Origin of the sequence: Streptomyces sp. NPDC085944 (assembly GCF_040686295.1) — a bacterium.
Taxonomy (GTDB): domain Bacteria; phylum Actinomycetota; class Actinomycetes; order Streptomycetales; family Streptomycetaceae; genus Streptomyces; species Streptomyces salinarius.
Genome location: NZ_JBFBJX010000009.1, coordinates 250,476 through 308,146, shown reverse-complemented (window position 1 = coordinate 308,146; position 57,671 = coordinate 250,476). Strand labels below are relative to the sequence as shown.

Genomic DNA, 57,671 nt, shown 5'->3' with positions numbered 1-57,671 from the left:
CACAACCGGACGTACGGGCTGCTGCTGTGCGACCTGGACGCGGTGCCGCCCGAGGACCGCAACTGCATGGTCCTGTCCTTCACCAACGAGGACTGGCGGTCCTCCATCGTCCATCTGGAGGAGGCCCAGCGCCTGATGGCGGCCCGGTTCCGCGCCACCATGGCCGGTCATCTCACCGAGCCCGCCTGGAAGATGCTGCTCAAGCGGCTGCACACCCAGTCCCCCGAGTTCCGCGAGGCCTGGGAGCGGTACGAGGTCGTCGCGCACCGCGGCAAGCGCAAGGAGTTCGTCAACCGGCACGTCGGCCGCATCCGCCTCGACCACACCGACCTGTGGCTCGGTCCGGAGCCCGGCCCCCGGATGGTGACGTACGCGCCGGCCGACGAGGTCTCCCGGGAGCGGCTGGAGCGGTTGCACGCGATCGCCCTGGAGCGGGAGCCGACTCCGTCGGGATGAGCGCCCGAAGTGCGGGAACCCGGGGAAATGCGGAAGGTGATGTTCCCGGGGTTTCCCAGGGGCTCGACGGCCCTGGGTTCCCACCGCACGGACAGGGCGAGGACGAACAGTCATGGCTGAGCAGAAGTCGGCGCGGACCCTCCCGCGGCCGTTGCACGCGGCCGCTTCGGCCGTACGGAAGGTGCCGGGTGCCGGCACGGTGGGCAGGGCCGCCGAGGGGGCGTTGGACAGGATCGGGGCGGTGTCGCCGCGCGGGCGGCGCGTGCTCGTCTACACGGGGGCCGGGGTGGCGGGTGTCGCCGGGCTGGTGGAGTGGCCGGTGGCCGTCACCGGGGCGGCGGTGGCCTGGCTGACGCAGCCGCGCGGACAGGACGGGAAGAACGGCGACGGCAGCGCGTCGCAGGGTGCCGACGGCACGAAGACCGCCCGGACGGCGCCGGCCAGGAAGACCACCGCCAGGGCGGCCGGGACGAAGACGACGGCGACGAAGTCGGCAGCGACGAAGACGACCGCGACGAAGACGGCAGAGCCGAAGACGGCCGCGGAGAAGCAGACCACCGGCGCCAAGAAGACCGCCGCCAAGTCCGCCGGAGCCAGGTCGACGGCGGCCAGGGCCACGACCGGCAAGTCCGCCGCCGCGAAGAAGTCCGCCGTGAAGTCCGCCGCGAAGAAGGCCCCCGCGAGGAAGACCGCGTCCTCCACTCGGAGCAAGAGCCAGTCGGGGACCAAGGCGTCCTCCAGTCGGCCCTCCGCCACGGGTGGCAGCCGCGGCCGCAAGACGGCCGCCGCGTCGCGCACCCGCAAGTCCGGCTGAGGCAGAGCGATGGGCGGTGGACTGCTGACGCGTTCCCAGGACGCCGTCGCGGGATTCGTGCTGGCCGGCCCCCGGCTGCTCGCGCGCGGTGCCGCGCCCGCCGTGGGCGCCGCGGCCGGGGCGGCGGCGGGCACCGCACGGGCCGGTGTGCGTGGCGCCGACTTCGCGGCGCGGGCGGCACGGGTGGCCCGTGCCGCGCTGCCCGGCGGATCGCCGGACTGGCGGGCCGGGCCCCGCGCGCACCTCGCGCTCCGCCCGGCCGCGACGGACGAGGTGCGCCGGGCGGGCGGTACGGAACGGGTGGGCCGGCGGGTGGCGGCGGCTCTGGCCGAGCACCCGGACGTCCTGCTCGCCTACTGGGACACCGGTCTCGCCAGACTGGTCGTGACCGCGACCGAGGACACGCTCACCGACCGCGTCGTGGACCATGCCACCGCACTGGCCGAACGCCACGGACTCACCCGGGCGGACCATTCCGCCGCCACCGGTCCGGACGGCCTGGGCGGCCCGGACGACCTGGTGGACGAGACGGACCACCCCGGCGACCCGACCCCGGTGCGGGTCGCGGCCGCCGCGCTCGGGGCCGACATGCTGGGCATCGCCGCCGCCGTGACCGGCGCGCGGCTGCGGCTGCCGGCCTCGCCCCGCCTGGTGACCGCCGTGGCGACGCTGCTGCGCGAGAACCCGGCCTTCCGCGCCTGGCTGCGTGAGCGGCTCGGCGACCACGGCATGGACCTGGCCCTCGCCGTCGCCAACGCGGCCGTCCACGGCGCCGGCCAGAGCCCGACCTCGCTGGTACTGGACGGTGCGCTGCGCGCCTGCCAGGTGGCGGAGGCGGTGGCGCGCGGGGCCGCCTTCGAGGTCGTGCACGACCAGTTGTGCGTCCCCGGCCGCGGCAGCCTGCCCGCCGGGCCCGCCCTGCGCCCACCGCCGCGCACCTCCCCGGCCCAGGACTACGCCGCCCACGCCTCGGCGGGCAGCGTGGCGGGCGCCGCCGCGACCCTGCTCGTCAAGCACGACGTGGCGGAGGCGGCGGAGGCGGTGCTCGCCGGCTCGCCCAAGGCCGCGCGCTACGGGCCCGCCGCCTTCCACGCCGTACTGAGCGCCGCGCTGTCCCGCACTGGTGTGCTCGTGCGCGACCCCGGGCGGCTGCGGCAGCTGGAGATGGCCCGCACGGTCGTACTGCACCCCAGCGCGCTGCGGGTGCCGGACGCGGGGGCCGACCCGTGGACCGAGGACGTGCTGGACGCGGCACGGCGCGCGGGACTGCGCGTGGTCATGGTCGAGGACCCCGCGCTGGCCGACTTCACCGGCCTCGCCGACCAGGTCGTCGCCGCCGGACGCCCGCTCGCGGACGTCGTGGCCGGACTGCGGGACGAGGGCGGCGTCATCACCGTCGTACGGCCGCTGCCCGGCGCCGACGCGAGCGTGACGGACGGACTGCTCGCCGGGGACGTGGCCGTCGCGCTGGCCGACGCCGACTGCCCGGTGGCCTGGGGCGCGGACGTGCTCGCGCCGCAGGGCCTGGCCGACGTGTGGCGGGTGCTGCGGGCGGTGCCGGTGGCGCGTGCGGTCGGGCGCCGGTCGCAGACGCTGGCCCGGTCCGGAGCCGCGCTGTCCGGGCTGCTGGTGGCGGTCGGCGAGGCGCGCGGCAGGAGCCGGGGCGGCGTGTCGTCGCTCCTCGGGATGCGGCACGCGCCGGTGGACGCGAGCGCGGCGCTGGCCCTGCTGTCCGGGACGCGGGCCGCGCTCGGCGTGGCGATGGCCCGTGCCCCGCATCCCCGGCCCCGGGTGGCGTGGCACGCGCTGGACCCCGACGACGTGCGGGAGCGGCTGGAGCGGGAACGCGAACCCGAGCCGACCGTCGTGGAACAGGCCACCGCCCGGCTGCGGGCGGTGGCCGACCGGGCGGGCCGGGTGCCCGTGCTGGCCCCCGTCCGCTGGTCGTGGCAGCTGGCCCGGGCCGTACGCGGGGAGCTGGACGATCCGCTCACTCCGGTACTGGCGGTAGGCTCGGCCGCCTCCGCGATCCTCGGGTCGGTCGTCGACGCGCTGCTCGTGGTCGGCGCCCTCGACCTGAACGCCCTGGTCGGCGGCTTCCAACGGCTGCGCGCGGAGCGGGCGTTGTCCGGTCTGCTGGCCGAGCAGAAGCAGAAGGCCCGCCTGGCGGAGGGCCCCGGGCCGGGGAACGGGCACGCCGGCCGGGACACGGCGGGGGAGCCCGACGTCACCGGGCGGTCCGGCGCCGGCGCGCGGGAGACCGCGTCGGAGGGGCAACCCGCCGGGAAGGGTGCGGAGTTCGCATCCGAGGGCGAGCCGTTGATCGTGGACGCGGCCAAGCTGCACCCCGGTCATGTGATCGAGCTGAAGGCCGACGACGTCGTGCCCGCCGACGCGCGGCTGCTGTGGGAGGACGGCCTGGAGGTGGACGAGTCCGCGCTGACCGGCGAGTCGCTGCCGGTGGACAAGTGCGTGGACCCGGCCCCCCGCGCCCCGGTGGCGGAGCGGTACTGCATGGTCTTCGAGGGCACGACCGTGGTGGCCGGGCGGGCCCGGGCCGTCGTCGTCGACACCGGGGACCACACGGAGGCGGCGCGCGCGGTCGCGCTGGCGGCCCGTACGCCGTCGGCGGCCGGAGTGCAGGCGCGGCTCCAGGAGCTGACCCGCAAGGCGCTGCCGCTCACCCTGGCGGGCGGCGCCGCGGTCACCGGTCTCTCGCTGCTGCGCGGGGCGCCGATCCGGCAGGCCGTCGCCGGTGGCGTGTCGGTGGCGGTGGCCGCCGTGCCCGAGGGGCTGCCGCTGGTGGCGACGGTGGCGCAGCTCGCGGCGGCCCGCCGGCTGAGCCGCCGGGGCGTCCTGGTGCGCACCCCGCGCACGCTGGAGGCGCTCGGCCGGATGGACACCGTCTGCTTCGACAAGACGGGCACCCTCACCGAGAACAAGCTGCGGCTCTCCCGCGTCGCATCTCCCGACGGCACGGTCCGCCGCACGGGCGACCCGGAGACCGCCGACGCCGTACGGACCGCCGCGCGCGCCTGCCCCCGGCTGAACGGCGACGGCGCCCGGCCCACCCACGCCACCGACGAGGCGGTCCTGGACGCGGCCGGGGACGACCCGGGCTGGTCGCAGGAGGAGGGCCTGCCCTTCGAGACGTCCCGCGGCTACGCGGCCGCCGTCGGACGCGAGGGCGGCACCGGCCCCGCGGTGCTGGTGGTCAAGGGCGCCCCGGAGACGGTGCTGCCCGCCTGCGCCGGCCCGCCCGCGGACACCACCGAGGTGGCGCAGCGCCTCGCCCGCGACGGACTGCGCATCATCGCGGTGGCGCGACGGACCCTGGCGAGGGGCGAGAAGGCCGCCGACGTCCTCGAACATCCGCCGTCGAAGCTGGAGTTCACCGGACTGCTGGCGCTCGCCGACGTACCCCGCGAGACCTCCCCGGCGCTGGTGCGCGGGCTGCGCGAGGCGGGGGTGCGGCCCGTGGTGCTGACCGGCGACCATCCGCAGACCGCCCACGCCATCGCCGTCGACCTGGGCTGGCCCGAGGACGCGGTCGTGGTCACCGGTGACGAACTCGCCGCCGCCGACCGCACCGCGCGGTCCCGGATGCTGCGCGACGCGGACGTCGTGGCCCGGGTGGCGCCCGAGCAGAAGCTCCAGGTCGTCGAGTCCCTGCGGGACGCCGGGCGGGTCGTCGGCATGGTGGGCGACGGCGCGAACGACGCCGCCGCGATCCGGGCCGCCGACATCGGCGTCGGCATCAGCGCCCGCGGCTCGGCCGCCGCCCGCAACGCCGCCGACCTGGTGGTGACGGGCGACGACCTGCTGGTCCTGGTGGAGGCGGTCCGGGAGGGCCGGGCGCTGTGGCACAGCGTCGCCGACGCCATCGCCATCCTGATCGGCGGCAACGCGGGCGAGGTCGGCTTCGGCATCCTCGGTACGGTGCTGGGCGGCGCCGCCCCGCTGTCCACCCGCCAGATGCTGCTGGTCAACCTGTTCACCGACCTGTTCCCGGCGATGGCGGTCGCGGTGACCAAGACGGGCGACCCGGAGCAGGAGGCCGCCGACGCGGGCGCGCCGCTGGGCACAGCGGTGCTGGGCGAGCCCCTCATCCGGCAGATCCGGCACCGGGCCCTGACCACGGCGCTGGGGGCGACCGCGGCCTGGCTGCTGGGCCGCTTCACGCCGGGCACGGAGCGGCGTTCGACGACCATGGCGCTGTGCGCGGTCGTCGGCACCCAGCTCGCCCAGACCCTCGCCGACCGCCGCGACAGCCGCCTCGTCCAGGTCACGTCCCTCGGCTCCGCCGCCGCGCTGGTCGCCCTCGTCCAGACCCCGGGTGCCAGCCGCCTCTTCGGCTGCACCCCGCTCGGCCCGGTCGCGTGGACGTGCGTGGCCGCCGCGATCACGCTGGCGCTGGCGGGACAGCGGGCGCTGCCGGGGGTGGAGGACGCGGTGACGAAGTACTGGCCGAAGCTGGCGGAACGCCTGCCGACGGCGATGCGCTGAGGCCGGGTGCCGGGTGCCGGGTGCCGGGTGCCGGGTGCTGGGTGTGCGGTTGTCGGCCGGGGGTGCCGGGTGTCGGGCGGCGGTTGTCGGCCGGGTGCCGGGTGCCGGGTGCCGGGTGCTGGGGCGTCGGGTGCTGAATGCCGACTACGGCGTGCCGGGTACTGAATGCCGGGTGCCGGCCCGGGGCCGGGGCTCCGGTGCGGGATGTCGCGTACGGGTTGCCCGGCGCTCCCCGTGTGGGTCGCCCCGCCCGGCCGGGCCGCCCGCGACCGGAGCGGGTGCCGTCACACCCCCGTCCGGGCCGCCTCCCGCACCTCCGGCGATTCCAGGCGCTCGGCCGTCCGCTCCGCCGTGCGGTGGGCCCAGCGGCCGCTGGTGACGGCGCCGAGGACGAGGACCGCGAGGCCGCAGGCGGCCAGGATCCACCAGCCGGGGCGGGCGGCGGAGACGAAGGTGTCGCGGTACGACGACGCGCTCACGCCCGTCGCCAGCACCGCGCCGATCACCGCCACGCCGAGCGTCTGGCCCAGCTGGCGGCTGGTGGAGGCGACGGCCGCCGCGACCCCGGCCTGGGCGCGCGGCATGCCGGAGACCGCGGTGTTGGTGATGGGCGCGTTGACGAAGCCGAAGCCGATGCCGAACAGGACGTAGCCGAGGAAGAGGGTGAGGTCGGACGTCTCGGCCTCGAAGGCGGCGAAGAGGGTCCCGCTCACGGTCAGCGCCCCGCCCGCGATCAGCAGCGGCAGGCGCGGCCCCCGGCTGCCGACCAGCCGCCCGGACAGCGGGGCGCACAGGAAGGTCGGCACGGCCATCGGCAGCATCCACAGGCCGGCCTCCAGGGCGCTCAGCCCGCGCACGTTCTGCAGGTACAGCGTGGACAGGAACAGGAAGCCGCCCAGCGCGGCGAAGGCGCTGATCGCGATGACGGTGGCCCCGCTGAACGGCGCCGACCGGAAGAAGCGCAGCTCGATGAGGGGGTCGGTGCGGCGCGGCTCGTGCACCAGCAGGCCGATCAGCGCGGCGAGCGCCAGGGCGGCGAAGGGCAGCACGCTGGTGAACCCGGCGTTCGGCGCCTCGATGATCGCGTACGTCAGGGAGCCGAACAGCACGATCACCATCAGCTGGCCCAGCGGGTCGGGCCGGCGGGCCTTGGGCGCGCGGGACTCGGGGACGAAGCGGAGGGTGAGGAGGAGGGCGGCCAGGCCCACCGGGAGGTTGACCCAGAAGATCGAGCGCCAGCCGACCGACTCCACGAGGAGCCCGCCCACCAGCGGCCCCGCGGCCATGGATATGCCGACCACCGCGCCCCAGACGCCGATCGCCCGGGCCCGTTCGCGAGGGTCGGTGAAGGTGTTGGTGATGATCGACATGGCGACCGGGTTGAGCATCGAACCGCCCACCGCCTGCATCATCCGGAAGACGACCAGCGAGGACAGGCCGGGCGCCAGCGAGCACAGCAGCGAGCCGAGGGTGAAGATCACCAGGCCGGTCATGAAGACCCGTTTGCGGCCGATCCGGTCGGCTGTGGAGCCGGACAGCATCAGCAGCGCGGCCAGCACCAGCGTGTACGCGTCGATGGCCCACTGCAGGCCCGACGTGCTCGCGTGCAGGTCGCGCTGCATGGAGGGGAGGGCGACGTTGAGGATCGTGTTGTCGATACTCACGATCAGCAGGCTCATGCAGCAGATGGCGAGCACGAGCATGCGGCGGCGATGGGTGAGCTCGGGCATGAACTCCAGCCTACGCCTACTTCGATAGTGCGTCTAACTAATGACTGATGCACGATCTTTGTCCACAGGGCGCGGCGGGCACCGCCCCGCGTGCGTGACAATGGGGGAATGTCCACGCTCACCACGCCCGCCCCCGACACCACCGCCGCGCCGCTCGGGATCGGCCCGCACACCGTCGCCCCGCCCGTGGTGCTGGCCCCGATGGCCGGGATCACCAACGCGCCCTTCCGCACGCTGTGCAGGGAGTTCAGTGGGGGCAAGGGCCTGTTCGTGAGCGAGATGATCACCACCCGAGCGCTGGTCGAGCGCAACGAGAAGACCATGCAGCTGATCCACTTCGACGCGACCGAGACCCCGCGCTCGATCCAGCTGTACGGCGTGGACCCGGTGACCGTCGGCAAGGCCGTCCGCATGATCGCGGAGGAGGACCTGGCCGACCACATCGACCTGAACTTCGGATGCCCGGTTCCCAAGGTGACCCGCAAGGGCGGCGGCTCGGCGCTGCCGTACAAGCGGAACCTGCTGCGGGCCATCGTCCGCGAGGCCGTCACCGGCGCCGGCGACCTGCCCGTCACGATGAAGATGCGCAAGGGCCTCGACGACGACCACCTCACCTACCTCGATGCCGGCCGCATCGCCGTCGAGGAGGGCGTCACCGCCGTCGCCCTGCACGGCCGCACCACCGCCCAGCACTACGGCGGCACCGCCGACTGGGACGCCATCGCCCGCCTCAAGGAGCACGTCCCGGAGATCCCGGTGCTGGGCAACGGCGACATCTGGTCCGCCCAGGACGCGCTGCGCATGGTCCGCGAGACCGGCTGCGACGGCGTCGTGGTCGGACGCGGCTGCCTGGGGCGGCCGTGGCTCTTCGCCGACCTGGTCGCCGCCTTCGAGGGCCGCACCGACTCCTTCGTGCGGCCCACCCTGCGCGAGGTCGCCGACGTGATGGTCCGGCACGCCACGCTGCTGGGGGAGTGGATCGGCGACGAAGCACGCGGCGTCATCGACTTCCGCAAGCACGTCGCCTGGTACCTCAAGGGCTTCGCCGTCGGCTCCGAGATGCGCAAGCGGCTCGCGATCACCTCCTCGCTGGAGGCCCTGCGCGCCGGGCTGGACGAGCTGGACCTCGACCAGCCCTGGCCCACCGGCGCCGACGGCCCCCGCGGCCGCACCTCCGGCAACAACCGCGTGGTCCTGCCCGACGGCTGGCTCAAGGACCCGTACGACTGCGCGGGCGTCGCCGAGGACGCCGAGCTGGACACCTCCGGCGGCTGATCAGTCCCCCGCGCCGGTGGGGTGCGGGGTCGAGCCGTACGCCGTCAGGAAGCGGTCGCGGAAGGAACTCATCCGCCACACCGGGGCGTCCTTCGCCGGCTCGAGCCCCTCCGTCCAGTGCCAGTCGTCGATCGCGTCGAGCACCTTCGGGTCCTTGGCGACGATCGACACCGGCACGTCCCGGCTCGCGTGGTCGCCGCTGACGCGGGCGAGCGGCTGGTGGTCGCCCAGGAAGACCAGGACGGTGTCGTCCGTGCCGTAGCGCTCCAGCCACTGGGTGAGACTGGTGACCGAGTACTGGATCGACCTGCCGTACTCCGCCTTCGAGCGGGCGGAGTCGGTGATGACGTCGGACGCCTTGACGCCCGCCGCCTCGATGCCGTCGTACACCGACCCGTCGCCGACCTCGTCCCAGCCGACCATCCGCGGGATCGGCGCCCAGGGCTGGTGGCTGGAGGTGAGGATGACCTCCGCCATCAGCGGCCTGTCGCGCTTCCTGCCGTGCTCCAGACGCTGGAACGCCTCCAGCGCGTACTGGTCCGGCATCGTCGACCAGCTGAACTTCGGCCCCCGGTAGCCCATGCCGAAGGCGTCGTACACCTTGTCCAGGCCGTACCAGTCCGCCTCCGGCCAGGCCTTCTGCACCCCGGGCATGATCCCGACCGTGTCCCAGTCGCCGGTCTTCTCGAACGCCTTGGTGAGGGTGAGGTGGTCGCCCGCGGTCACGGTGCGGTAGCGCTGCTGGTTGTCCACCCACAGACCGGACAGGAAGGTGGAGTGGCCCAGCCAGCTGCTGCCGCCGTACGTCGCCGAGGTCAGCCAGCCGCTGCGGGCGTGGAAGCCCGCCTTCGCCAGCGCCTCGGTGCGCGCGTCCAGCGTCCGGCCGACACCCGGTGCCATCACCGGGTCCTCGACGGCGCTGCGGCCGTAGCTCTCGATGAACGCGAAGACCATGTCCTTGCCGCGCAGGTCCGGTACCAGCTGCGCGCCGGGTGTGGCGCCGAAGCGGTCCGCCTTCGCCTCCTTCGCGAAGGCCGCCTCGTCCCGCAGCGTGTCCACCACCCGGTGCGCCTGCGCCTCGGCGGCCCGGGAGGCGCCCGTGGTGGCGAGCGGCACGCCGAAGGTCTGCACGCCCAGCGCCACGCAGGTCATCCACACGGTGGCCGCCATCAGCGCGCCCCGCGCGGCCCGCTCCCGATGCGCGGCGAGCAGCTCGCCGAGCCGGACCGCCGCCAGCGCCATGAGCACCAGCAGCGCCGCGGCCAGCGCGACGGCGCCCACGGTCGCCCAGGCCGCCGCCGCCCCGCCCATCGAGTCGGCGACGTAGGACCGGGCGTCGTCGAGCAGCCCCCAGTCCAGGACGAGGTTGAAGCTCCGGCCCAGGTACTCCGTGAAGCCCATGTCGAGCAGGTTCAGCACGGTCAGCGCGCCGAGGGCGGTCCCGAACAGCGCCGCCGCCACCAGCCGCGGCACCCGGGGCAGGCAGAGCAGCAGCACCGCCGCGACGACCGCCTCCGCCGGGATCCGCGCGAAGCGGCTGGGCTCCAGGGCGACGAAGGTGTTGGGCAGCAGGAGCGCCCCGAGAACGAGAATGGCCGAAAGGGTCGTCGTGACCCGGCGGACGACGACGGCGGTGCGCCGGTGCCGGGTGCGCCAGGTACGCCAGTGGGCGAGCCGGGTGCTGAGGGTCTCCAGCGGGGCGGGACCGGGTGCGCCGGGGTCGTCGGGAGCGTCGTCGGGGGGCCGCCGCGACCGGCGGAAAGGCGTGATGACGGGCACCCGAAGGTCCTTCCGTACGAAACCCGGTGGACGGCGGGCCCCGGCGAGGGGGCCGGGGCCCGCCGCCCTCTCGTACGTCCGGCGCGAGCGGTCCGTTCACCGGTCCGGATGGTGAAATCCGGCGGTCTGTGGGAGCGTGATTCTCGCCACCTCTGATAGGGGGAGCGCTCAGATGAGCGAATCTTGAACGACTCCACTTCTCCAAGGTGTGGCACTGAGTGTCACGCCTTGATCGTTCATCGATCGAACTCAAACGTGGAGAATGACGCTCAAGTGAGCGCACCACAGGATGTTCGTGCGTACATGCGTTCAAGAAGTGAAAACACAAGTGGCGGGTCGCTTGCCAAGCCTTGACTTTCGATCCGGTGGCGGACGAGTGGTTACAGGCGCACGACGCGCAAGTGGACGTACCGAGACGCCTTTGATCTGGGTACATTCCTCGCCGTCAGGGCAGCCACCGCGTCCTCGAGGAGTCGAGACCCGTGTCGGAAAACAAAGATCCCCAGGTAGCGAACGCGCCGAAGTTCGTTTACGACTTCACCGAGGGCAACAAGGACCTCAAGGACCTCCTCGGCGGCAAGGGCGCCAACCTCGCCGAGATGACCAACCTGGGCCTGCCGGTCCCTCCCGGCTTCACCATCACCACCGAGGCCTGCAAGACCTACCTCGACAGCGGCGAGGAGCCGGCTGCACTGCGTGACGAGGTGAGTGCGCACCTCGACGCCCTCGAAGCCAGGATGGGCAAGAAGCTCGGCCAGGCCGACGACCCGCTCCTCGTGTCGGTGCGTTCCGGGGCCAAGTTCTCCATGCCCGGCATGATGGACACCGTCCTCAACATCGGCCTGTCCGACAAGTCCGTGCAGGGTCTGGCCAAGCAGGCCGGCGACGACCGCTTCGCGTGGGACTCCTACCGCCGGCTGATCCAGATGTTCGGCAAGACCGTCCTCGGCGTCGACGGCGACCTCTTCGAGGAGGCGCTGGAGGCGTCGAAGGCGGCCAAGAAGGTCGCGGTCGACACCGAGCTGGAGGCCGCCGACCTCAAGAAGCTCGTCACCAAGTTCAAGAAGATCGTCAAGACCGAGGCCGGCCGGGACTTCCCGCAGGACCCGCGCGAGCAGATGGACCTCGCCATCAAGGCGGTCTTCGACTCCTGGAACGGCGAGCGCGCCAAGCTCTACCGCCGCCAGGAGCGCATCCCGCACGACCTCGGCACCGCCGTCAACGTGTGCTCCATGGTCTTCGGCAACCTCGGCCCCGACTCCGGCACGGGTGTCGCGTTCACGAGGGACCCCGCGAGCGGCCACCAGGGCGTCTACGGCGACTACCTCCAGAACGCCCAGGGCGAGGACGTCGTCGCCGGCATCCGCAACACGGTCGCGCTGGCGGAGCTGGAGCAGATCGACAAGAAGTCGTACGACCAGCTGATGCAGATCATGGAGACGCTGGAGAACCACTACCTGGACCTGTGCGACATCGAGTTCACCATCGAGCGCGGCCAGCTGTGGATGCTCCAGACCCGCGTCGGCAAGCGCACCGCGGGCGCCGCCTTCCGCATCGCCACCCAGCTCGTCGACCAGGGCCTGATCGACGAGGCCGAAGCCCTCCAGAGGGTCAACGGCGCCCAGCTCGCCCAGCTGATGTTCCCCCGCTTCGACGAGGAGGCGAAGGTCGAGAAGGTCGGCCGGGGCATCGCCGCATCGCCGGGCGCGGCGGTCGGCAAGGCCGTCTTCGACTCGTACACCGCCGTCAAGTGGTCCCGCTCCGGCGAGAAGGTCATCCTGGTCCGCCGCGAGACCAACCCCGACGACCTGGACGGCATGATCGCCGCCGAGGGCATCCTGACCTCGCGCGGCGGCAAGACCTCCCACGCGGCCGTGGTCGCGCGCGGCATGGGCAAGACCTGTGTCTGCGGCGCCGAGGAGCTGGAGGTCGACACCAAGCGCCGCCGGATGACCGTGCCCGGCGGGCACGTCGTCGAGGAGGGCGACGTGATCTCCATCGACGGCTCCTCCGGCAAGGTCTACCTCGGCGAGGTGCCGGTCGTGCCCTCCCCGGTCGTCGAGTACTTCGAGGGCCGGATGCACGCCGGCGCCGAGGACGCCGACGAGCTGGTCGAGGCCGTGCACCGGATCATGGCCTTCGCCGACCGCAAGCGCCGGCTGCGGGTGCGCGCCAACGCCGACAACGCCGAGGACGCGCTGCGCGCCCGCCGGTTCGGCGCCCAGGGCATCGGCCTGTGCCGCACCGAGCACATGTTCCTCGGCGACCGGCGCGAGCTGGTGGAGCGGCTGATCCTGGCCGACACGGAGGACGAGCGCGAGGAGTCCCTCAAGGCGCTGCTGCCGCTGCAGAAGCAGGACTTCGTCCAGCTCTTCGAGTCGATGGACGGACTGCCCGTCACCGTCCGCCTCCTCGACCCGCCGCTGCACGAGTTCCTGCCCGACATCACCGAGCTGTCGGTGCGCGTCGCGCTCGCCGAGTCCCGCCAGGAGCCGCACGAGAACGAACTGCGCCTGCTCCAGGCCGTGCACCGGCTGCACGAGCAGAACCCGATGCTGGGCCTGCGCGGCGTCCGGCTCGGCCTGGCCATCCCCGGCCTGTTCACCATGCAGGTCCGCGCCATCGCCGAGGCCGCCGCCGAGCGCAAGGCCGCCAAGGGCGACCCGCGGGCCGAGATCATGATCCCGCTGGTCGGCACCGTCCAGGAGCTGGAGATCGTCCGCGAGGAGGCCGACCAGGTCATCGCCGAGGTCGAGGCCGCCACCGGCGCCAAGCTCAAGCTGTCGATCGGCACGATGATCGAGCTGCCGCGCGCCGCGCTGACCGCCGGTCAGATCGCCGAGGCCGCGGAGTTCTTCTCCTTCGGCACCAACGACCTGACCCAGACCGTGTGGGGCTTCAGCCGTGACGACGTCGAGGCCAGCTTCTTCACGGCCTACCTGGAGAAGGGCATCTTCGGCGTCTCCCCGTTCGAGACCATCGACAAGGACGGCGTCGGCTCGCTGGTCGCCGCCGCCGCGAAGGCCGGCCGCGCAACCCGCCCCGACCTGAAGCTCGGCGTCTGCGGCGAGCACGGCGGCGACCCGGAGTCCGTGCACTTCTTCCACGAGGTGGGTCTGGACTACGTCTCCTGCTCCCCGTTCCGGATCCCGGTGGCCCGCCTGGAGGCAGGCCGGGCGGCGTCGCGGTCGAAGGGCAGCGACCACCGGTAACCCCTGACAGGGGTCAAATGCCCCGGAGCCGCCGTCTGTCACCCGACCACCCTCACCGATCGGCGGCGGCTCCGGACCACGAGAAAAGGCGGCACCCGTGCGGGGGTGCCGCCTTTCGCGTGCCACGCGGCCGCCTTTTGTGACACGTTCAACGGTGTGAATTCCTGTGGGCCGAGCAGCAGCAAGCTGTCAGCAGAGTTGGAGGGCCCTGGCAGGGGACAGTGGCCGACACCCGGAACGGTGGTTGGATGACGCAGACGGAGCACGGGGAAGCGGCCGGCACGACCCACCGGGACGGGGAGGGGGACAGACCCTCCGACGGGGTGCCCAGTCCCCGCACCGGAGCGCGGGAACAGGTCCCCCAGGCCGGCCCGCCCGTCCGCAGGAACCGGCTCGCGGCGCTGGACGGCCTGCGGTTCCTGGCGGCCCTGTCGGTCGTCTTCTTCCACTTCGTCGGCCAGGTGCCGTCCACGATGGAGACCATCTGGGGCCGCCCCGTCGACACCGTCTTCCCCGAGGCGCACGGCTACTTCGCCTACGGGCGGCTGGGCGTCGAACTCTTCTTCCTGATCAGCGGTTTCGTCATCTGCATGAGCGCGTGGGGCCGCACCCCGCGCGACTTCTTCATCTCCCGCGTCACCCGGCTCTACCCGATGTACTGGGCGGCGATCCTGATCAGCGGGTGTGTGATCTTCTTCGCCGACAACCCCTTCGGGCATCCGTCGCCGCGCGTGATCTTCGCCAACCTGACGATGCTCCAGACCCCGCTCGGCGTGGAGCACCTGGACTCCGTCTACTGGACGCTCTGGCCCGAGTTGTGCTTCTACCTGACTTTCGCGGTCGTGGTGTGGAAGGGCCTGACCTACCAGCGCGTGGTGATCTACTGCGGGCTGTGGACCGTCGCCGCCGTCCTCGCGCCCAGCGCCGACATCCACCTGCTGACGCTGCTGGTGAACCCGCCGTCCGCCCCCTACTTCATCGCGGGCATGGCCTTCTACCTCATGTACCGCTACCGGCCCACCCCGCTGCTGTGGGGGATCGTCGCCATGTCGTGGCTGGTGGCGCTGCACTACCTGCTGACGCCCGACGGGGGCCGCCTCAACTGGGACCTGTGGCAGCCCGGCCGCGCCTGGCTGGTGCTGGTCGTCACGGTGTTCTTCCTGCTGATCGCCGCCGTCGCCCTGGGCTGGACCAGTCGCATCCACTGGCGCGGACTGACCGTCGCGGGCACCCTGACCTTCCCGCTGTACCTGCTGCACGACGCCATCGGCGTCAACGTCCTGCACCGCTTCGGCGACCGGGTCGACCCGTGGACCCTGGTCTGCGTCACCGTCGCCGCGCTGGTCGCGCTGTCGTACGTCGTGCAGCGGTTCGTCGAGCGCCCGGTGGCCCGGGCCGCACGGCGCTGGCTGAGCAGCGCCGCCTTCAGCCTGAGGACACCGGAGCCCCGGCCCACGGCGACGCGGGAGCCCCGGCCCAGGGCGCGGGAGCCCCGTCGCTGAACGGGCGGGGCTGCGGGGCCCCGTGACGCGGGGCCGGGCCGGTCGTCAGGCCGCGCCGCCGTCCCCGCGGCGCCGGCGCACGGCCAGCAGCAGTCCGCCGCCGGCGAGCACGACGACCGCCCCGCCCGCCGCGATGTACGGCGTGCTGTCGTCGCCGCCGGTCTCGGCCAGGTCGGTGCCCTCCCGTCCGGCGGCCTCGTCCCCGCCGCTCTTCCCGTTGCCGGAACCCGCCGCGTCGTCGGTGTCCTCGGCGCCCTTGGTGCCCTTGTCGCTCGCCGGCACGAAGCCCGCCGGCGGCTTGTCGCAGCCGACACCGTCCTTGTCGCGGTCCAGGTGCTCGCCGTAGTGCGCGTCACCCTTCTGGATGTTGGAGTACCCGGCGTCGTACGCCTCGGTGCAGTTCTTGAACGGGTGGGTGCCGTCGTGCGCCTGGGCGGCGGCAGCGGGCAGGGCGGCCAGGGCCAGCGCGGCGACGGTCACGGCGGCGGGCTTGCGGAGCAGCTTCATCGAGAGTCCCGGAAGTGGTGTCGTTGGTGCGGATGAACGAGTAGGAAGTGACGAAGCTATTGAGGTGCGCGAGATGTGGTGGAGATATGAAGGACTCGTGACGAGAACGTGACGTGACCGGACGGTAGCTCTCCGCTCACAGGGGCCGGGCGCGTACGGTGAGACCGGTCCGACCAGCGAAGGAGCCGTGGATGACCGGCTGGAACACGGATGACATCCCCGACCAGGACGGGCGCGTCGCCGTCGTGACCGGTGCCAACGGCGGCCTGGGCTACGTCATCGCCCGGGAGCTGGCGCGCAGGGGCGCGACCGTCGTGCTCGCCTGCCGCAGCGAGGCGCGGGGGAGCGCGGCCGTGGCACGCCTGCGCGGCGAGGTGCCCGCCGCCGCCGTGGAAGCGGCGCGGCTGGACCTCGGCGACCTGGGCTCGGTCCGGGAGTTCGCCTACGCGCTGCCGTACGAACGGGTCGACCTGCTCGTCAACAACGCCGGGGTGATGGCGCTGCCCCACGGCACGACGGCGGACGGCTTCGAGACCCAGTTCGGCGTCAACCACCTGGGGCACTTCGCCCTCACCGGGCTGCTGCTGCCCTCCCTGCTCGCCGCGCCCGGCGCACGGATCGTGACCGTCTCCAGCCTCCTGCACCTGCTGGCCAACGTCGATCCGCGCGACCTCAACAGCGTGCGGCGGTACGGGCGCTGGACCGCCTACGCCCGCTCCAAGTCCGCCAACCTGCTCTTCACCCACGAGCTGGCGCGCCGGCTCGCGGCCCGCGAGGGCGCCTCGGACGTACGCGCGGTCGCCGCCCACCCCGGATACGCCGACACGGGACTGCAGACCGCCGGGCCGCGCGCCGAGGGGCGCCGGCTCGCCGAGCGGCTGGCGCGGCTCGGGAACCGGGTCGTCGCCCAGTCGCCGGAGGCCGGCGCGCTGCCCGTCCTGTACGCGGCGACCGCGCCCGGCGTCCCCTCCGACTCCTTCACCGGCCCGCCCTTCCCGATGCGGCGCGGGTCGCCCGCACCGTCCCGGCGGGCGTCCTGGACCGTCGACGACACGATGGGGGAGCGGCTGTGGGCCGCCTCCGAGCGGCTGACCGGGGTCGTCTACGAGCCGCTGCTGCCCTGAGCCCGCCCGCGCGGGGGGCCGGCTCAGGCGGCCCGCACGGCCCTGACGGCCTTCACCTGATACGTCTCCACGCGCATCGCCTCGTCGTCCAGGCACTCGCCGGTCGTGAGGTCGAAGCGCTGCTTGAGCAGCGGGGAGGCGACGAACGGGCGGCCCCGGTGCGTGCCGGTCAGACCCCGGGAGAGAACGGCCGCTCCGGTGAACGGGTCCCGGTTGTCGATGGCGTACAGCCCGCCGTTCCGGTCCCGGAACAGGGCCACCTGGCCGCCGTCCGGCAGCAGGGCCGCCACGCCCCGGCCGGGGAGCAGGGCGCCGAGGTCGCAGGCCGTGAACCAGTCGTCGGTCAGCCGGAGCCGGACCTTCAGCCCGGTCGTCCCGGATGCCGGGATCTCGGGTGCCAGGGTCTCGGGTGCCAGGGTCATCGCCGGGTGCTTCCTTCCAGGAGGTCGTCGTGCGAGGGGCGCCGCAGGCCGATGTCCAGCAGCGGCAGGTCGGGCTTCATCTGGTCGCGCTCGGGCACGAAGCCCACGACCGGGTCGGGGGTGCCGGGAGCGTTCACGAAGGACACGAACCGGGCCAGCTTCTGCGGGTCGTTGATGGTCTCGGCCCACTCGTCGCGGTAGTGCGCGACGTGGGCGGACATCAGGGACTCCAGCTCGTCGCAGATGCCGAGCGAGTCGTGCACCACCACGTCCCGTACGTGGTCCAGGCCGCCGGGGATGCGCTCCAGCCAGGTGGAGGTGCGCTCCAGCTTGTCGGCGGTGCGGATGTAGAACATCAAGAAGCGATCGATCAGGAGGACCAGTTCGGCGTCGGAGAGGTCCTGCGCGAGGAGGTCCGCGTGGCGCGGGGTGGCGCCGCCGTTGCCGCCGACGTACAGGTTCCAGCCGTTGGACGTGGCGATCACCCCGAAGTCCTTGGACTGGGCCTCGGCGCACTCGCGGGCGCACCCGGAGACCGCCGACTTCAGCTTGTGCGGGGAGCGCAGGCCCCGGTAGCGCAGCTCCAGGTCGATCGCCATGCGCACGGAGTCCTGGACGCCGTAGCGGCACCAGGTCTGCCCCACGCAGGACTTCACCGTGCGCAGCGACTTGCCGTACGCGTGCCCGGACTCGAAGCCGGCGTCCACCAGCCGCGCCCAGATCAGCGGGAGCTGCTCGACGCGGGCGCCGAACATGTCGATGCGCTGGCCGCCGGTGATCTTGGTGTAGAGCCCGAAGTCCCGGGCGATCTCGCCGATGACGATCAGCTTCTCCGGCGCGATCTCGCCCCCCGGGATGCGCGGGACGACGGAGTACGAGCCGTTGCGCTGGAGGTTGGCGAGGAAGTGGTCGTTGGTGTCCTGGAGCGCCGCCTGCTCGCCGTCCAGGACGTAGCCGCTCGCGCCGATCGCCGGGGCCAGCGAGGCGATGATCGAGCCGACCGCCGGCTTGCACACCTCGCAGCCCTCACCGCCCCGGGCGCCGTCCCGGCCGTGCCGGTCGAGCAACTCGCGGTAGGAGGTGATCCGCAGAGCGCGGACGATCTCGTACAGCTCCTCGCGGGTCTGCGCGAAGCAGCCGCACAGCCCCTTGTCGACCTCGACGCCGCTCGCCTCCAGCTCGGCGGTGACGAGCTGGCCGAGCACCTTCACACAGGAGCCGCAGCCGGTACCGGCCCTGGTGCACTTCTTCACCTCGGGCACGGTCGTGCAGGAGTGCTCCGTCACCGCGCCCCGGATGGTGCCCTTGGTGACGTTGTGGCAGGAGCAGATCACCGCGTCGTCGGGCAGCGCGGCCGGGCCGAGCTGGGCCGGGGCCCCGGCACCGGCGGGCAGCACCAGGGACTCGGGGGAGACCGGCGGGACCGAACCGGTGAAGGCGCGCAGGGTGCCGTACGCCTCCGCGTCGCCGACCAGGATGCCGCCGAGCAGCGTGCCGTCGCGGCCCACGACCAGCTTCTTGTACAGGCCCGCGCGGGAGTCGGAGTAGACGACGTCCAGGCAGTCCTCGGCGGTGCCGTGCGCGTCGCCGAAGGAGGCCACGTCCACGCCGAGCAGCTTCAGCTTGGTGGACAGGTCGGCGCCGGTGAAGGACGCCTCGTCGTCGGCGATCGTCGCGGCGGCCGTCTCGGCCTGCTCGTAACCGGGTGCCACCAGTCCGTACACCCGGCCGTCGGACGCCAGCGCGCACTCGCCGATCGCGAACACGCGCTCGTCGGTGACCGTGCGGCACCGCTCGTCGACGCTGATCCCGCCGCGCTCGCCGACCGCGAGACCGCAGTCCCGGGCCAGCTGGTCGCGGGGGCGGACACCGGCGCTGAACACCACGAGGTCGGTGGCGAGTTCGGAGCCGTCGGACAGCTTCATGCCGGTGACGGCGCCGTCCGCGCCGGTCACGATCTCCTGGGTGCCGACGCCCGTGTGGACGGACAGGCCCATCTCCTCGATGGTGCGCAGCAGCGCCGCGCCGCCGCCCTCGTCGACCTGCACCGGCATCAGACGGGGCGCGAACTCCACGATGTGCGAGGTGAGTCCGAGCCCCTTGAGCGCACCGGCGGCCTCCAGGCCGAGCAGCCCGCCTCCGACCACGGCACCGGTCGTCGCGTTCTTCGCGTACTCCTCGATGGCGAGGAGGTCCTCGATCGTGCGGTAGACGAAGCAGCCCTCGGCGTCCTTGCCGGGGACCGGCGGGACGAAGGGGTAGGACCCGGTGGCCAGGACGAGGATGTCGTACTCGACGACCAGCCCCGACCGGGCGGTCACCTTGCGCGCCTCCCGGTCGATCGTCTCGGCCGGGTCGCCGACGCGCAGCTCGATGCCGTGCTCCCCGATGAAGGCCATGTCGGTCAGCGACAGGTCCTCGGGGGTCTTCCCCGAGAAGTACGAGGTGAGCTGGACGCGGTCGTAGGCGGGGCGCGGCTCCTCGCACAGGACGACCACGCGGTGGGTGCCGGTCAGGCCGCGCTCGGCGAGGGCCTCCAGGAAGCGCTGGCCGACCATGCCGTGGCCGACCAGCACGATCGTCGGGGGGTTCCCCGGGGTGGCGGTCATCAGGAGCCTCCGTCTTGGGTGAGCAGGTGGAGCAGGGGGCCGCCGTCGGAGGGGAGCGGCTCTGCTCCCTCCCAGGCGCGCGCCAGCGCGCCGACGGTGCCGAGTTCGCCGACCAGGACCCCGCCCACCAGCCGGTCGTCGCGGACGACGACCTTGCGGTAGGTGCCCTGGGTGGCGTCGGCGAGCTGCACGACGTCGTCGCCGGGGCGGGGGTCGGTCTCGCCGAACGCGGCGAGGTCGAGGGGGTCGAAGGAGCCGCCGGACCCGGTGAGGGTGAGCCGGGTCAGCGAGCGGGTGCCGGTGTAGCGGGCGGTGCCGTCCCCGGCGAGCAGCTCGGCGAGGGCGCCGGCCTGTTCGAGGGCGGGCGCGGCCAGGCCGTAGACGCGGTCCGCGTGCTGGGCGCAGTCGCCGATCGCGCGGATGTGCGGGTCGGAGGTGCGCAGCTCGTCGTCGACGAGGACGCCCTTGCCGACCGCCAGTCCCGCCTCCCGCGCCAGCCCGGCCCGCGGCCGGACCCCGCAGGCGAGCACCACCAGATCGGCGCCGAGGGCGTACCCGTCGCCCATCTCCACCGACCGCACCGCCCCGCCGACGCTGCGCACGTCCCGTACCCGGCACTCGGTGTGCACCTCCACGCCGAGGCCCTCCAGGTGCCGCCGGACCAGTGCGGAGGCCGCCGGGTCGAGCTGCCGCTCCATCAGCCGCTCGGACTGCTGGGCGAGGACGACCTGGGCGCCGCGCACGGCCAGCGCACGGGCGGCGGACACCCCGAGCAGCCCGCCGCCGATCACGGCCGCCCGCACCCCCGGCCGTACCGCCTTCGACAACCCGAGGCAGTCGTCCATCGTCCGGAACGCGTGCACGCCCTCGGGCAGCTCGTGGTCCGGCGTGAACAGGCCGCGCAGGGGCGGCAGCACCGCGTTGGAGCCGGTGGCCAGGACGAGCGTGTCGTACGCGATCACCGACCCGTCGGCGCAGCGCACGGTCCGCCCGGCCCGGTCGATGCCGGTGACCCGGCCGCGCAGCAGCCCGGCGGGCGCCGGCAGGGCGATCACCTCGGCGCCGTACCGTCCGGCCAGCACCTCGGCGAGCAGCACCCGGTTGTACGGGCGGTGCTCCTCGTCGCCGACCAGCAGCGCGGGCGTGCCCAGCTCACCGAGGCGCCGGGCGAGCGTCACGCCCGCGAGTCCGGCGCCGATCACCACCACACGCGTTCTCGAGGTCATGGCACCGAGCGTGCGGCGCGGGTGTTACCCGGCCGCATCCCCTCTGTTTCCCACGGGGAACGCTGCCCTCAGCGGGGCCGGCCGGGGCGTGTGAGGGCCCCGGCCGGGTGCGCGGGAACCTCAGAAGTCCCTCATCTCGATGGACGGCACATCCATCCCGTCCATAAGGTCGCGATCATGCCCGACATATCGCTGACCACGGTCGTCCTGCTCTGCCTCGCCGCACTCGCGGCCGGCTGGATCGACGCCGTGGTCGGCGGCGGCGGCCTCCTGCTGCTGCCCGCGCTCCTGCTCGGCCTGCCCTCCGGCACCCCGGCCGCCCACGCGCTCGGCACCAACAAGGCGGTCGCCATCGTCGGCACCACCGGCGCGGCGGTGACGTACGCCCGCAAGGCACCGGTGGACGTGCGCACCGCCGTACGCATCGGCCTGGCGGCGCTGGCCGGGTCCTCGGGCGGCGCCTTCTTCGCCGCCGGGATGAGCACCGAGGTCCTGAAACCGGTGATCATGGTGGTGCTGCTCGCGGTCGCCGCCTTCGTGATCTTCCGCCCCGCCTTCGGAACCGCGCCCGCCACCGGCCCGGCCACCCGCCGCCAGATCGTCGCCGCGATCGGTCTCGCGGGCCTCGGCATCGGCTTCTACGACGGCCTCGTCGGCCCCGGCACCGGAACCTTCCTGGTCCTGGCCCTCACCGCCCTGCTCCACCTGGACCTGGTGACCGCCTCCGCCACCGCCAAGATCGTCAACTGCTGCACCAACGCGGGCGCCCTCGCCACCTTCGCCTGGCAGGGCGCGGTGCTGTGGCAGCTGGCCGTCCTGATGGCCGCCTTCAACCTGGCCGGCGGCATGTTCGGCGCCCACACCGCCCTCAAGAGGGGCAGCGGCTTCGTCCGCGTCGTCCTGCTGACGGTGGTCTTCGCGCTGGTGGCGAACCTGGCGTACGAACAGTGGGTGGCCTAGGCACGGTCCGCCGCGGTCCGGCGCAGGTTCAGGAGTTCCATCGCTCCCGTCGTGTCCTCGGTCCCGTGCCCCTCGGCGAGCCACCGCTCCGTCAGCGCCGTGTACGGCGTCAGCAGCTCCGGGCTCACGCCCTGCTCCTCGGCCGTGCGCAGCAGCGTCGCGTTGCCCGCCACCTGCATCGCGAGGTTGGAGACGACGCCCTTGCCGTAGTCGCCGCTCTCGATCTGGTCGGCCGCCTGACGGGCGGAGCCGGTCATCGCGCCGAGCCAGGACACCAGCAGCGGTGCGAAGTCCTTCGGGGCGATGTCCTCCGGGGCGATCAGCGCGAAGGCGTGCATGATGCCCGCGAACATGCCGCTCATCGCGCTCAGCAGCGCCGCGAAGCCCGCGTCCTCGCCCACGTAACGGGTGCCGGCCGGGACGGCGAGGGTGTCCCGGTGCTCCTCGAACAGCTCGGGGGAGCCGCTGTAGAAGACGTACCCGCCGGAGTCCGGGGAGCCGATCATCGGCGGTACGGCCATGATCCCGCCGTCCAGGAAGCGGGCTCGGCGCGCCGTCGCCCACGCGGCGCGGGCGCGGCCCTCGGCGGGCGTCCCGGTGGTGAGGTTCACCAGGTCCCGGCCGGTCAGGTCGGCTCCGTCCAGGGCCGCGCCGACCGAGGCGTCGTCGAGCAGGCAGACGAGCACCAGGCGGCTCGCGGCCACCGCCTCGGCGGCGCTCGCGGCTACGGCCGCCCCCTCGGCGGCGAGGGTCCCGGTGCGGGCGGCGGTGCGGTTCCAGACGGTCACGGGGTGGCCCGCGGCGAGCCAGGCGCGGACCAGGGCGGTGCCCATGGCACCGGTGCCGAGGACGGTGAGCGGAATACGGGCGGCGGGTGTCTTGTCAGTCATGGTGATCAGGTTCCGACCGGGCCGGTGACCGCTCAAGTACCTACTTCGGAGTGGGTGGTTACCCGGGCGGAAGCGTGCAGGCAGCGGGCAGGGAAGGGGCGACGGGTATGGGGACGGCACGGCGGCCGGGGGCGTACCACTGCGGGGTCGACGCGGCGATGGACGTGATCGGCGGGAAGTGGAAGGTACTGATCCTGTGGGCCCTCGGCGAGGGCATGTACCGCTTCGGCGCGCTGCGCCGCGCGCTGCCGGGCGTCACCGAGAAGGTGCTCGCCGCGCAGCTGCGGGAGCTGGAGGCCGCCGGCATCGTGCACCGCGAGGAGTACGGCGAGGTGCCGCCCCGCGTGGAGTACTCGCTGACCGCCCGGGGCGTCGCCCTCAACGAGGCGCTGGTGCCGCTCGGCGCGTGGGGGAAGGCGCACGTGCTGAACGTGTCACCGGCTCCCGGTCAGGTGGGCGAAGACGACCACGTTGCCCTGGTACCCGGTACTGCGTGAGTAGGGGCCGCCGCAGGTGATGACCCGCAGTTCGGGGCGGTCGGCGGCGCCGTAGACCTTCTCGTCGGGGAAGGCGTCGGCGGCGTAGACCTCCACCGCGTCCACCGTGAACACGGCGACGCCGCCGTCGCGCCGGTCGATCTCGATCGCCGAGCCCTTCTCCAGGGCACCGAGGCGGTAGAAGACGGCGGGGCCCTCCGCGTTGTCGACGTGCCCGGCGACGATCGCGGTGCCCGTCTCGCCGGGGGTGGTGCCGGCCTCGTACCAGCCGGCGAGGTTCTTCTTCTCGGCGGGCGGCACGTTCAGACTGCCCGTCCCGGTCAGGCCCAGGCCGGTCAGCGGGGCGTCCACGCCGATCGCCGGGATGCGGACCCGGTCCGGCGGGGAGGGCGGCAGCGCCGGTGCGGCGGCGCCCCGGTCGGCGTGCCCGGCCCGGCCGGTGGTGCCGGACTGCGCGGCCGACGGTTGCGGCGGGGCGTCGGGACGGGAGCCGCCCAGCAGCAGCCATCCGCCCGAGCAGAGGGCGACCGCGGTGACGGCCGCTATCGCGGTGTCCTTGACCCTGCGCATGACGTCCCCTCTCCCTCGGATCCCTGGGACCCCCGGCCCCCTCCGGGCCGCGAGGGGCGTCGGACCCGGAGGGGGTGGGGAAGTGCGGTACCGGCGGACGGGCAGCGGAGGGTGCCCGTCAGATCCCGTCGCCTCTCGCCCGGCGATGCAGGAGCCAGGTACCGCCCGCGGCGGCGACGGCGAGAGCCGCCACGCCGGCCGCGGTCTGCACGGGGTCGGTGCCAAGAGCGCCGCCGACCCCCGTCTTCACGCTTCCCCTGGGGTACACCTGCTCGGCGGCCGAGGACAGCGTGACCACCAGGTCACCCGTCACCCGCCGCTCGTCGTCCCCACAGGTCGCGACGATCTCGTACGTCCCCGGCTGCGCGCTCGGCGGCACCTCGAAGTGGCCGGTCGCCTCGCCCTCGCCGCTGCCCGGCGCCAGCGGGAACGCGCCCGCCCCGACCGCGCTGGCGTCACCCGCCGCCGAGCCGCCCGCTCCGCACACCGCGGTCGTCACCGCGGCCCGGTCGCCCGGCACGACCGAGGCCGGATACACCGTCAGGCCGCCGGTGGAGGCGGCATCCCCGGCGTACACCGGGGCCGCGGTGGCCGCGGTGGTCAGACCGACGGCCGCGGCGGCGAGCGCGGTACCGGTCAGCAGGCGGGCGGTACGTCGCATCGGTGCTCCTTTGAGCTCTTCGGTGGCCCCTGCCCTACCGAGGAAAGGTGCACCGGCCCCGGTCCGCTCCCCGGGCGGTGTGAACGGGTGACCGGTGCCTCCGAACGGGCCCGGGAGCGACGCGGCTTGACCTCAAGCAAACTTGAGGTACCAGGCTCTCCCGCATGAACACCATGAACCCCATGAGCGCCACGACCGCCGTGAGCACGACGACCGCGCCGCTCCGCGTCACCCTGCTCGTCGGCAGCAACCGCCACGGCCGCTTCGGCCCCGTCGTCGCCGACTGGCTCCTGGACCACCTCCGGGCCCACGACGACCTGGTCCCCGAGGTGGTGGACGTCGCCGGGACCGACCTGCCCACCACCCTCGCCCCGACCCCGGAAGCGACCGCCGCGCTGGCGGAGATCACCCCGAAACTGGCGGACGCCGACGCGTTCGTCGTGCTGACCCCCGAGTACAACCACTCGTTCCCGGCGGGTCTGAAGAACGTCATCGACTGGCACTTCACCGAATGGCGGGCCAAGCCCGTCGGCCTGGTCTCCTACGGCGGCCTGGCCGGCGGCCTGCGGGCCGCGGAGCACCTGCGTCAGGTCTTCGCCGAACTGCACGCCGTCACCGTCCGGGACACCGTCTCCTTCCACAACGCGGGCGCGTCCTTCGACGGCGAGGGCAGGCTCAGGGACCCGTCCGGTCCGGACGCGGCGGCCAAGACGATGCTCGACCAACTGGTGTGGTGGGGGCACGCCCTGCGGGAGGCGAAGGAGAAGCGGCCCTACGACGGCGCGTGAAGCGCCGCGTAAACGTCGCCCGGCTGCCATAGGAGCTTCCTATGGCAGCCGCTGCAATTTCGTCTTTGCCTCCCATCAATTCCCGGACCTACCGTGTGGGGGTAATCATGCGAAGGTGAAAGGGAAAACGCCATGGCCGTGACGGAAAACGTGTCGGAGAACAGGGAACTCGCGGGAAAGCGGGCCCTGGTCACCGGCGGCACGCGCGGAATCGGAGCGGCGATCGTCCGCCGGCTCCTGGAGGCCGGCGCCGAGGTGATCACGACCGCCAGGTCGGCGACGGGCCCGGCGCCGGAGGGCGCGCGCTTCGTGCAGGCGGACGTGCGGACCCTGGCCGGGGCCGAGGCGCTCGCCGGGGCCGCGCGCGAGGCGCTCGGCGGGGTGGACATCCTGGTCCACAACGCGGGCGGGGCGCGGCCCCACAAGGACGGCCTGGTCATCCCCGACGAGGAGTGGCTGGACACGCTGAACCTGAACCTCCTCGCGTCGGTCCGGCTGAACTCCCTGCTGGTACCGGGCATGCGGGAGCGGCGCGCAGGGGCGATCGTGCACATCTCCTCCGCCGCGGTCGCGCCCCCGGCACCCCCGTTCCTGCACTACCAGGCGGCGAAGGCGGCGCTGGACAACTACAGTGCCGGACTGGCCGCGACGCTGGCCCCCTCCGGCGTCCGGGTCAACACCGTCAGCCCCGGCCGCACCTCCACCCCCGGCGGGGAGGAGACCCGGGAGCACTGGGCGAGCCTCGACGCCGGTCCGGCCCCGAGCGGCACCGCCCCGCTGGGGCGCGACGGCCTGCCCGACGACATCGCCCACGCGGTGCTGTTCCTCGTGTCCGACCGGGCGGGCTGGGTGACCGGGACCAGCCTCGCCGTGGACGGCGGGGAATATCCCAGGGGCTGACATTCCCGGGGCGACCCCCGAAAAAATGAAGCTGGAAAAGTCTGTGAAAAGGGACCCGGAAATGAGAATGTACAGCAACAGGAATGCCGTGATCACGGGTGGCGGCAGTGGAATGGGTTTCGCGATGGCGGAGCTGCTGGTGGCCGGCGGGGCCCGGGTGGTGATCACCGGCCGTTCGCAGGCCACGCTCGACGCCGCCCGGGAGCGGCTCGGCGAGAACGCGGTGGCCGTCCGGGGCGACGTGGCCTCACTGCCGGACCTGGACGCCCTCACCGACCGGGTGAAGGCCGAGCTGGGCACGGTCGACGCCCTGTTCGTCAACGCGGGCGTCGCGACCCTCACGCCGCTCGACTCGACGACCGAGGAGGCGTACGACGAGCTGTTCGACATCAACGTCAAGGGCGCCTGGTTCACCGTGCAGAAGCTCGCCCCGCTGCTGAACACGGGCGCCGGCGTCGTCCTCACCACCTCGGTCGCCAATGTCATCGGCATGGCGGACACCAGCGTCTACGCGGCCGGGAAGGCGGCGCTGCGCTCGATGGCCCGCAGCTTCTCCCGCGAGCTGCTGCCTCGCGGCATCCGGGTCAACGCGGTCAGTCCGGGGCCCGTCGACACGGGAGCCCTGGACGCGGCGATGACCGCCGAGGAGGCCGAGCGGTTCAAGGCGGAACGGGTCGCGGACAACCCCATGCGGCGCTTCGGCACCCCCGGGGAGATAGCCCGGGCCGCCGCCTTCCTCGCCTTCGACGCCACCTACACGACCGGCGCCGAGCTGGCCGTGGACGGTGGCGCCACCCAGCTCTGAGCGAACCGGTACCAGGTCTCCTGGCGCAGGAACTCCAGCAGCGCCGTCTCCGCCGGGCCCGCGCCGGGCCGGACCGCGGCGACCACGGGCTGGGACACGGCCGGGGACACCGGGCGCACCAGGTGCTCGTGGCCGGGGGGCACCGCGGAGGCCGGGACGAAGGTCACCCCGAGGCCGTGGGCCGCCCAGCGCACGGCCGTCGCCGTCTGGGAGACCCGGGCGACGGTGGTCGGGGCCAGCCCGTTCTCCCTGAGCACCTCCACCAGGACGCCGTCGAGCGCGCTGGCCGGGTCGAACCGCACCCAGGGCTCCTGCTCCAGGTCCCGCAGCGCGACCCGGTCCGCGGCGAGCTGCGGGTGCCCGGCCGCCAGCACCACGACGAACTCCTCGTCACCGAGGTGGTGGCCGTCGTACAGGCCTTCCTCGCACGGTCCGGCCATGATGGCGAGGTCCAGCACGCCGCCGCGGGCCAGCCGCTCCAGCTCGGTCGGGTTCGGCTCCTCGAAGACGGTGACCTCAAGGCGCGGGAAGCGGCGGCGCAGCGCGCTCAGGGCGCCCGGCAGCTGCCGCGTGCCCAGGCCCATCTGCACCGCGACCACCAGCTCTCCGGCCAGCTCCTCGGAGCCGGCCCGCGCCGTCGCCCGCGCCCGGCGCGCCGCGTTCACCGCGATCTCCGCGTCCCGCAGGAAGGCGCGGCCGGCCACGGTGGGCACCAGACCGGTCGGGGTGCGGGAGAACAGCTCCACGCCGAGGTCCCGCTCCAGGCCGCGGATCTGCTGGGACACCGAGGGCTGGGCGACGCGCAGCGCCTCGGCCGCGGCCGTCACCGAGCCCTCCTCGGCGACGGCCAGGGCGTACTCGAACTGCCTCAGGCTCATCGCTCCCGCTCCCTCTCCCGCTCGTTCGCCACGGCGGGGCCGCGGTCCGTGCCGCGGCCCCGCCGCAAGGGTAGGCGAGCGCGGGTGCGAGCCGTCGTCGTCAGCCCACGTTCACCGCGCTCCACGCCGCGCCCACCGCGGCGTACTCGGCGCTGTCGGTGCCGTACAGGTCACCGGCCGCGCTCAGGGTGGCGGCGCAGGCGCCCGCTGGAGATCATGGGAGAAGAGGCTGACGCCGCTAGGACGTCACCGTTTCCACCCGTACCGCGCACACCTTGAACTCCGGCATCCGCGAGGTCGGGTCCAGGGCCGGGTTGGTCAGGGTGTTGGCGCGGCCCTCGCCGGGCCAGTGGAAGGGCATGAACACGGTGTCGGGCCGGATGCCGGTGGTGATGCGGGCCGGTGCCACCGCCCGCCCCCGCCGGGACACGACCGCCAGCGGGTCGCCCTCGGCCGCCCCCAGCCGTGCCGCGAGCCGCGGGTGCAGCTCCACGAACGGGCCCGGCGCGGCGGCGTTCAGCTCGGCCACCCGCCGGGTCTGCGCCCCGGACTGGTACTGCGACACGACCCGCCCGGTGGTCAGCAGCACGGGGTACTCGTCGTCCGGTTCCTCGGCGCTCGGCCGGTGCGTCACGGGCACGAAGCGGGCCCGCCCGTCGTCGGTGGCGAAGCGGTCGAGGAAGAGGCGCGGGGTACCGGGGTGGGGCGCGGCGCGGAGGCCGGTGCCGACGTCCGCGTCGCTGTCGCTGTCGGTGCCCGTGCTGCCGCTGCCCGTGGCGGTGCCGGTGCCGGTTCGGGTGTCCCTGCCGGGTCCGGTGCCGGTGCCGGTGGCGGCAGTGTGCGTGTCGTCGGCCGCCGGTTGCGCCGGGCAGGGCCAGAAGACGCCGTTCTCCTCCGCCAGCCGCCGGTAGTCGATCCCGGAGTAGTCCGCCGGGCCGCCCGCGCTCGCCCGCCGCAGTTCCTCGAAGACCTCCTCGGGATCGGTCGGGAACCCCTTCTCCACGCCGAGCCGCCCGGCCAGCTTGTGCAGCACCTCCAGATCGCCGCGCACCCCGTCCGGCGGTGTGATCGCGCGCCGCCGCAGCAGCACCCGGCCCTCCAGGCTCGTCGTGGTCCCCGTCTCCTCCGCCCACTGGGTCACCGGCAGGACGACGTCCGCGAGTTCCGCCGTCTCGGAGAGCACCACGTCGCACACCGCCAGGAAGTCCAGCGACCGCAACCGCCCCTCGACGTGCGCGGCCCGGGGCGCGGACACCACCGGGTTGGACCCCATCACCAGCAGCGACCTGACGTCCGTGCCCAGCGCGTCCAGCAGCTCGTACGCGCTGCGCCCCGGCCCCGGCAGCGCGTCGGGGTCCACGCCCCACACCTCGGCCACGTGCCGCCGCGCCGCCGGGTCGGTCAGCTTGCGGTAGCCCGGCAACTGGTCGGCCTTCTGCCCGTGTTCGCGCCCGCCCTGCCCGTTGCCCTGCCCGGTCAGACAGCCGTACCCGGACCGGGGCCGCCCGGCCCGCCCGGTCGCCAGGCACAGGTTGATCCACGCGCCCACCGTGTCCGTGCCCTTGGCCTGCTGCTCGGGCCCGCGCGCCGTGAGCACCATCGCCGCCTCGGGCGCACAGAACAGCCGTACGGCTTCCCGCAGTTCGGGAACGGACACCCCCGTGATCCGCTCCACGTGCTCCGGCCAGTGCGCCATCGCCGCCGCCCGCGCCTCCTCCCAGCCGGACGTGCGCTCCTCGACGTACGCCCGGTCGACCCGCCCCTCGGCGACCACCAGGTGCAGCATGCCGAGCGCGAGGGCGAGGTCGGTGCCGGGCCGGGGAGCGAGATGCAGGTCGGCGTGCTCGGCGGTCCGCGTGCGGCGCGGGTCGACGACGATCAGCGTGCCGCCGTTCTCCCGCAGTTCGGTGAAGTAGCGCAGGGACGGCGGCATCGTCTCCGCCGGGTTCGACCCGACGAGGATCACGCACCCGGTCCGCGGGATGTCCTCCAGCGGGAACGGCAGCCCCCGGTCGAGCCCGAACGCCCGTGTTCCGGCCGCCGCCGCCGACGACATGCAGAACCGCCCGTTGTAGTCGATCTGCGAGGTGCCCAGCACCACCCGGGCGAACTTGCCCAGCGCGTACGCCTTCTCGTTGGTCAGCCCGCCCCCGCCGAACACCCCGAGCGCGTCCGCGCCGTACTCCGCCCGCGTGCGCTCCAGGTTCCGGGCGATCCGGTCCAGCGCCTCGTCCCAGCCGGCCGGCACCAGCGCGCCGTCGCCCGAGCGCACCAGCGGCGAGGTCAGCCGCGCCCCCGGCGCCAGCACCGCTGCCGCCGTACGCCCCTTGCCGCACAGCGCGCCCCGGTTCACCGGGAAGTCCGTCCGCTCGGACACCTCGACGGTCCCGCCCTCGACGGGCGTCAGGTTCATCCCGCACTGCAGGGCGCAGTACGGGCAGTGCGTGGGGGTGGTGGCGGGGTTCCGCGGGCCGGTGCTCTGCATACCGGTCAGCCTGCGGCTTGTGTGTTACGCGACCGGGCGGCGCTCTGTTACACCGCGGGGACGGCGACCTCCCCGCCGCCCTCGGGGCACCGTGAGGGGCGGCTCATCCCGCGTCGGCGAGCGCCCGCGCCACCCCCGGCTCCCGCGGTCCGAGGAAGTGCGGGTCCGGCTCGAAGACCGCGTCCAGTGCCGCCTTGCCCGCGGCGAGGATCTCCCGGGCGCCGCCGTAGTACCAGGTCACGTCGTGCTCGTCGGCGACCCCGACGCCGTACGACGCCACCCCCGCCGCCTGGCACAGTGCGACCGCCCGGCGGATGTGGAAGCCCTGGCTGATCAGCACGGCCCGGTCGACGCCGAAGATCTTCTTCGCGCGGACGCAGGAGTCCCAGGTGTCGAACCCCGCGTAGTCGCTGACGATCCGCCCGTCGGGCACCCCGTGCCGGACCAGGTAGGCGCGCATGGCGTCCGGCTCGTCGTACTCCTCGCGGCTGTTGTCCCCGGTCACCAGCACCACCGCGATCCGCCCCGCCCGGTACAGCTGCGCCGCCGCGTCCAGCCGGTGCGCGAGGTACGGCGACGGCTCCCCGTCCCACAGCCCGGCGCCGAAGACGACGGCGACCTCGGTGCGCGGCACGTCGGCGACGGTACGCAGCCGGTCGTCCGTCACGACGTGCAGCCACGCGCTCGGCAGCAGCGCCAGCACACACCCGGCCACCACCACCCGCACCAGCCGCCGCTGTCCCTTCCGGGTGCGCGGCAGGCGCGGTCTGCGAAGTCTCGGGCGGCGCATGCGGGCGGTCCCCTCCCCGGTCGGTTCCTGCCACCAGGGACGCCCGGGGAGTCCGTCCGGTTCGCCGCCCGCTCACACGGACGGCCCGGCGCCGTGTGAACCGACGGAAAATCCCCGTGACATCCACGCAACGGGGAGGCAATCTCCGGCCGTCACCCTCGTTCCATGACGGCGACGACAGTGACGAGCAGCAGGACCACGGCGGCCACCGGCGGCACTCCCGCCCTGGTCGTCGTCGCCCACGGCAGCCGCGACCCGCGCGCGCTCGGCACCGTACGGGCCCTCCTCGACCGGGTCCGCGCCCTGCGCCCCGCCCTGCCGGTGCGCCTCGGCCACGTCGAGCTGAACGAGCCCCTGCTGCCGGACACGCTCACCGCCCTCGGTGACGGGTCGGCGGTCCTCGTCCCCCTCCTGCTCAGCCGCGGCTACCACGTCAAACGGGACATCCCGGGGATGGCCGCGGCCTCCCCGGCCCGCACCCGCCAGGCCGCGCCGCTCGGCCCGCACCCCCTCCTGGTGGACGCCCTGCACGCCCGCCTCCTGGAGGCCGGCTGGCCCACCCACCCGGGCCCGGACCACGCCGTCGTCCTCGCCTCGGCGGGCTCCCGGGACCCGGAGTCACGCGCGGACACGGCCCGCACGGCAGCGCTCCTCGCCGCCCGCCTCGGCGTCCCGGTCGCCCCCGCGTACGCCTCGGCGGCGACCCCGACGGTCGGGGAGGCGGTACGCACGCTGACCGCCCGGGGCTACCGCAGGGTGGCCGTCGCCTCCTGCTTCACCGCCCCGGGCCGCTTCGCGACCCAGTGCGCGGCAGGGGCCCCGTGGATCGCCTCCAAGCCCCTGGGCACCCACCCGGCGATGGCCCACCTGCTGCTCCACCGCTACGACGAAACGCTGATGACGAACGGCGCCATGAAACGCAGGGCGCTGGCAACCCCCTAGGGGCGCGGGGAACTGCGCGACAAGCCACGACCGGCCCGCGGCCGCGCGACGACCGAACCCGGCAGACGAGTAGGCCCCCACCCGGCAGACGAGTAGGCCCCCACCCGGCAGGCGAGTAGGCCCCCAACTGTCACACCTTCCCCTTACTGTTCATGACATGGAAGGCACCCGCACCGCACCCCCCTACGACCCGGCGTCAGCCGCCCGCTACGCCCCCGAACCCGACAAACGCCCCGGCCGCACCGCCTTCCAACGCGACCGCGCCCGCATCCTGCACTCCGCCGCGCTGCGCCGCCTCGCCGGCAAGACGCAGGTCGTCGCGCCGGGGGAGGGCAGCCCCGTCTGGGACGCCAGCCCCCGCACCCGCCTCACGCACTCCCTGGAGTGCGCCCAGGTCGGCCGGGAGCTGGGCGCCGCCCTCGGCTGCGACCCCGACCTCGTCGAGGCGGCCTGCCTCGCGCACGACCTGGGCCACCCGCCCTTCGGGCACAACGGCGAGCAGGCGCTCAACGCGTTCGCCGAGGACTGCGGCGGCTTCGAGGGCAACGCGCAGTCCCTGCGCCTCCTCACCCGCATCGAGCCCAAGCGGTTCACCGAGACCGGCTCCGTCGGCCTCAACCTCACCCGCGCCACGCTCGACGCCGCCACCAAGTACCCCTGGCCGCGCGGCGGCCACCCCACCGACCCGGCCTCGCCCAAATTCGGCGTGTACGACGACGACCGGCCCGTCTTCGAGTGGCTCCGCCAGGACGCCCCCGGCGCCCGCACCTGCTTCGAGGCCCAGGTCATGGACTGGGCCGACGACGTGGCGTACTCCGTGCACGACGTCGAGGACGGCCTGCACGCCGGTCACATCGACCCGAACTGCCTGCTCGCCGACCCCGAGCGCGAGGCGGTGTTCGACGCGGCCGTCGGACGGTACGTCCCGACCGGCACCGACCACGCAGAACTCGCCGCCGCCCTCGACCGGCTCCTCGCCCAGGACTGGTGGCCGCACGGCTACGACGGCTCCGCCGTCGCCCAGGCCCGCCTCAAGGACGCCACCAGCCAGCTCATCGGCCGCTTCTGCCTGGCCGCCGAGGCCGCCACCCGGGCCGCGTACGGGGGCGGTCGGCTCACCCGGTACACCGCCGAGCTGGTCGTCCCCCGCGCGACCCGCATGGAGTGCGCCGTCCTCAAGGCGGTCGCCGTCCGGTACGTCATGCAACGCACCGAGCAGGAGCGGCTCCGCGCCGACCAGCGGATCGTCGTCGCGGAACTGGCCGAGGCGCTGACCGCCCGCGCGCCGGACGGGCTCGACCCCCAGTTCCGTGCCCTGTTCGACCGGGCCGGCGACGACCGGGCCCGCAAACGGGTGATCGTCGACCAGATCGCCTCCCTCACCGACGCCTCGGCCCGCTCGCTTCACGCCCGTCTGACGGGGCATCCATGAGACTGGCGGCGGGACGGGTGCGACCCGGCGGCGCCCCGGGCGCCCGAAACGCGGTAGGACGCGGTGCTCGGGCGGTCGGAACGCGGCAGGCCGTGGCCTGAACGGGTCCTTCCCCCTTCCCGCACCACGCCACGTGCGGGACGCTCGCATGTGGCGGCACCCTGACGAGGAGGCAGACAAGTGGTCGACGCGGATCAGACATTCGTCATCGTCGGAGGCGGCCTGGCGGGCGCGAAGGCGGCCGAGACGCTCCGTACGGAGGGCTTCACCGGCCGGGTGATCCTCATCTGCGACGAGCGCGACCACCCCTACGAGCGCCCGCCGCTGTCCAAGGGCTACCTGCTGGGCAAGAAGGAGCGCGACAGCGTCTTCGTGCACGAGCCCGCCTGGTACGCCCGGCACGACATCGAGCTGCACCTCGGCCAGACCGTCGTCGCGATCGACCGCGCCGCGAAGACCGTCCACTACGGCGACGACGGCACCCACGTCAGGTACGACAAGCTGCTCCTGGCGACCGGCGCCGAGCCCCGCCGCCTCGACGTCCCCGGCACCGACCTGGCGGGCGTCCACCACCTGCGCCGCCTCGCCCACGCCGAGCGGCTCAAGGGCGTCCTCACCTCGCTGGGCCGGGACAACGGACACCTCGTGGTCGCCGGCGCGGGCTGGATCGGCCTGGAGGTCGCGGCGGCGGCCCGCGAGTACGGGGCGGAGGTCACCGTGATCGAGCCGGCCCCCACCCCGCTGCACGGCGTCCTCGGCCCCGAGCTGGGCTCCGTCTTCGCGGAGCTGCACGAGGCGCACGGCGTCCGCTTCCGCTTCGGCGTCAGGCTGACCGAGATCGTCGGCCAGGACGGCATGGTGCTGGCCGCCCGCACCGACGACGACGAGGAGCACCCCGCCCACGACGTGCTCGCCGCGATCGGCGCCGCCCCGCGCACCGCGCTCGCCCAGGCGGCCGGGCTGGAGATCGCCGACCGCGCGGCCGGCGGCGGCATCGTCGTCGACGCGAACCTGCGCACCTCCGACCCCGACATCCACGCGGCCGGTGACGTCGCCTCCTTCCACCACGCCCTCTTCGACACCCGGCTGCGCGTGGAGCACTGGGCCAACGCCCTCAACGGCGGCCCGGCCGCCGCCCGCGCGATGCTCGGCAAGGGCCTCGCCCACGACCGCGTGCCCTACTTCTTCACCGACCAGTACGACCTGGGCATGGAGTACTCCGGCTGGGCCCCCGCCGGGTCCTACGACCAGGTGGTGATCCGCGGGGACGCGGCGAAGCGCGAGTTCATCGCCTTCTGGGTCAAGGAGGGCCGCGTGCTGGCCGGGATGAACGTCAACGTGTGGGACGTCACGGAGCCGATCCAGCAGCTGATCCGCTCGAAGAAGCAGGTGGACACGGAGGCGCTGGCGAACCCGCACGTATCACTCGAGAGCCTCGTCGCCTAGCTGTCAGTGCTCCCCCGACCCCAGTTTCCGGGGGCAACCCCCGGACCCACGGCCGAGCCCCGGGGGTGCCGCGTCGGACAGCCGCTGCGCGGCGGGGCGCACCTCCGTGCGAAGCCCGTCCGGCCGGGCCCGGACATGTCGGTGCCGCCCCGTAGACTTCACGCGTGGCAGGACGGATCAACGACGAGGACGTGAAGGCGGTACGGGACGCGGTCCCGATCGACGCCGTCGTCTCGGAGTACCTCCAGCTGCGCAACGCCGGGGGCGGCAACCTGAAGGGGCTGTGCCCCTTCCACGACGAGAAGTCGCCGTCCTTCCAGGTCAGTCCGAGCAAGGGGTTCTTCCACTGCTTCGGCTGCCAGGAGGGCGGCGACACCATCACGTTCGTGATGAAGATCGACCACCTCACCTTCTCCGAGGCGGTCGAGCGCCTGGCCGGCCAGGCCGGCATCACCCTGCGGTACGAGGAGGGCGGGTACAACCCCTCCCACCAGCGCGGTGAGCGCATCCGCCTGGTCGAGGCCCACAAGATCGCCGCCCAGTGGTACGCGGAACAGCTCGCGACCGGCCCCGAGGCGGACACCGGCCGCGCCTTCCTCGCCGACCGCGGCTTCGACCAGGCCGCCGCCGAGCACTTCGGAGTCGGCTACAGCCCCCAGGGCTGGGACCACCTCACCCGCTTCCTGCGCGGCAAGGGCTTCAGCGACAAGGAGCTGCTGCTCTCCGGCCTCTCCCAGGAGGGCCGCCGCGGCCCCATCGACCGCTTCCGCGGCCGGCTGATGTGGCCCATCCGCGACATCGGCGGCGACGTCGTCGGCTTCGGCGCCCGCAAGCTCTACGAGGCGGACAACGGCCCGAAGTACCTGAACACCCCCGAGACCGCGATCTACAAGAAGTCCCAGGTCCTCTACGGCATCGACCTCGCCAAGAAGGACATCGCGAAGGCGTCCCGCGCCGTCGTCGTCGAGGGCTACACCGACGTCATGGCCTGCCACCTCGCGGGCGTCACCACCGCCATCGCGACCTGCGGCACCGCCTTCGGCGGCGACCACATCAAGATCCTGCGCCGCCTCCTCATGGACAACGGTTCGGCCCGCGTCATCTTCACCTTCGACGGCGACGCGGCCGGACAGAAGGCGGCCCTGCGCGCCTTCGAGGACGACCAGAAGTTCGCCGCCGAGACCTACATCGCCATCGCCCCCGACGGCATGGACCCCTGCGACCTGCGCCTGGCCAAGGGCGACGACGCCGTCGCCGACCTGGTCGAGCCGCGCACCCCGCTCTTCGAGTTCGCGCTGCGCCAGATCGTGGCCCGCTACGACCTGGACACCCCCGCGGGTCGCGCCGCCGCCCTGGACGAGGCCGCGCCGGTCGTCGCCCGGATCAAGAACAGCGGCGCCCAGCACGAGGTCGCCGTGCAGCTCGCCGGCATGCTCGGCATCCTCGACACCCAGTTCGTGGTCAAGCGGATCGCCCAGCTCGCCCGCTGGGCCCGCGACCGCGGCGGCAAGGGCCCCGCCCCCGACCAGCGGCAGCGCGGCGGCCCGCAGCAGCAGGCCGGACCCGTGACGGCCACGCCCCGGGGCCCGGCCCTCAACCTCCGCAACCCGGTCTTCGCCACCGAACGCGAGCTGCTCAAGCTCGCCCTCCAGCGCCCCGAGCTGGTCTCCCCGGCCTTCGACGCGTACGGCGTCGACGAGTTCACCGCCCCGCCCTACGCCGCCGTACGCGAGGCGATCATGGAGGCGGGCGGCGCCGAGTTCGGTGTCCAGGACCCGCAGGACTACCTGGTCCGGGTCCGCGAGGCCGCCCCCGACGACGCCGTCCGGGCCATGGTCACCGAACTCGCGGTCGAGGCGATCATGCGCCGCGCGGTGGACGAAATGTATGCGGGGGAAGTGCTGGTCCGGGTGCGGCGCCGCGCCGTCGAGCGCCGCGTCCGTGACGTCAACGGAAAGCTGGCCCGCCTCTCCGGCCACGGCGACCCCGCCGAACTGGCCGCCGTCCAGAACGAGCTGTGGGTCCTCCAGCAGTACGACCAGAACCTGCGCGAACACGGCGCCGCCGCCCTCTAGGACGGGCCCGCGGAACACTCGCCGGTAACCCGTCGGTCACGGCCCGGACGCAAAAAGTCACCGCACGCCCCTCGTGGCGGCGATGTGTCGTACCCCACACTGGGGGCGGTACCTGAGTGCACGCGTGCGAGGCGGACGACGGCCGGTGAGCCGGCTCCGCCCCCGACGTACCGCCGCCGGCCTCCGCCGGCCGCGTCCATCCTGGAGGTCGCCCCCGTGCAGACCCAGACCCTCACCCAGACCGACACCGGTACCGGCGGTGCGGAGCCGGACGCGGAGCGCGTCACGCTCGTCGCGATGCGGGCGCAGCCCGGTGCCGGGGCGGCCGTGCGGCACCCCGGCGGCTCCGCGGAGCCCCGCGCGGACCTCCCGGAGCCCGCCGAGCCGCCGCCGCCCACCCGAACGGAGTCCGGCGGTCCCTCCGCCGATCTGTTCCGGCAGTACCTGCGCGAGATCGGCCGGATCCCGCTGCTCTCCGCCGCCGAGGAGGTCGACCTGGCCCGGCGGGTGGAGGCCGGCCTGTTCGCCGAGGAGAAGCTGCGGCACACGCCCGGCCTGGACGACCGTCTCGCCCTCGACCTCGACCGGCTCGTCGTCATGGGCCGCGTCGCCAAGCGCCGCCTGATCGAGGCCAACCTGCGGCTCGTGGTGTCGGTGGCCAAGCGGTACGTCGGACGCGGGCTGACCATGCTGGACCTGGTCCAGGAGGGGAACCTGGGCCTGATCCGCGCCGTCGAGAAGTTCGACTACGCCCGCGGCTACAAGTTCTCCACCTACGCCACCTGGTGGATCCGCCAGGCCATGTCCCGCGCCCTGGCCGACCAGGCCCGCACCATCCGCGTCCCCGTCCACGTCGTGGAGCTGATCAACCGGGTCGTGCGCGTCCAGCGCCGGATGCTCCAGGAACGCGGCTACGAGCCGACCCCGCAGGAGGTCGCCGCCCACCTGGACCTCCCCCCGGAGCGGGTCGGCGAGGTGCTGCGCCTGGCCCAGGAGCCGGTGTCGCTCTACGCCCCGGTCGGCGAGGAGGAGGACGTCGCCCTCGGCGACCTCATAGAGGACGGCGACGCCGCCAGCCCCGTCGAGTCGGCCGCGTTCCTGCTGCTGCGCCAGCACCTGGAGGCGGTGCTCTCCACCCTCGGCGAACGCGAACGCAAGGTCGTCCAGCTCCGCTACGGCCTGGTCGACGGCCGCCCCCGCACCCTGGAGGAGATCGGCCGCCTCTTCGGCGTGACCCGCGAACGCATCCGCCAGATCGAATCCAAGACCCTCAACAAACTCCGCGACCACGCCTACGCGGACCAGCTGAGGGGCTATTTGGACTGAGGCGCGGGGTGCGCTCCCGCGCCGCAGCCGCGGGCAATCGTGCCGCAGGGCGGCACGGGTGGGCGCGGCACCCCGACGCGGGGCAACCCCTCACCCCACCTCACCCACCGCTCCCACCTCAGCCACCGCTCACCCCACCTCAGCCACCGCCTCCGCGAACTGAGCCTTGTACAGCCGTGCGTACGCACCGTCCGCGGCCAGCAGCTCCGTATGCGCCCCCTGCTCCACGATCGCCCCGTCCTCCATGACCAGAATCGTGTCCGCGTCCCGGATCGTCGACAGCCGGTGCGCGATCACGAACGACGTCCGTCCGTGCGCCAGCTTCGCCATCGCCTTCTGGATCAGCACCTCCGTCCGGGTGTCCACGGACGACGTCGCCTCGTCCAGCACCAGGATCACCGGATCGGACAGGAACGCCCGCGCGATGGTGATCAGCTGCTTCTCACCCGCGCTCACCCCCGTGCCCTCGTCGTCGATCACCGTGTCGTAGCCGTCGGGCAGCGTTCGTACGAACCGGTCGGCGTGCGCGGCCCGCGCGGCCTCCTCGATCTCCCCGCGGGTGACCTCCCGCGAGGCCCCGTACGCGATGTTCTCCGCGATGGTGCCGCCGAACAGCCAGGTGTCCTGGAGCACCATGCCGATGCCGGCCCGCAGCTCGTCCCGGGACATCTTCGCGATGTCGACGCCGTCCAGGGTGATCCGCCCGCCGGTCACCTCGTAGAACCGCATCAGCAGGTTGACCAGGGTCGTCTTGCCCGCGCCCGTCGGCCCGACGATGGCGACCGTGTGGCCCGGCTCCACCTTCAGCGACAGGTCCTCGATCAGCGGCTTCTCGGGGTCGTAGCGGAAGGAGACGTGCTCCAGCTCCACCCGGCCGCGCAGGTCCTCGGGGCGGGCGCCCGGAATCGGGTCCGCCGACTGCTCCTCGGCGTCCAGGAGCTCGAAGATCCGCTCCGCCGACGCCACGCCCGACTGCACCAGGTTCGCCATCGACGCGACCTGCGTCAGCGGCATCGAGAACTGCCGGGAGTACTGGATGAAGGCCTGCACGTCGCCGATGGACAGCTGGCCCGAGGCCACCCGCAGACCGCCGACCACCGCGACCAGCACGTAGTTCAGGTTGGACACGAACATCATCAGCGGCTGCATGATCCCGCTGTTGAACTGCGCCTTGAACCCGGCCTCGTACAGCGCGTCGTTCTGCTCGGCGAACTGCTTCGCCGACTCCTCCTGCCGCCCGAACACCTTCACCAGCGCGTGCCCCGTGTACATCTCCTCGATGTGCGCGTTGAGCGCACCCGTCGAGCGCCACTGCTGCACGAACTGCGGCTGCGACCGCTTGCCCACCCGCGTGGCCACCACGAAGGACAGCGGCACGGTCACCAGGGCGACCAGCGCCAGGATCCAGGAGACGTAGAACATCATCGCCAGCACGCCGATGATGGTGAGCAGCGAGTTGATCAGCTGGCCCATCGACTGCTGGAGCGTCTGCTGGATGTTGTCGATGTCGTTGGTCGCCCGGCTCAGCACCTCGCCGCGCTGGCGCTGGTCGAAGTAGGACAGCGGCAGCCGGGACAGCTTCGTCTGCACGTGCTCGCGCAGCCGGAACATCGTCCGGTTGACCGTGCGGTTGACCAGCCGCGTCGCCACCGCCATCAGCAGACCGGCCACCGCGAAGGTCGCCAGTGCCAGGAGCAGCACCTGACCCACCGCGCCGAAGTCGATGCCCTGGCCCGGGGTGAAGTCGGTGCTGCGGAGCATGTCGGCGACGTTGCCGTCACCGTGCTCGCGCATGGAGTCCAGGACCTGCTCCTTCGTGGCCCCGGACGGCATGTCCCGCCCGATGATGCCCGCGAAGACCAGGTCGGTGGCGCGGCCGAGGATCTTCGGCCCGACCACGTTGAGGCCGACGCTGACGACCACGCAGGCCAGCAGCGTGAACAGCGTCGCCCGCTCCGGCCGGAACTGGGCGAGGAGCCGTTTGCTCGACCCCTTGAAGTCCATCGAACGCTGGTCGGGGCCGCCCCCGGCCATCATGCGACCCGCAGGCCCGGCCATCAGGCAGCCTCCGCTTCCGTCAGCTGGGAGAGCACGATCTCCCGGTAGGTCTCGTTGTCCGCCATCAGCTCGTGGTGCCGGCCCACGCCGACCACCCGCCCCTCGTCCAGCACGACGATCCGGTCCGCGTCCCGGATGGTCGCCACCCGCTGCGCCACGATGACCACCGTGGCCTCGGCGGTCTCCCGGGCCAGCGCGGCCCGCAGCGCCGCGTCGGTGGCGTAGTCGAGGGCGGAGAAGGAGTCGTCGAAGAGGTAGATCTCCGGGCGCTGGACCAGCGTCCGCGCGATGGCGAGCCGCTGGCGCTGACCGCCGGACACGTTGGTGCCGCCCTGCGCGATCGGCGCGTCGAGCCCGCCCTCCAGCTCGGAGACGAACTCCTTGGCCTGCGCCACCGCCAGCGCGTGCCACAGCTCCTCGTCGGTGGCGTCCGGATTGCCGTACCGCAGATTCGTCGCGACGGTGCCGGCGAAGAGGTACGGCTTCTGCGGCACCAGGCTCACCACCTTGGCCAGCGTCTTCGGGGCGACGGTGCGCACGTCCACGCCGTTGACCAGCACCTCGCCCTCGGTGGCGTCGAACAGGCGGGGGACCAGGCCCAGCAGCGTCGACTTGCCGCTGCCGGTCGAGCCGATGACGGCGGTGGTCTCACCCGGCTTGGCCACCAGGCCGATGTTCCTGAGCACCGGCTCCTCGGCACCCGGGTAGCGGAAGCCCGCCTCCCGGATCTCCAGGTGCCCGTGCCGGCGCAGCTCGGTGACCGGCGCCACCGGCGGCACCACACTGCTCTCGGTCCCCAGGACCTCCTGAATGCGCTCGGCGCACACCTCCGCGCGCGGCACCATCATGAACATGAAGGTGGCCATCATCACGGACATGACGATCTGCATGAGGTAGGCGAGGAACGCGGTCAGGTCGCCGATCTGCATCCCGCCGCTGTCGATCCGGTGGGCGCCGAACCAGACCACCGCGATCGACGACAGGTTCACCACCGTCATGACCACCGGGAACATCAGCGCCAGCAGGTTGCCGGTGCCGAGGGACACCTCGGTCAGCTCGGTGTTGGCCTTCCGGAAGCGCTGCTGCTCGTACTCGTCGCGCACGAAGGCGCGGATGACGCGGTTGCCGGTGATCTGCTCGCGCAGCACCCGGTTCACCGTGTCCAGGCGCACCTGCATCTTCCGGAACAGCGGGCGCAGCTTCCGCACGATCAGCGTGACGCAGATCGCCAGCACCGGCACGACCCCGAGCAGCACCCCGGACAGCGGCACGTCCAGGCCGAGCGCCATCACGATGCCGCCCACGCACATGATCGGCGCCGACACCATCAGCGTGAACGACATCAGGGCCAGCATCTGGACCTGCTGCACGTCGTTGGTGGTCCGCGTGATCAGCGAGGGCGCGCCGAAGTGGCCCACCTCGCGCGCCGAGAAGGACTGCACCCGGTCGAAGACGGCACCGCGCACGTCCCGGCCGAGCGCGGCGGCGGTGCGCGCGCCGTAGAAGACGGCACCGATGTTGCAGACCACCTGGGCCAGCGAGATGCCGATCATCAGGGCGCCGTAGCTCAGGATGTAGCCCGAGTCACCTTCCACGACACCGTTGTCGATGATGTCCGCGTTCAGGGTCGGCAGGTACAGGGAGGCGCAGGTCTGCAGGAACTGCAGCGCCACCAGCAGGGCGATGGGTCTCTTGTAGGGCCTGAGATAGGTCCGCAGTAGTCGTATGAGCACACTGAGTCTCTCGGAGTCGGCGACAGGGGCCGCGGTTGGTTGCCCCTGGCCCCTATCGTCGAACACTCCACCCGCGTTACCTCAACCGATTAACCCAAGAGCACGGCAAATTCCGGCCTACGAGGGGTCACGTCACGAGCGATGCGGCCCCCGGGTCACAGCGCGCCCGGGTGCGTCTGCTCGCGCACCGACACGAACTGCTGGCGCACCGCCTGCCCCACCGCCAGCTCCTCGCCGGGCTCCAGCACCTGCGCCACCGCGCCCTGCCAGGCCGGGGGAGTGCGCGGGTCCAGCGTGCCCTGGGAGACGCCGAGCGCCCAGGCCGCCTGCCGGGCCGAGCCGATCGCCGCGTAGTCCGCCGGCTGCGGCACGACGACCTGCGTCCCGAACAGCGCGGGCGCCGCCGCCTGCACGGCCGGCAACTCGGCCGCCGCACCCAGCAGGAACACCCGCCGTACGTCCACACCGCGCAGCCGCAGCACGTCCAGGGCGTCGGCGAGACCGCACAGCATGCCCTCGAACGCGGCCCGCGCCAGGTGCTCCGGCTTCATCGACTCGCGCCTGAGACCGGCGAGCGTCCCGGCGGTGTGCGGCAGGTTCGGCGTCCGCTCGCCCTCCAGATAAGGGAGCAGCACCAGGCCGTGCGACCCGGGGGTCGACTTCATCGCCAGCTCGGACAGACCCTCCAGGTCCGGCACACCGAGCAGTTCGGCGGTGCCGCGCAGGGTCCGTACGGCGTTCAGGGTGGTGACGACCGGCAGGTGCATGCCGGTCGCGTCCGCGAGGGCGGTGATCATCCCGGACTGGTCGACGAGCGGCTCGGTGTGCACGGCCATCACGGAGCCGGAGGCGCCCAGCGACACCACGGCGTCGCCCAGCCCGATCCCGAGCCCGAAGGCCGCGGCCTGGGTCTCGCCGGTCCCAGCGGAGATCAGCAGCCCCTCCGGCGTCGTACCGGCCGCGTCGGACGGGCCGATCACCTCCGGCAGCACCGCCTGGTGCCCGAGCGCCAGCTCCACCAGGTCGGGCCGGTAACCGCCGGTCGCCGCCGACCAGTACCCGGTGCCCGAGGCACCGCCCCGGTCCGTGGTCCGGCGCGCCGGCCGCCCGAGCAGCTGCCACACCAGCCAGTCGTGGGCCTGGAGCAGTACGGCGGTTTGCGCGGCGGCCTCCGGCTCGCTCCGCGCCAGCCAGCGCAGCTTCGTCACCGGCTGCGCGGTCTGCGGCACCGAGCCGACGGCCTGCGCCCACGCCTCGCGCCCGCCGAGCGCGTCGATCAGGTCGGCCGCCGCGACCTGCGAACGCTTGTCGCCGCCGACCATCGCCGGGCGCACGGTGTTGCCCTGCGCGTCCAGCGGCACGACCGAGTTGGCCTGCGCCGACACGCCGATGGCCTGCACGCCCTCGAGGAGCCCGCCGCCGGCCGCCTCCCCGAGGGACAGCAGCCAGGCCTGCGGATCGACGTCCGCCGGCCGGCCCCCGCCCTCGGGGCTCTCCACCGGGTGCGGCGCGTAGCCCTGGCGCAGCACGGCACCCGTGTCCGCATCACAGACGACGATACGAGTGAAATCGGGCGAACTGTCCAACCCGGCGACTATCCCCATACCCGAAATTCTGCCGCACCGGGTGCGGTGGCCGTACCGCCCGGGGGGGCTCAGGTGTTGCTCGTGCCCCAGTCGTCCGGACCGTTGCCGTTCGTGCCGCGCTCCCGCAGCGAGCGGACCCGGTGGGCCACCGAGTCGGGCATCCGGTCACCGACCTTGTCGCTCACCACGTGGTACGCCTTGTCGGCGAAGTGCCTGCCCTGCTGGGCGGCGGACTCCGCGGTGTTGCGCACGGCCGGGTTCCGCGCGACCTGCTGCGCTGACTTCCGCAACTGCTCGTAACGCTCCCGCCCGGCCTTCGTGCCGAGCACGTAGCCCACCGCTAGTCCGACGACGAATGTGAGCCGGTAACGCATGGCGGCCACCCTTCCCTTCACTGGCTCCGGGGTGCTGGAGAGTACCGATTGGCGGAGCACCCCCCTGCTTGCGCTAATGTATGTGTCGCAGCGAGCGCGCGCCCCCTGGCGAATACCCAGGCAGACGCGTTCGATGCGACACCGACATTCCTCGGTAGCTCAATTGGCAGAGCAGCCGGCTGTTAACCGGCAGGTTACTGGTTCGAGTCCAGTCCGGGGAGCTCGGTCCTCCGTAGCTCAATTGGCAGAGCAGCCGGCTGTTAACCGGCAGGTTACTGGTTCGAGTCCAGTCGGGGGAGCACCGTGAACGAGGACCCTCCGGGGTCCTTTTTCATGTGCCCTCATGTCCGTCCCGAGTCCCGGGAACCGCGCGGCACGCTGCGGAGTCCTCAAGGTCATGAAGGCAGCCGTGGAAGCCGACCATCCGAGGCAGGAGATCGTATGAGCGGCTATGCTGCGGCAGACGGCGCGTACACGTGTACGCGACACGCCGCTTCGGGGCGGTAGCTCAGCCGGTTAGAGCAGCGGACTCATAATCCGTCGGCCGTGGGTTCGAGTCCCACCCGCCCCACTCCGCACCAACTCTGCAGAAACCTTCTGGTCTGCGGTGGTGCCGCGTCACCGGGATTCCGGTTCCGGTGCCTGCCCGACGCTCTCGTCTTCCTCGTCACGTTCGCCCTCCGCCTGCGAGGGCGTGCTGTGCGGCACGTCGGGGGTGTCCGGCTCGTCGTCGCGTTCGCCCTCGGCCTGCGACGGGGTGGGCTCGCTCATGGCGGTACCTCCTGCTGCCGGTCGGGTCGTCGGCCGAGTACCCGGTCCGGGGCGACGCCACCGTCCGCTACAGAGGTGCCCACCAGGTGACCGTCGTGCCGCCTTGCTCGCCGCCCTCGCCGCCCTCGCCGCCCTCGCCGTCGTCGGCGACCCTGAGGCGTACGCCCTCCCGGCGCTCCGGCGACATGGCCGGAGTCTCCACGGTGACCTCGACGCGGGAGACGCCCGGACGTGCGCAGGCGCCCGCCAGGGCGTCGCGGAGGGCCGTGAGGAGGCGGTCGGCGACCCGGTCGGGCACCCGGGTGTCGACGGCGCCCAGGAAGCGGGTGGACGGGGCGAAGCCGAGCCGGGCGGCGGCGGCCGCGGTCTCGCGCAGGACCCTGCCGCGCAGGCCCGTCGGCGGTTCGGCCGGGGGCTGCTGGAGGGCGAGAATGGTGGTGCGCACGTCCTGGACCGTGGAGCGCAGTTCGTCCACCGCCCGGCCCAGGATGTCGTCCACCTCCCGCGCGCCGGGCCTGCGTCGCGTGGACTCCAGCATCATGCCGGTGGCGAAAAGTCGCTGCACCACCAGGTCGTGCAGGTCGCGGGCGATGCGGTCGCGATCCTCGTAGACCGCCAGCCGCTCCCGGCCCCGGCGGGCGTCGGCCAGGACCAGGGCGAGCGCCGCCTGCGAGGCGAACTGCGTCGCGAGCAGCCGTTCCACGTCCGTGTAGGGGCGCCCGCCGCGACGGCGGGGCAGGGCGAGGGTGCCGATGAGCCGGCCGCTCGCCTGCAGCGGCAGCATCATGCTCGGCCCGAACCGGTGCCGTACGTGGGTCGTCATGCGCGGGTCGGTCGCCGAGTCGTCGATGAACACCGGCTCGCCGCCGAGGAGCTGCTCCAGGACCGGGCTGCCCGGCGTGATGGTGGCACCGACCATGCCGTCCGGGTCGTCGGGCGTCGAGGCGGTCACGATCTCCATGCCGCCCTCGGCGGTCGGGTGCAGGATGACACCCGCCGAGGCGTCGGCGAGCAGCCGGGCCCGTTCGGCCACCGTGCTCAGCGCGGCGTCGGTGCCCTCCTCGGTGAGCAGCGCCGTGGTGACCGCCGCCGTGCCCTCGATCCAGCGCTCGCGCTGCCGGGCCGTCTCGTACAGCCGGGCGTTGCCGATGGAGATGCCGGCCTGGGTGGCCAGGACCCGCAGCAGCTGCTCGTCCCCGACCGTGAACGGACCCGCGCCGGGCCGCCCGGTCAACCGCAGCTCGCCGACCTCCTCCTCCCGGACGTGGACCGGCACCCGCAGCAGGGGTGCCGTCCCCGGTGCGGGCTCCGGGCCGGGGGTGCGGATCCCGGCGAGGCCGCCCTCGCGGGGGTCGGTGACCACCAGGGCCGCGCCGCCCGCGCCGGTCAGTTCGGCGGCGCCGTCCACAATGCGCCGCAGGACGGCGCGCAGATCGAGGTCGGTGCCGGTGCCCAGCAGCGCTTCGAGGAGACGGGTCAGTCGGGGCGCGGGCTGCGCGGTCATCCGTCGGGCATCCTCGGTTTCCTGCCGTCCCCCGGCGTCTCGGCCCCCTCGGTCGTACGGCGACGGATCAGTCGGAGCCGGAGCCGGAGCCGGAGCCGGAGCCGGAGCCGGAGTCCGGGTCGGCATCCGTGTCTGCGCCGGAGCCGGAGCGGGCGCCGACACCGACACCGACGCCGAGGTCCGAGGTCGTCGGGTGCAGGACGAGCGGCTCGACCCGGCCCTCCAGCATGCTGCCGAGGCCCTGGACGGCGCACACGTCGGGCCGTTCCGCGATGTGCACCGGCATGCCGGTGGCCTGACGCAGCATCTGGTCGAATCCCGGCAGCAGCGCGCTGCCGCCGACCATCATGATCCCGCGGTCGGCCAGGTCCGCGACCAGGTCCGGCGGGCAGTCCCGCAGCACCTTGCCGATGCCGTCGAGCACGGCCGTCAGCGGCGTCTGGATGGCGTTGCGCACCGTGGCGGTGTCGACCCGCACACTGCGCGCCAGGCCGGTCGCCACGTCCCGGCCGTGGATCTCGGTGGACGCCGGGCCCTGCGGGGTCAGTCCGTTGCCGGACAGGGCGAGCTGCAGGGGGCGTACCGACTGGCTGGGCAGGACCAGCTCGTGCTGGTGGCGCAGCAGCTGCACGATCGCGTGGTCCACGGCCTCGCCGCCGACCGGGATGCGCTCCGCGGTCACGATCGAGCCGAGGGAGAGGACCGCGACCTGCGTGGCGTGCGCACCGCACACCATGATCATGGTCGCTTCGGGCCGCTCCACGGGCAGTCCGCAGCCGACCGCCGCCGCGATGAGGGTGTCGACGAGTTCCACCCGGCGCGCGCCGAGCCCGACCAACGTCTCGATCGCCGCCCGCTGCGACAGTGGGTCCGCGTCGTGCGGGGTGCAGACGGCGGCCCGCAGCCGGGGCTTGCGGCGCAGGGCGCGGCGGATCTTGTCGCCGAGCAGGTGGCGCAGCATGCGCTGGGCCATCTCGATGTCGACGACCGTGCCGCCGGAGACCGGACGCACGACACGGATGTAGCCGGGGGTGCGGCCCGTCATCTTCTCCGCGAACTCGCCGACCGCGATGAGCGCGCCCGTGCGGGTGTTGACCGCCGCGGCGGACGGCTGGTCGACGACCAGTCCCGCCCCCTTCACGTACACGCGGGTCCGCGCCGCGCCCAGGTCCACGGCGAAGTGGCAGCGGCGCAGCGCCTCCAGACTGGCGGTATTGGCAGTACTGGCGGTCATGGCGAATCCTCCCGAGAGCGCGGACCGTGACGGGCCGTCCGGTGGCCGGCCCGTGGCACCGATCATGCGCGGCGACACGTCCGTGCGCCTGCTGGAGGGGGCCGGGCGGGGGGGCCGCTGAACGGGGGGTGTCTGTCCGTCCGGCCCCGTCGTCGGCCCCCGCCCGCGCCACTGGCGGGAACCCGCCAGGGCAGCTTTCCGCCGCGCTCGGTCAACTCCCTTGTCCCGCAGGCCCCCTGAGACTGCTCACAGCACTCGTCACAGCACTCTACGACGACACGAAGAGAGACGTGGATGAGCACAGGACCAGTCAGACGTGGGGCGACCCTCCTGTCGGCGGGGCTCGTGATCGCGCTGCTGCCGGCCGGGACGGCGGCGGCGCAGGAGCCGCCCCCCGACCCGGCGCGCACCCCGCGCACGGCCTCCGCGGCCGACGCGGCCCGCACCGTCACCCTCGTCACCGGCGACCGGGTGACCGTCACCGAGCTCGGCGGCGGCAGGAAGACCATCACGGTCGACCGGCCCGAGGGCGCCACCGGAGCCGTGCGGACCAGCAGCTCCGGCGGACGGACCGTCGTCGTACCGGACGAAGCCCTGCCGTACCTGCGCGACGGCAGCCTCGACGAGCGGCTCTTCGACGTCGGCGCACTGCTGGAGCAGGGGCTCGCCGACACCGAGACCGGCGAGCTGCCGCTGATCGTGACCTACGATAGGAGCGCGCGGGTCGCCACCCCGAGGGGCGCCGAGCGGACCCGGGCGCTGCCCAGCGTGCGCGGGGCCGCCGTCGAGGCCGACAAGGGGCGGGACTTCTGGCGGGAGTTCACCCGGCGCGGCGCCGGCATCGACGGCGTGTGGCTCGACGGGCGGGTCACCGCATCCATGGCCGAGTCCAACGCGCAGATCGGCTCGCCCGAGGCCTGGGAGGCCGGGCTGACCGGCAAGGGCGTCACCGTCGCCGTGCTGGACAGCGGCGTGGACGCCGGGCACCCGGACCTCACGGGGCGGATCGCCGAGAGCAAGAGCTTCATACCCGGCGAGGAGGTCGCCGACCGCAACGGCCACGGCACGCACGTCACCTCCACCGTGGGCGGCAGCGGAGCCGCCTCCGACGGCAAGGAGAAGGGTGTCGCGCCCGGCGCCACCCTGGCGGTCGGCAAGGTCCTCTCCGACGAGGGCTTCGGCAGCGAGTCCGAGATCATCGCCGGCATGGAGTGGGCCGCCCGGGACGTGGACGCCGACATCGTCTCCATGAGCCTCGGCTCGACCGAGGCCAGCGACGGCACCGACCCCATGGCCGAGGCCGTGAACAACCTGTCCCGCGAGACCGGCGCCCTGTTCGTGATCGCGGCCGGCAACACCGGCAGCCCGTCCTCCATAGGCTCGCCCGGCGCGGCCGACACCGCCCTCACCGTGGGCGCCGTCGACTCCGCCGACCAGGCGGCCTGGTTCACCAGCGCCGGGCCCCGCTTCGGCGACAACGCGCTCAAGCCCGACCTGTCGGCCCCGGGCGTCGGCATCCTCGCCGCCCGCTCCCGGCTCACCGAGGGCAGCGGCGACTACACCGGCATGGACGGTACGTCGATGGCGACGCCGCACATCGCCGGCGTGGCCGCGCTGCTCGCCGAGGAGCATCCGGACTGGACCGGCGCGCGGCTCAAGGACGCGCTGATGTCCACCTCGAAGGAGCTGGACGCCTCCGCCTACCGGCTGGGCGCGGGCCGGGTCAGCGTGCCGGGCGCCGTCCACGCCGACGTCACCGCCACCGGCAGCGCCGACCTGGGTTTCTACTCCTGGCCGTACGACGCCAACGAGCCGGTCACCAGGACCGTCACCTACGCCAACTCCTCCGACACGGACGTCGAGCTGAAGCTGTCCGTCAAGGGCGCCCCCGAGGGCGTCGCCACCCTCGCCGACACCTCCCTCACCGTGCCCGCGCACGGCACCGCCGCCACCACCGTGACCGGGGACGGAGCCAAGGCGCCCGTCGGCACCACGAGCGGGCGGATCGTGGCGGCCGACGCGAGCGGGACCACCCTCGCGCACACCGCGTTCGGGCTGGTCAAGGAGGAGGAGCGGTACACGCTCACCGTGCACGTCAAGGACCGCTCCGGTGCCGCGACGCCGGCCGACCTGACCGTCCAGCAGCTCGCCGAGGGCATCGACCCCTTCCCGGCCCACGTGGGGGAGTCCGGCACCCTGGAGCTCCGGCTCAAGCCCGGCACATACAGCCTGACCTCCTTCCTCGACGTGCGCGGCAGCCACGGCGCCGACTCGCTCGGCCTGGGCTTCCTCGCCGCCCCGGAGGTGGTCGTCGACCGGGACCGCGAGATCACCCTGGACGGACGCCGACTGCGCGAGCTCGGCGCCGACGTCCGCGAGCGCACCGAGACCCGTCAGCTGCTCATGGAGTACGACCGCAGCGCGAACGGCTCCGACCTCTTCGGCGCCGTCCAGGTGCCGCTGACGTACGACAGCATCTTCGCCGCGCCCACGAAGAGGGTCGCCGAGGGCGGCTTCGAGTACCGGACCGTGTGGCGGCTCGGCAAGCCGCTCCTCGAGGTGAAGGGGATCGGCGAGGCCACCGTCCAGTCCGGCGGCACCCTGGTCGAGGGCCGCACCCGGCTGCCGCTGGTCGACGTGGGGGACGTCGGCGACGGGCCCCTTCCGGGCGGCGTGCGCGGCAAGGCGGTGCTCGCCCGGCTCACGGACGGGACCGAACCCTCGGCGCTCGCCCGGGCCGCGCAGGACGCGGGCGTCGAGGCGCTGTTCGTGACCGACGACGCCCCCGGCCGGCTGATGGCGTGGTGGGGCACGGACGACAACGCCGACCGGCCGCTGCAGATCGCCACGGTCGACGCGGCCGACGCCCGCCGGCTGCGCGAGGCCGGACGGGCCGACATGACCGGCACCCGCGACACGCCCTACGTGTACGACCTGTCCGAAGGGCACGAGGGCGCCGTGCCCGACCGGGACCTCACCTACGCGCCGGGCCACCGCGACCTCGCCGTGCTGCACACCAAGTACCACGGCGACGCACCGTCGAGCGGCGGGGAGTTCCGGTACTCGATCACCGACACCTTCCCGGTCGGCCTCGGCTTCCGGGAGCGGATCGACTACCCTGTGGAGCGCACCGAGTACGTGTCCACCGGGCCCGGCCAGCTCTGGCACGAGACCGTGACCAGCGCCGACGGAGCACTGGAGGAACGCGGCGGACTGTCCGCGTACCGGGGCGGCTCGCGCGCGGAGCTGAACTGGTTCAAGCCGGTGTGGCACCCCTACCTCGGCACCGGACTCGGCTGGGGACAGCAGCGCTCCGGCAACCAGCTTCAGTTCAACGCGCCCGGCTGGGGCGACTCGGGACCCGACCACACCGGCTTCGGCGACGTGTGGAGCGAGGGCAGCGGCATGTCCCAGACCACGTCCGTGTACCTGGACGGCGAACTGGTCGACCAGGGGCCGAGTTCCGCCGCGTACGCGTGGGACATGCCCGCCGACGAGCACACCTACCGGCTCGTCACCGACACCGCGCTCGACGCGAAGCGCTGGCCGCTCGCGAGCGAGGGCCACGCGGAGTGGACCTTCCGCTCGGCCGCCACGCCGGAGGACCGGTGGACCTACCTGCCGCTGATCAACCTCTCCTTCGACGTGGACACCGACCTCGCGGGGAAGGTGCGTGGCGGGAAGAAGCTGCGGATCGGGCTCGGCGCCGCGTACGTGGCGGGCGCCGCGGACACCGGCACGATCGGCGGCGGCAAGCTGGAGGTGTCGTACGACGACGGGAAGAGCTGGCACCAGGTCCGGCTGCGCGGCGGTGACGGGGAGGCGTCCTGGCACGGGACGCTGAGCGTGCCGCGCGACGCGGAGCACGTCTCGCTGCGGGCCTCCGCGCGCGACGACCGGGGCGGCTCGGCCACGCAGGAGATCGTGCGGGCGCTGGCCGTGCGGTAGGGCCACCCGCCAACGGCCGCACGCGGACGGCGCCGCCTCCTTGGGACGGGGAGGCGGCGCCGCCTGGTTTCTCGGACCGTCAGACCAGCCAGCCGACGAAGTGGACGAGGCCGGCGAGGATGTCGGTGAGAAGGTTCATGATCGTGCAGCTCCTTGCGCTGTTCGTGTGCGGGACCGTGGGGCCCCGCCGGGACTACGTGGGACATGTGCGTCAACTACGGTCTGCAGCCCGTTGCTTGCACACCGTAAGTATCGTTGGTCCCTGCAGTCACATGCGCTCTTCAGAGCGACGATCACCTGTTCCAGGGAACAACTGCTCGCTTGTTCGGATCACGCCAAGCTCGGCCAAGTCCTGCGGGCGCAGGCGCAGTTGACCGGCCGTCACCCCTGCCTCCTCCGGCGGGCGCTTCAGGATCGCCGCCGCGTGCTCCGGCGCGATGACGGAGAAGTAGCTGTCCGGCGTCGCCCAGGTGCTGCCCGGTGCCGCCAGGGCCAGCGCGCCGCCCGAACCGCCCTCGCCGATCACCAGCGTGGTGACCGGCGTGCGCGCCGAGGCCACGGCGCCGAACAGATCCGCGATCGCCGGACCCGCCCCCTGCCGCTCCGCCGCCGCGTCGTTGGCCGCGCCCGGCGTGTCCACCAGGGTCAGCACCGGGATGCCGAGCCGGTCCGCGAGGTGGACGAGCCGGGTCGCGGTGCGGTACCCGGCGGGCCGGGTCGCCGCGCCCGTCTGGGCGGCGTACGCGACCGTGCGCCCCGCGTGCGTGCCGAAGCCGCACAGCATGCCCTCCGGGTCCCGGCCGCCGCAGCGGTCGCCGGACAGGGCGACCCGTTCGGTGAAGTAGGCGTCCAGGTACGCCCCCGCACGTGGGCGCTCGGGGGCGCGGGCCCGGCGTACCGCCTCCCAGCCGCCGGCCGGCAGGTCCCGCGCGCCCAGCGGCTGAGGCACCGGCGCCGGAGCGTCGGACGGTGCCGTCAGCAGCCGCAGCCACCGCCCCAGCGTCGCGCGCAGCTCCCCCGGCGGTACGACGGCGTCCGCGCTGCCCGCAGCCACCTGCGCCTCGGCCGTGTACGCCGCCGGGTCGGCGTCCGGCGGCCGGACCCGCGACCCGGCGAAGCCCACCTGGGCGCCGGGCAGGGCGAGGACCACGTCGGCGCCCGCGCCCAGGGTCGCCCAGCCGCCTCCGGTCGCCGGGTCCCGCACCACCGCGATCTGCGCCAGACCGGCCGCCCGGGTATGCGCCGACTGCCGGGCCACCCGCTGCAGTTGGGTCAGCGCGAGCATCCCCTCCTGCATCCGGCTGCCGCCCGTGGCGACCAACGGCACCACGGGCAGCCGGTGTTCACGGGCGTACACGTGCGCCGCCTCAAGACGGTCGCCGGTGCGGTGGCCGAGCGAGCCGCCGAGGAAGCCGAACTCGAAGGAGACGAGCACGGCCCGGGTGCCCTCGACGTCGCCGGTGCCGCAGACGACGGACTCCGTCTCGCCGGTGCGCTCGGCGGCGCGGGCCCGCGAGGCGTCGTAACCGGGCCAGCCGAGGGGGCCGTCGGGCTGCCAGGGGCCGTCCGGGTGGGGGAGTTCGGCGAAGGTGGAGTCGTCGGTGACCAGGGCGAGGAACTCCCGCGCGGTCGGGCGCTCAGCCACGGTCCAGCGCCCGCTTCATGATCTTTCCCATGTCGTTGCGGGGCAGCGCGTCGAGGTGCCGGACGACGCGGGGGCGCTTGTGCGGGGCGAGCCGGCCCGCGACATGGTCGGCCAGCGCCTCGAGGCCGGGCGGCGCGGCGGGGTCGGCCGGCACGATCCAGGCCACGATCCGCTCCCCGAGGTCCGGGTCGGGCTCGCCGGTGACGGCGGCCTCGCGCACCCCCGGGTGTTCGAGCAGCGCGTTCTCGATCTCACCGGCGCCGATCTTGTACCCGCCGCTCTTGATCAGGTCGGTCGCCTTGCGGCCGACGATGCGGACACAGCCGTCGGGGTCGCGCACCGCCATGTCGCCGGTGCGGAAGAAGCCGTCCGCGGTGAAGGCGGCGGCAGTGGCGTCGGGGCGGCCCAGGTACTCGGTGAACAGGTTCGGGCCGCGCACCTGGATCTCGCCGACGCTCTCCCCGTCCAGCTCCGCGATCGGCGTGCCGTCCTCCTCCACCAGCCGCAGTTCCACGCCGGGCAGCGGCACGCCCACCGTCCCGGCGCGCGGCTCGCCGTCGGCGCGCACGCTGGTGTTCATCAGGGTCTCCGTCATGCCGTACCGCTCGATCACCCGGCGTCCGGTGGCGGCGGCGATGCGCTCGTGGTCGTGCACCGGCAGCGCGGCCGATCCCGACACCAGCAGCCGGGCCCCGGCGAGCGCCTTCGCCAGCTCCGGGTCGCCGGGGAGCGTCTCGGCGATCCGGTGGTACATCGTGGGCACGCCGAACAGCATGGTCGCGCCGTCGTTCAGCTCCCGCGCGGCGCCCTCGGTGGAGAACCTGCCCAGGTGCCGCACGGACCCGCCCCGGCGCAGCGGGCCGAGGACGCCGAGCACCAGCCCGTGCACGTGGAACAGCGGCAGCCCCTGCACCAGGACGTCGTCGCCGGTCCACTGCCAGGCGTCGGCGAGCGCGTCCAGGGTCGTCGCCAGGGCACGCCGGGGGATGACGGCGCCCTTGGGCGGGCCGGTGGTGCCGGAGGTGTAGACGACGAGCGCGGGGTCGCCCTCGTCGGCGCGGTCCTCGGGGAGGCTCCCGCGGGCCCGCACGTCGACGTCGACACGTTCCAGGGCGCTTAGGGCGGGCGGGAGTTCGGCGTCCGGGGGCGCCAGGACCAGGGAGGGCGCGCTGTCGGTGAGGATGTGCGCGAGTTCCTTGTCGCCGGACTTCGGGTTGAGGGGTACGGCGGCGACTTGGGCCAGCAGCGCCGCCACCACGGCGACGGCGGTCTCCATCGCCGGGGTGGCCCAGACGGCGACCCGGCCGGCGCCGCCGATCCGCCCGGCCGTGGCGCCCGCCGCGGCGGCGAGTTCCGCGTAGGTCAGGGAACGCTCGCCGAACCGCAGCGCGGGGCGGTCCCGGGCCGCCTCGGCGTCCGCGAGGGCGGGGAACATGTGCGACGCGTGTCCGCTCTGCTTCCTTCTCATGGCTCATAGTTGAGCATGAGAAGGATGGTTCGCTCTCCGCACCTGCACCTGCACCTGCACCTGCTCTGGGTGCTGGAGTCCTGGTCCGGCGGTGCACGACGACGAGCGTCCCATTGAAGTGACCGTCATGGTGAAGGCCGGTCCTCGTTACGAGGTTCAGTACGAGTTCACGGCAGGGTAAGCCTCCCGCACGGCACGCGGAGTTCAGGGGGAGAAGCGCCGCGTTGTACAGCTCAGCCGTCGGCGACCAGGCGCTGCAACAACCCCCAGGTGAACTCCGCGACCACCTCGTGTCGTACGCCGTCCCGGTCCGGGGCGGTGAAGGCCAGTCCCCACCGGGTCGGGGCCGAGCCCTGGAGCGGCCGGGCGGGGGCGAAGGCGCGGGCCGCCTCGTCGACCGTGCACGACCAGGGCGTGAGGTCGTCCAGGGTGCGCAGGCCGGGCGCCGGTGCGCCGGGGGCGCGCACCAGCCACTCGTTCCAGACGACGCCCTTGTCCGCGACCAGCACCTCGAAGCGCAGGTCCGGCCACAGGGGCAGCGCCCACTGCCGGGCCTCGCACTCCAGGTCGCCGATCCGGCGCGGCGCCACCGACTCCGGCTCGCCCAGGACGGAGCGGTACCGGGCGGCCGCCGAGCGGGACCGGGGTGAGTGGAGCATCGCCTGCCAGCGCCTGTTGGCCTCGCGCATGTCCGCGACGGAGGCGCCCAGCTCGCGGCGGGCGTCCGCGACCGGGCCGGGGTTGTGGTCGGCCATGCGGCGCAGCAGGACGAGCTGGAAGTCGCGCGGGGTGAAGGGGCCCGCGGACTGCTTTCCGGTCGGCATGGCACCCATCATCACCCGACCATTGCCCAGGCAAACGCGATATGAGTAGCCTGTGTTCGTTATTCCGACCACCTGTTGAAATCTCGAACACACTCAGGGAGGGGGCTGGACATGGGACGCCTCGTGCCGGCCGTGACCCGGGCTCTCGACATACTGGAGCTCTTCCTCGACGGGGACGGCACGCTCTCCGCCCCCGACATCGTGCGCCGGCTCCAGCTGCCGCGGACCACCGTGCACGAGCTGGTCACCACGCTCGCCGCCCGCAAGTACATCGTCCCGGTCCCCGGGCAGTCCGGACGGTACCGGCTCGGCGTGCGTCCGTACCAGCTCGGCGCCCGTTACGCCGAGCACCTCGACCTCGCCGCGGAGGGCCAGCAGGTCGCCCGGACCGTCGCCGAGACCTGCGACGAGACGGTGCACGTGGCGATCCTGGAGGACACGGACGTCATCTACATCGCCAAGGTCGACTCCACGCACGCGGTGCGCATGGTCTCCGCGGCCGGCCGCCGGCTGCCCGCGCACTGCACGTCCGTCGGCAAGATGCTGCTGGCCTCGCTGCCCGAACCGGAGGTCGCCGCGCGCTTCCCCGACGGCGCCGAGCTGACCGCGATGACCCCGAACAGCATCACCGACCCGGCCGCCCTGCGCGAGGCCCTCGCCGCGATCCGCGAGCGGGGCACCGCCGTGGAGAGCCGCGAGTCCAACCCGGACGTCTCCTGCGTGGCCGCCCCGGTCCGCGACCGCACCGGCCGTGTCGTCGCCGCGCTGTCGATCTCGGTGCCTATGATCCGCTGGAGCGAGGAACGCCGCGCCGAACTGGAGCAGCTGGCCGTCAAGGGCGCCGCCGACCTCTCCGAGCGGCTCGGCCACAGGAGCGCGGCATGACGACGTCCGGCACGGCCTTCGAGGTGGCCGTCCACGCGGAAGCGACCCTCGGCGAGGGCCCCACCTGGGACCCGGCGACCGACCGCCTGCTGTGGATCGACATCCTGAACTCCCGCGTGCACACCTACGACCCGGCCACCGGCCGGCGCACGCTGCGCCGCACCGATCAGCACGTGGGCGCCGTCAAGCCCCGGGCGGGCGGCGGCCTCGTCCTCAACCTGCGGGACGGCGTCGGCCTGCTCGACCCCGACGACACCTTCCGCTGGCTGCTCCGGGAGCCCGTCCCCGGCCGCCGCGGCAACGACGCCGCCGTCGCACCCGACGGCAGCCTGTGGGCGGGCACCATGCGCTACGACGAGGCGCCGGGCGGCGGCACACTGACCCGGTTCACCGGGGACGGCACGGCCGAGACCGTCCTCGACGACGTGACGGTGAGCAACGGCACCGGCTGGAGCCCCGACGGCCGGCTGATGTACTACGTCGACACCCCGACCCGCCGCATCGACGTCTTCGACGTCGCCGCGGACGGCCGGGTCGTGAACCGCCGCCCCCTGGCCACCGTCGAGGAGGGCGCGGGCTTCCCCGACGGCCTGTGCGTCGACGCCGAGGGCTGTGTGTGGGTCGCCCTGTGGGACGGCGGCGCGGTACGCCGCTACACCCCGGCCGGCGACCTGGACCGGGTGATCACCCTCCCTGTCCCGCGCGTCACGGCCTGTGCCTTCGGCGGCCCGGACCTCACCGACCTGTACCTCACCACCGCCCGGGTCGGCCTCACGGCCCCGCACCCACTGGCGGGCTCGCTGCTGGTGGTGCCGGGGGCCGGGCGGGGGGTGGCGCAGCCCGCGTTCGCGGGATGAGCGCAGCCGACTGCACCCCGGGGCCGGACCGACGCCATCCCGGCACCGGTCCGGCCGTCCGCTCACTTCCCCGCGCGGTCGAGCCCGTCGCGTACTTCCTGCTCGCCGGGGTCGGCGGCGGTCCGGTGCGGCGGGGGCAAAGGCCCCGGTGGGGGCGGCCAGGAGAGGCCCGGGTGG

Annotated in this window: 41 protein-coding genes, 3 tRNA genes and 3 pseudogenes (1 of these 47 only partly in view); 24 read left to right on the top strand and 23 right to left on the bottom strand. The window is 73.5% G+C overall.

Translation table 11 applies throughout. The features are described from left to right. The 3 genes from AB0P07_RS20375 to AB0P07_RS20365 form a co-directional block, all read left to right on the top strand. Nucleotides 1-456, top strand: partial view of a helix-turn-helix domain-containing protein gene (locus tag AB0P07_RS20375; RefSeq protein ID WP_365552479.1) — the 3' portion only. The gene continues 441 nt to the left of window position 1, outside the view; only the last 456 of its 897 coding nucleotides appear in the window; its start codon lies off the left edge, out of view; it ends in the stop codon at nt 454-456. 112 nt (nt 457-568) lie between these two features. Beyond that, a complete protein-coding gene (locus AB0P07_RS20370; protein WP_365552446.1) occupies nt 569-1,270 on the top strand; it encodes a hypothetical protein in 702 nt (233 codons plus the stop codon). A gap of 9 nt (nt 1,271-1,279) precedes the next feature. Continuing rightward, entirely contained in the window at nt 1,280-5,776 is a 4,497-nt protein-coding gene (locus AB0P07_RS20365) for a cation-translocating P-type ATPase (RefSeq protein ID WP_365552444.1), read from the top strand. 284 nt (nt 5,777-6,060) lie between these two features. Here AB0P07_RS20365 and AB0P07_RS20360 read toward each other — a convergent pair whose 3' ends face one another. Continuing rightward, a complete protein-coding gene (locus AB0P07_RS20360) occupies nt 6,061-7,506 on the bottom strand; it encodes an MFS transporter (protein ID WP_365552442.1) in 1,446 nt (481 codons plus the stop codon). A gap of 108 nt (nt 7,507-7,614) precedes the next feature. On the opposite strand from AB0P07_RS20360, the gene dusB reads away from it, so the two are divergent. After that, nucleotides 7,615-8,781, top strand: a complete 1,167-nt coding sequence (gene dusB, locus AB0P07_RS20355) for a tRNA dihydrouridine synthase DusB (protein WP_365552440.1) — start codon at nt 7,615-7,617, stop codon at nt 8,779-8,781. Here the strand turns inward: dusB and AB0P07_RS20350 are convergent, their stop codons facing one another. After that, the gene (locus AB0P07_RS20350; RefSeq protein ID WP_365552438.1) at nt 8,782-10,560 is read right to left on the bottom strand and encodes a CDP-alcohol phosphatidyltransferase; all 1,779 of its coding nucleotides are present in this window, start codon (nt 10,558-10,560) and stop codon (nt 8,782-8,784) included. 482 nt (nt 10,561-11,042) lie between these two features. On the opposite strand from AB0P07_RS20350, the gene ppdK reads away from it, so the two are divergent. Together ppdK and AB0P07_RS20340 are read left to right on the top strand one after the other, a co-directional pair. After that, nucleotides 11,043-13,772: a pyruvate, phosphate dikinase gene (ppdK, locus tag AB0P07_RS20345; RefSeq protein WP_365552437.1), complete on the top strand. Its 2,730-nt coding sequence runs from the start codon at nt 11,043-11,045 to the stop codon at nt 13,770-13,772. 248 nt (nt 13,773-14,020) lie between these two features. After that, nucleotides 14,021-15,274: an acyltransferase gene (locus AB0P07_RS20340; protein WP_365552435.1), complete on the top strand. Its 1,254-nt coding sequence runs from the start codon at nt 14,021-14,023 to the stop codon at nt 15,272-15,274. Between the two features lie 45 nt (nt 15,275-15,319). Here the strand turns inward: AB0P07_RS20340 and AB0P07_RS20335 are convergent, their stop codons facing one another. Then, complete coding sequence (locus AB0P07_RS20335) at nt 15,320-15,781, bottom strand: LAETG motif-containing sortase-dependent surface protein (RefSeq protein ID WP_365552433.1); 462 nt, start codon at nt 15,779-15,781, stop codon at nt 15,320-15,322. A 191-nt stretch (nt 15,782-15,972) separates the two neighbouring features. Here AB0P07_RS20335 and AB0P07_RS20330 point away from each other — a divergent pair, with 191 nt between their 5' ends. After that, nucleotides 15,973-16,905 carry an oxidoreductase gene (locus tag AB0P07_RS20330; protein ID WP_365552431.1) on the top strand — a complete coding sequence of 311 codons (933 nt, stop codon included), beginning with the start codon at nt 15,973-15,975 and terminating at the stop codon, nt 16,903-16,905. Between the two features lie 23 nt (nt 16,906-16,928). Here AB0P07_RS20330 and nirD read toward each other — a convergent pair whose 3' ends face one another. From nirD to AB0P07_RS20315, 3 genes are read right to left on the bottom strand one after another with little or no spacing between them, the layout of a single operon-like run. Continuing rightward, nucleotides 16,929-17,327 (bottom strand): nitrite reductase small subunit NirD, encoded by a 399-nt coding sequence (gene nirD / locus AB0P07_RS20325; protein WP_365552429.1) that lies wholly within the window; start codon nt 17,325-17,327, stop codon nt 16,929-16,931. Then, the gene (nirB, locus tag AB0P07_RS20320) at nt 17,324-19,936 is read right to left on the bottom strand and encodes a nitrite reductase large subunit NirB (protein ID WP_365552427.1); all 2,613 of its coding nucleotides are present in this window, start codon (nt 19,934-19,936) and stop codon (nt 17,324-17,326) included. Before nirB ends, nirD begins: the two co-directional genes overlap by 4 nt. Then, entirely contained in the window at nt 19,936-21,162 is a 1,227-nt protein-coding gene (locus tag AB0P07_RS20315) for an FAD-dependent oxidoreductase (RefSeq protein ID WP_365552425.1), read from the bottom strand. The genes nirB and AB0P07_RS20315 overlap by 1 nt, the downstream gene beginning before the upstream one ends. Nucleotides 21,163-21,339: 177 nt before the next feature. Here AB0P07_RS20315 and AB0P07_RS20310 point away from each other — a divergent pair, with 177 nt between their 5' ends. Then, entirely contained in the window at nt 21,340-22,122 is a 783-nt protein-coding gene (locus tag AB0P07_RS20310; RefSeq protein ID WP_365552423.1) for a TSUP family transporter, read from the top strand. Here the strand turns inward: AB0P07_RS20310 and AB0P07_RS20305 are convergent. Continuing rightward, nucleotides 22,119-23,012 carry an NAD(P)-binding domain-containing protein gene (locus tag AB0P07_RS20305; RefSeq protein WP_365552421.1) on the bottom strand — a complete coding sequence of 298 codons (894 nt, stop codon included), beginning with the start codon at nt 23,010-23,012 and terminating at the stop codon, nt 22,119-22,121. The two genes, AB0P07_RS20310 and AB0P07_RS20305, sit on opposite strands and share 4 nt — an antisense overlap. Nucleotides 23,013-23,119: 107 nt before the next feature. Between AB0P07_RS20305 and AB0P07_RS20300 the strand changes: the two genes are divergently transcribed. Continuing rightward, complete coding sequence (locus AB0P07_RS20300; RefSeq protein ID WP_109033027.1) at nt 23,120-23,509, top strand: helix-turn-helix domain-containing protein; 390 nt, start codon at nt 23,120-23,122, stop codon at nt 23,507-23,509. Here the strand turns inward: AB0P07_RS20300 and AB0P07_RS20295 are convergent. Together AB0P07_RS20295 and AB0P07_RS20290 are read right to left on the bottom strand one after the other, a co-directional pair. Then, entirely contained in the window at nt 23,447-24,079 is a 633-nt protein-coding gene (locus AB0P07_RS20295; RefSeq protein ID WP_365552419.1) for a class F sortase, read from the bottom strand. The genes AB0P07_RS20300 and AB0P07_RS20295 overlap by 63 nt on opposite strands. Nucleotides 24,080-24,197: 118 nt before the next feature. Continuing rightward, nucleotides 24,198-24,740: a hypothetical protein gene (locus AB0P07_RS20290; RefSeq protein WP_109033029.1), complete on the bottom strand. Its 543-nt coding sequence runs from the start codon at nt 24,738-24,740 to the stop codon at nt 24,198-24,200. A gap of 182 nt (nt 24,741-24,922) precedes the next feature. Between AB0P07_RS20290 and AB0P07_RS20285 the strand changes: the two genes are divergently transcribed. The 3 genes from AB0P07_RS20285 (at nt 24,923) to AB0P07_RS20275 (ending at nt 27,233) form a co-directional block, all read left to right on the top strand. Continuing rightward, nucleotides 24,923-25,528, top strand: coding sequence for an NAD(P)H-dependent oxidoreductase (locus AB0P07_RS20285; protein ID WP_164279623.1), 606 nt, complete (start codon nt 24,923-24,925; stop codon nt 25,526-25,528). A 132-nt stretch (nt 25,529-25,660) separates the two neighbouring features. Then, nucleotides 25,661-26,428, top strand: coding sequence for an SDR family oxidoreductase (locus tag AB0P07_RS20280; protein WP_365552416.1), 768 nt, complete (start codon nt 25,661-25,663; stop codon nt 26,426-26,428). A 61-nt stretch (nt 26,429-26,489) separates the two neighbouring features. Next, nucleotides 26,490-27,233 (top strand): SDR family oxidoreductase, encoded by a 744-nt coding sequence (locus tag AB0P07_RS20275; protein WP_365552414.1) that lies wholly within the window; start codon nt 26,490-26,492, stop codon nt 27,231-27,233. Here AB0P07_RS20275 and AB0P07_RS20270 read toward each other — a convergent pair. From AB0P07_RS20270 to AB0P07_RS20255, 4 genes and pseudogenes are all read right to left on the bottom strand, one after another. After that, on the bottom strand, nt 27,182-28,111 hold the full coding sequence (locus tag AB0P07_RS20270) for a LysR family transcriptional regulator (protein WP_109033033.1): 930 nt from the start codon (nt 28,109-28,111) through the stop codon (nt 27,182-27,184). The two genes, AB0P07_RS20275 and AB0P07_RS20270, sit on opposite strands and share 52 nt — an antisense overlap. Before the next feature lie 100 nt (nt 28,112-28,211). Further along, nucleotides 28,212-28,319 (bottom strand): annotated as a pseudogene (locus AB0P07_RS20265) (M4 family metallopeptidase); the annotation flags it as partial. Between the two features lie 30 nt (nt 28,320-28,349). After that, entirely contained in the window at nt 28,350-30,596 is a 2,247-nt protein-coding gene (locus AB0P07_RS20260; protein ID WP_365552412.1) for a molybdopterin oxidoreductase family protein, read from the bottom strand. Between the two features lie 103 nt (nt 30,597-30,699). Then, nucleotides 30,700-31,386 (bottom strand): ElyC/SanA/YdcF family protein, encoded by a 687-nt coding sequence (locus AB0P07_RS20255; RefSeq protein ID WP_365552410.1) that lies wholly within the window; start codon nt 31,384-31,386, stop codon nt 30,700-30,702. A 165-nt stretch (nt 31,387-31,551) separates the two neighbouring features. Between AB0P07_RS20255 and AB0P07_RS20250 the strand changes: the two genes are divergently transcribed. The 5 genes and pseudogenes from AB0P07_RS20250 to AB0P07_RS20230 all read left to right on the top strand — a co-directional run bounded on the left by AB0P07_RS20250 (nt 31,552) and on the right by AB0P07_RS20230 (nt 38,607). Then, nucleotides 31,552-32,328, top strand: a complete 777-nt coding sequence (locus AB0P07_RS20250; RefSeq protein WP_365552408.1) for a sirohydrochlorin chelatase — start codon at nt 31,552-31,554, stop codon at nt 32,326-32,328. A 157-nt stretch (nt 32,329-32,485) separates the two neighbouring features. Further along, entirely contained in the window at nt 32,486-33,760 is a 1,275-nt protein-coding gene (locus AB0P07_RS20245; RefSeq protein ID WP_365552406.1) for a deoxyguanosinetriphosphate triphosphohydrolase, read from the top strand. A gap of 180 nt (nt 33,761-33,940) precedes the next feature. After that, a complete protein-coding gene (locus AB0P07_RS20240) occupies nt 33,941-35,206 on the top strand; it encodes an FAD-dependent oxidoreductase (RefSeq protein WP_365552405.1) in 1,266 nt (421 codons plus the stop codon). A gap of 164 nt (nt 35,207-35,370) precedes the next feature. After that, complete coding sequence (dnaG, locus tag AB0P07_RS20235) at nt 35,371-37,281, top strand: DNA primase (protein ID WP_365552403.1); 1,911 nt, start codon at nt 35,371-35,373, stop codon at nt 37,279-37,281. A gap of 124 nt (nt 37,282-37,405) precedes the next feature. Further along, a pseudogene (locus tag AB0P07_RS20230) lies at nt 37,406-38,607 on the top strand (RNA polymerase sigma factor). A gap of 129 nt (nt 38,608-38,736) precedes the next feature. On the opposite strand, the gene AB0P07_RS20225 reads toward AB0P07_RS20230, so the two are convergent. The 4 genes from AB0P07_RS20225 to AB0P07_RS20210 all read right to left on the bottom strand — a co-directional run bounded on the left by AB0P07_RS20225 (nt 38,737) and on the right by AB0P07_RS20210 (nt 44,358). Continuing rightward, the gene (locus AB0P07_RS20225; protein WP_365552401.1) at nt 38,737-40,665 is read right to left on the bottom strand and encodes an ABC transporter ATP-binding protein; all 1,929 of its coding nucleotides are present in this window, start codon (nt 40,663-40,665) and stop codon (nt 38,737-38,739) included. After that, entirely contained in the window at nt 40,665-42,398 is a 1,734-nt protein-coding gene (locus tag AB0P07_RS20220; protein WP_365552399.1) for an ABC transporter ATP-binding protein, read from the bottom strand. Before AB0P07_RS20220 ends, AB0P07_RS20225 begins: the two co-directional genes overlap by 1 nt. Before the next feature lie 155 nt (nt 42,399-42,553). Beyond that, complete coding sequence (locus tag AB0P07_RS20215) at nt 42,554-44,002, bottom strand: FGGY family carbohydrate kinase (RefSeq protein ID WP_365552397.1); 1,449 nt, start codon at nt 44,000-44,002, stop codon at nt 42,554-42,556. Between the two features lie 50 nt (nt 44,003-44,052). Beyond that, nucleotides 44,053-44,358, bottom strand: coding sequence for a YtxH domain-containing protein (locus tag AB0P07_RS20210; protein ID WP_365552396.1), 306 nt, complete (start codon nt 44,356-44,358; stop codon nt 44,053-44,055). A 148-nt stretch (nt 44,359-44,506) separates the two neighbouring features. Here AB0P07_RS20210 and AB0P07_RS20205 point away from each other — a divergent pair. The 3 genes from AB0P07_RS20205 to AB0P07_RS20195 all read left to right on the top strand — a co-directional run bounded on the left by AB0P07_RS20205 (nt 44,507) and on the right by AB0P07_RS20195 (nt 44,929). Next, nucleotides 44,507-44,579, top strand: a tRNA-Asn gene (locus tag AB0P07_RS20205). 5 nt (nt 44,580-44,584) lie between these two features. Beyond that, a tRNA-Asn gene (locus AB0P07_RS20200) sits at nt 44,585-44,657 on the top strand. 198 nt (nt 44,658-44,855) lie between these two features. Next, nucleotides 44,856-44,929, top strand: a tRNA-Ile gene (locus AB0P07_RS20195). A 47-nt stretch (nt 44,930-44,976) separates the two neighbouring features. Here AB0P07_RS20195 and AB0P07_RS20190 read toward each other — a convergent pair. From AB0P07_RS20190 to AB0P07_RS20180, 3 genes are all read right to left on the bottom strand, one after another. Next, complete coding sequence (locus AB0P07_RS20190; RefSeq protein WP_176155353.1) at nt 44,977-45,129, bottom strand: hypothetical protein; 153 nt, start codon at nt 45,127-45,129, stop codon at nt 44,977-44,979. A 67-nt stretch (nt 45,130-45,196) separates the two neighbouring features. Next, complete coding sequence (locus AB0P07_RS20185) at nt 45,197-46,633, bottom strand: GAF domain-containing protein (RefSeq protein WP_365552394.1); 1,437 nt, start codon at nt 46,631-46,633, stop codon at nt 45,197-45,199. Between the two features lie 67 nt (nt 46,634-46,700). Further along, the gene (locus tag AB0P07_RS20180) at nt 46,701-47,867 is read right to left on the bottom strand and encodes a rod shape-determining protein (protein WP_365552392.1); all 1,167 of its coding nucleotides are present in this window, start codon (nt 47,865-47,867) and stop codon (nt 46,701-46,703) included. A gap of 294 nt (nt 47,868-48,161) precedes the next feature. Between AB0P07_RS20180 and AB0P07_RS20175 the strand changes: the two genes are divergently transcribed. Continuing rightward, nucleotides 48,162-51,815 carry a S8 family serine peptidase gene (locus AB0P07_RS20175; RefSeq protein ID WP_365552391.1) on the top strand — a complete coding sequence of 1,218 codons (3,654 nt, stop codon included), beginning with the start codon at nt 48,162-48,164 and terminating at the stop codon, nt 51,813-51,815. A gap of 268 nt (nt 51,816-52,083) precedes the next feature. Here AB0P07_RS20175 and AB0P07_RS20170 read toward each other — a convergent pair whose 3' ends face one another. Continuing rightward, a complete protein-coding gene (locus tag AB0P07_RS20170; protein WP_365552389.1) occupies nt 52,084-53,460 on the bottom strand; it encodes a carboxyl transferase domain-containing protein in 1,377 nt (458 codons plus the stop codon). Continuing rightward, nucleotides 53,453-54,928 (bottom strand): acyl-CoA synthetase, encoded by a 1,476-nt coding sequence (locus tag AB0P07_RS20165; RefSeq protein ID WP_365552387.1) that lies wholly within the window; start codon nt 54,926-54,928, stop codon nt 53,453-53,455. The genes AB0P07_RS20170 and AB0P07_RS20165 overlap by 8 nt, the downstream gene beginning before the upstream one ends. Nucleotides 54,929-55,025: 97 nt before the next feature. Here AB0P07_RS20165 and AB0P07_RS20160 point away from each other — a divergent pair. Beyond that, nucleotides 55,026-55,109 (top strand): annotated as a pseudogene (locus AB0P07_RS20160) (GntR family transcriptional regulator); the annotation flags it as partial. Nucleotides 55,110-55,161: 52 nt separating this feature from the next. Here the strand turns inward: AB0P07_RS20160 and AB0P07_RS20155 are convergent. Further along, nucleotides 55,162-55,764, bottom strand: a complete 603-nt coding sequence (locus tag AB0P07_RS20155; protein WP_365552385.1) for a hypothetical protein — start codon at nt 55,762-55,764, stop codon at nt 55,162-55,164. Nucleotides 55,765-55,863: 99 nt separating this feature from the next. Between AB0P07_RS20155 and AB0P07_RS20150 the strand changes: the two genes are divergently transcribed. Together AB0P07_RS20150 and AB0P07_RS20145 are read left to right on the top strand one after the other, a co-directional pair. Further along, on the top strand, nt 55,864-56,637 hold the full coding sequence (locus tag AB0P07_RS20150; RefSeq protein ID WP_052842408.1) for an IclR family transcriptional regulator: 774 nt from the start codon (nt 55,864-55,866) through the stop codon (nt 56,635-56,637). Beyond that, nucleotides 56,634-57,494 carry an SMP-30/gluconolactonase/LRE family protein gene (locus tag AB0P07_RS20145; RefSeq protein WP_365552383.1) on the top strand — a complete coding sequence of 287 codons (861 nt, stop codon included), beginning with the start codon at nt 56,634-56,636 and terminating at the stop codon, nt 57,492-57,494. The genes AB0P07_RS20150 and AB0P07_RS20145 overlap by 4 nt, the downstream gene beginning before the upstream one ends. Nucleotides 57,495-57,671: the final 177 nt, after the last annotated feature.

Bases quoted from the DNA above. Each gene is read 5' to 3' on its own strand.
- AB0P07_RS20370 (WP_365552446.1), top strand. From the start codon at position 569: ATGGCTGAGCAGAAGTCGGCGCGGACCCTCCCGCGGCCGTTGCACGCG.
- AB0P07_RS20365 (WP_365552444.1), top strand. From the start codon at position 1,280: ATGGGCGGTGGACTGCTGACGCGTTCCCAGGACGCCGTCGCGGGATTC.
- AB0P07_RS20360 (WP_365552442.1), bottom strand. From the start codon at position 7,506: ATGCCCGAGCTCACCCATCGCCGCCGCATGCTCGTGCTCGCCATCTGC.
- dusB (WP_365552440.1), top strand. From the start codon at position 7,615: ATGTCCACGCTCACCACGCCCGCCCCCGACACCACCGCCGCGCCGCTC.
- AB0P07_RS20340 (WP_365552435.1), top strand. From the start codon at position 14,021: ATGACGCAGACGGAGCACGGGGAAGCGGCCGGCACGACCCACCGGGAC.
- AB0P07_RS20335 (WP_365552433.1), bottom strand. From the start codon at position 15,781: ATGAAGCTGCTCCGCAAGCCCGCCGCCGTGACCGTCGCCGCGCTGGCC.
- AB0P07_RS20330 (WP_365552431.1), top strand. From the start codon at position 15,973: ATGACCGGCTGGAACACGGATGACATCCCCGACCAGGACGGGCGCGTC.
- nirD (WP_365552429.1), bottom strand. From the start codon at position 17,327: ATGACCCTGGCACCCGAGACCCTGGCACCCGAGATCCCGGCATCCGGG.
- nirB (WP_365552427.1), bottom strand. From the start codon at position 19,936: ATGACCGCCACCCCGGGGAACCCCCCGACGATCGTGCTGGTCGGCCAC.
- AB0P07_RS20315 (WP_365552425.1), bottom strand. From the start codon at position 21,162: ATGACCTCGAGAACGCGTGTGGTGGTGATCGGCGCCGGACTCGCGGGC.
- AB0P07_RS20310 (WP_365552423.1), top strand. From the start codon at position 21,340: ATGCCCGACATATCGCTGACCACGGTCGTCCTGCTCTGCCTCGCCGCA.
- AB0P07_RS20305 (WP_365552421.1), bottom strand. From the start codon at position 23,012: ATGACTGACAAGACACCCGCCGCCCGTATTCCGCTCACCGTCCTCGGC.
- AB0P07_RS20300 (WP_109033027.1), top strand. From the start codon at position 23,120: ATGGGGACGGCACGGCGGCCGGGGGCGTACCACTGCGGGGTCGACGCG.
- AB0P07_RS20295 (WP_365552419.1), bottom strand. From the start codon at position 24,079: ATGCGCAGGGTCAAGGACACCGCGATAGCGGCCGTCACCGCGGTCGCC.
- AB0P07_RS20290 (WP_109033029.1), bottom strand. From the start codon at position 24,740: ATGCGACGTACCGCCCGCCTGCTGACCGGTACCGCGCTCGCCGCCGCG.
- AB0P07_RS20285 (WP_164279623.1), top strand. From the start codon at position 24,923: ATGAGCGCCACGACCGCCGTGAGCACGACGACCGCGCCGCTCCGCGTC.
- AB0P07_RS20280 (WP_365552416.1), top strand. From the start codon at position 25,661: ATGGCCGTGACGGAAAACGTGTCGGAGAACAGGGAACTCGCGGGAAAG.
- AB0P07_RS20275 (WP_365552414.1), top strand. From the start codon at position 26,490: ATGAGAATGTACAGCAACAGGAATGCCGTGATCACGGGTGGCGGCAGT.
- AB0P07_RS20270 (WP_109033033.1), bottom strand. From the start codon at position 28,111: ATGAGCCTGAGGCAGTTCGAGTACGCCCTGGCCGTCGCCGAGGAGGGC.
- AB0P07_RS20260 (WP_365552412.1), bottom strand. From the start codon at position 30,596: ATGCAGAGCACCGGCCCGCGGAACCCCGCCACCACCCCCACGCACTGC.
- AB0P07_RS20255 (WP_365552410.1), bottom strand. From the start codon at position 31,386: ATGCGCCGCCCGAGACTTCGCAGACCGCGCCTGCCGCGCACCCGGAAG.
- AB0P07_RS20250 (WP_365552408.1), top strand. From the start codon at position 31,552: ATGACGGCGACGACAGTGACGAGCAGCAGGACCACGGCGGCCACCGGC.
- AB0P07_RS20245 (WP_365552406.1), top strand. From the start codon at position 32,486: ATGGAAGGCACCCGCACCGCACCCCCCTACGACCCGGCGTCAGCCGCC.
- AB0P07_RS20225 (WP_365552401.1), bottom strand. From the start codon at position 40,665: ATGGCCGGGCCTGCGGGTCGCATGATGGCCGGGGGCGGCCCCGACCAG.
- AB0P07_RS20215 (WP_365552397.1), bottom strand. From the start codon at position 44,002: ATGGGGATAGTCGCCGGGTTGGACAGTTCGCCCGATTTCACTCGTATC.
- AB0P07_RS20210 (WP_365552396.1), bottom strand. From the start codon at position 44,358: ATGCGTTACCGGCTCACATTCGTCGTCGGACTAGCGGTGGGCTACGTG.
- AB0P07_RS20190 (WP_176155353.1), bottom strand. From the start codon at position 45,129: ATGAGCGAGCCCACCCCGTCGCAGGCCGAGGGCGAACGCGACGACGAG.
- AB0P07_RS20185 (WP_365552394.1), bottom strand. From the start codon at position 46,633: ATGACCGCGCAGCCCGCGCCCCGACTGACCCGTCTCCTCGAAGCGCTG.
- AB0P07_RS20180 (WP_365552392.1), bottom strand. From the start codon at position 47,867: ATGACCGCCAGTACTGCCAATACCGCCAGTCTGGAGGCGCTGCGCCGC.
- AB0P07_RS20175 (WP_365552391.1), top strand. From the start codon at position 48,162: ATGAGCACAGGACCAGTCAGACGTGGGGCGACCCTCCTGTCGGCGGGG.
- AB0P07_RS20165 (WP_365552387.1), bottom strand. From the start codon at position 54,928: ATGAGAAGGAAGCAGAGCGGACACGCGTCGCACATGTTCCCCGCCCTC.
- AB0P07_RS20155 (WP_365552385.1), bottom strand. From the start codon at position 55,764: ATGATGGGTGCCATGCCGACCGGAAAGCAGTCCGCGGGCCCCTTCACC.
- AB0P07_RS20150 (WP_052842408.1), top strand. From the start codon at position 55,864: ATGGGACGCCTCGTGCCGGCCGTGACCCGGGCTCTCGACATACTGGAG.
- AB0P07_RS20145 (WP_365552383.1), top strand. From the start codon at position 56,634: ATGACGACGTCCGGCACGGCCTTCGAGGTGGCCGTCCACGCGGAAGCG.